The sequence below is a fragment of the Morganella psychrotolerans genome, from assembly GCF_001676055.1.
Lineage (GTDB): Bacteria > Pseudomonadota > Gammaproteobacteria > Enterobacterales > Enterobacteriaceae > Morganella > Morganella psychrotolerans_B.
The window spans coordinates 115,343-173,013 of record NZ_LZEX01000045.1 but is presented as its reverse complement, the minus strand read 5'-3'; the positions used below and the strand labels follow the sequence as shown (position 1 = coordinate 173,013).

The window sequence follows — 57,671 nt, the reverse complement described above, 5'->3', positions numbered from 1 at the left end:
TAATAAAATACGAAAAAAAGAACCTAATATTATGAGGGTGAAAAATCCACGCGTTCCCTATGGAGAATCAGGGAAAATGAGAATATGATGAAGATGTTTCACTGACGTGACTATTTACCGTCAGGTTTCCTGTTCTGCTTATTCCGAAACATGGATAAGTTAATTTTTGCCAATGCACCTTCCCGGCAACAATCCCGGGCGGAAATATGTTTTGGATTATGTTCTCTTGCACAGAACACCGGCAGAGCCTGTAAGGAATACCTATGGAAGTATCAGATTATTCACCGTTGCGAAGTTATTACGCGTACATCCGCAAATTTATTGTTTCACCTGCGACGATGGGGACCATTGCGCCCTCATCACGCTGGTTGTGCCGCGCAATGGTTCGTCACGTTAACTGGGCAGATACACAGAATTTTGCTGAACTGGGTGCAGGAACCGGGGTTATCACCCGCCAGATTCTGGAACAGATGAACCCGCAGGCAAATCTGGACGCCTACGAAATTGACCCGTATTTTGTCAGTCTGCTGAATAAATTTCAGGATGACCGGTTGGGCATTTTTTCGGATTCCGCAGAGAAACTGAGCCGCCCGTATAATGTTATTTTTTCCGGTTTACCGTTTCTCTCGATAGATCGCCGCACCGGATTGCGCATTCTGAAAGCAGTCCGCGATAATATAGAAGTCAGTGACGGGCAGTTTATTCTGTTCCAGTACACCACAAAATTTGAGAAATACCTGCACCGCTATTTTCATTTTCGCAAAGAGCGTGTGTTATTTAATGTGCCTCCGGCGTGGGTGTATATCTGTACACCAAAAAAACGTCAGATTAATCATTAAATTTCCCGCTATACTCCGGTAACGCCGGGGTATATACCCAACGTCATTCAAAATGCAGGCAGGCGGCAAGTTCCGCCCGCCGGGAAGCATACACCAGTATGTGACCCGGCTGTCCTCGTTCCGCCAACGAACCTATACTGTGAATGAACAAGGGTATCTCTGCTTTTCTGTTCGACTTCCCCTGATAGTTCGTTAAGATTGGCATTATTATCTTTATACAGAAAATTATTATGTTAACTATCGAACCGGCACGCCCGGTACAATTCCCCCGCCTGCTGGCTGTCTGGGAATCATCTGTCCGCGCAACTCATCATTTTTTACGGGAAGAGGATATTTGTGCGCTGCGCCCTCTGCTGCTCAATACCTACCTTCCAAACCTGCGGGTAGATGTGGCTGTCGATGAAAACGGCACAATTTACGGCTTTCTTGGTACAGCTGAAAACCGCATTGAAATGTTATTTGTCGATGCGGATACCAGAGGAAAAGGCGTCGGGAAATTACTGGTAAAATATGCCGTTGAACAGTTACAGGCTGATGAGCTGGATGTGAATGAGCAAAATCCGCAGGGTGCGGGCTTTTATCTGCATATGGGATTTGAACAGACCGGACGCTCTGAGTTGGACGGTGAGGGAAATCCGTTCCCGCTTCTGCACATGAAATACCGGCGCTGAGCAGCGGGAACAGATTGTTGCGCTGATTATCAGCCAAAAACGCCGGTTGAGAGATAGCGGTCTCCGCGATCACAAATAATTGCCACAATCACGGCTCCGGGTTGTGTTTGCGCTATCTTCAGCGCACCGGCAACCGCCCCGCCGGAACTTACGCCACAGAAAATTCCCTCCTGCTGCGCTAACTGCCGCATAGTGCTTTCCGCTTCCTGCTGTGTGATATCCAGAATATCATCCACCAGCTGTGGCTGAAAAATACCGGGAAGGTAACCCTGTGACCAGCGGCGGATCCCCGGTATCTGACTGTTTTCTGCCGGTTGCAGCCCGGTAACATTCACCTGTGGCGCGACCTCTTTCAGGTAACGCCCCACACCACTGATAGTCCCGGTGGTACCCATTGCAGACACAAAATGAGTGATGCGCCCGTCTGTCTGCTGCCAGATTTCCGGTCCGGTTGTCTGATAATGCGCCAGCGGGTTATCCGGGTTATTAAACTGGTCAAGCACATACCCTTCACCTGCCGCAGCCATCTGCTGTGCGAGATCCCGCGCGCCTTCCATACCCAGCGCGCGGCTGACCAGCACCAGCTCCGCACCATAAGCACGCATTGCCGCCCGGCGCTCAGCACTCATATTTTCCGGCATCAGCAGCTTCAATTTATAGCCTCTGACTGCCGCGATCATTGCCAGCGCAATACCGGTATTTCCGCTGGTGGCTTCTATCAGGGTATCTCCCGGACAAATTTCACCGCGCAGCTGCGCACCGTCAATCATGCTTTTTGCGGCGCGATCTTTTACTGAACCGCCGGGGTTATTCCCCTCTGTTTTAACCAGGATCTCAGCTCCCGTGCCTTCACTAAGCCGGGCGAGCCGGATAAGCGGGGTATTGCCGATTACATTACTGATCGATGCCACGTTTTTCTGCCTCTGAATAAGTAAACTCAAACCATACTGCCACAGCCCCGGTCATGTCACCGGATTTATTGTCATGCGCGGAAAATAGCCGGGATTCTCAGCAGAAGATTGAGATTGAGTCTGCCACATCAGCTCATCCTCCCCGCGAAATACCCGGATATTCTGCGCCGTCAGCCAGACGGTCTCTCCGCTGATAACCTCCGCCGCATCCTGCGGTAAAATAACCGTAATTTCATGTCCGGCGGCAACCGTTGTCACCATCGCTTTGCGATAGTGTCCGTATGAACGGACAGAAGATACCTGTGCCGCAAAACTATCCGGCGAGAAAACGGGACTCAGCGCCAGCGCCCACGGGCGCACAAACACACTCACCTTTCCCGGGGCTGCCGAGAGACTGACCGGCTGGTTTACCCCGCCAATCTGTAAGATGCCGCTGTCGCTGATTTCACCATTCAGGGTATTCACCTGCCCGAGAAACTCGGTCACAAAACGGTTTTCTGTATTTTCCTGCAAGGTGTCCGGCGCGGCAACCTGCTCAATCTGCCCGTTATGCATCACCACCACGCGGTCAGCCACCTCAAGAGCTTCTTCCTGATCATGGGTGACAAAAACAGCGGTAAAACGCAGTGACTGATGGAGTTGACGTAACCAGCGGCGCAGCTCAATTCTGACTTGCGTATCCAGCGCACCAAACGGCTCGTCCAGCAGCAGAATACGCGGCTCTGCCGCTAGTGCACGCGCGAGCGCCACCCGCTGTTGCTGCCCGCCTGAAAGCTGTGCGGGATAGCGTTGTGCCAGATGCGGTAACTGTATTTTTTCCAGCAAGGCCGTAACTTTTTTCATGGATCACTTTTTTTTGACGGGCGGTTTTTTCGCGGCAAAACCGTCAGCCCGAATGCAATATTGTCAAAAACGGTCATGTGACGAAACAGGGCATAGTGCTGAAACACAAACCCGGCGCGCCGCTCTCCGGCAGGCAGATGCGAGACTTCTTCCCCGCTGATATAAAGCTGCCCACGGGTGTGAGTCGTCAGTCCGGCAATAATGCGCAGTAAAGTCGTTTTACCCGAGCCGGAAGGCCCGAGCAGCGCCACTATCTCACCGTCAGCGACAGAGAGTGAGATATCACGCAGTACCGGATCCGCACCAAAATGGTGCGTAAGGTTAGTAATTTCAATGCTCATAATGTCTCCCGGATGACTCCCGCCGTGCCAGATACCAGGACACGCCGTGCCGGATGAATAGTGTCACTACTGCCATCAGCGCCAGCAATCCTGCAGCAGTAAATGCCGCAACCGTCTGATAATCCTGATGTAAGAGTTCCACCTGTAACGGAAGGGTGAATGTTTCTCCGCGAATAGCACCGGATACCACAGACACCGCGCCGAATTCACCTATCGCCCGCGCATTGGTGAGGATCACGCCGTAAAACAGCGGCCAGCGGATATTGGGTAAGGTCACGCGCCACCAAATCTGGTACGCCGACGCACCGAGCAGCACCGCTGCCTCTTCTTCCTGCGCGCCCTGACTGAGCATCACCGGCACCAGTTCCCGCACCACATAAGGACAGGTGACAAATATAGTCACCAGCACAATGCCCGGCAGCGCAAACATAATCTGTTTATTGAGGTCATTTTCAAAAAAACTGCCCAGCCAGCCATTTGCGCCATACAGTAATAAATAGAGCAAACCGGCGATAACCGGTGACACAGCAAACGGCAAATCCGCCAGTGTCAGTAACAGCTGACGACCGGGAAAGCGAAACCGGGTAACAAGCCACGCCAGCAGTGTGCCGAAAACCAGGTTTACCGGCACGGTGATCAACGCAACAATCAGAGTCAGCCAGATAGCATGCTGTGTATCCGCTGCGCTCAGTGCCTTCATAACGCCGGTAATACCCTCTGACAGTGCGGTCACAAAAATCCAGCCCAACGGAATAATTAAGATCCCGAGCGTGAGCAGCATCCCGGCGGTAATCAGTATCCATTTTTGCCACGCAAAATTCGGACGGCGACGGAAATTATCAGCCATACGCCCCGCCTGTCCGCAAACCAACACGGCTCTGAATAATATTGACGGTAAGAAGCAATACCAGTGATGCCATCAGAATAACGGATGCAATCGCGGTGGCAGCAGGGAAATCAAATTCCTGTAAACGGACAAAAATCAGAAATGAAACCACTTCTGTTTTCCATGCCAGATTGCCGGCAATAAAAATCACCGCACCAAACTCGCCAAGGCTGCGGGTAAAAGACAACACTGTCCCTGCCAGCGCCGCGGGCACAATTTCCGGCCAGATAACACGGTAAAAAATTTGCAGACGGGATGCACCCAGGGTTTCTGCCGCCTCTTCATACTCAGGTTTCAGGGATTCCAGTACCGGCTGTACCGTGCGGACCACAAAGGGAATGCTGGTAAATGCCATGGCAACGGCAATACCCACCCAGGTATTCACGACCGTGATATCAAAAGAGTGGAAAAACCGCCCGTACCAGCCGTCCGGGGCAAAGAGAGTGGCAAGTGTCAGCCCCGCCACTGCCGTGGGTAAGGCAAAGGGCAGATCCATCAGTCCGTCCAGAATACGACGGCCCGGAAAACGGTAACGCGTCAGGATCCACGCCATCAGTATGCCGAAAACAGCATTGAACAAACTGGCGGCCAGCGCGGCTTTCAGGGTCACTCCATAGGCGGCAACCACCTGCGGGCTGGTTACCACATTCCAGTACTGCGACCAGCTCATCTGCGCCAGTTGCATCACCAGCGCAGTCAGGGGCAGCAATAAAATCAACCCGGTATAGAGCAGTGTAAAGCCGAGAGACAGCCCGAAACCCGGTAAAACCCGCCGCGACATATCAGCGGCCTTGTGCCATCAGCGTATCGAATTCACCGCCTGAATTAAACCGGGTTTCCATTACCTGTGCCCAGGAGCCGAACTGATTTTCAACACGGAACAACCTGACCGGCGGGAAGCGCGTTTTGTTTGCCGCCATAATTCCCTGATCCGCCACGCGGTAGTTAAACTGTGTCATTTTTTCCTGCGCTGCCGGACTGTATAAAAAGTCCAGATAGGCGTCGGCAACAGCTTGTGTACCGTTGCGTTCTGTATTTTTATCTATGCGGGCAACCGGAAATTCTGCCAGGATATTAAACTGCGGCACGATAACATCATAATCATCTTCGCCATATTCATGGCGGATATTATTTACTTCGGATTCAAAGCTTATCAGTACATCGCCCAGCCCGCGTTCAATGAATGACGTGGTCGCACCCCGCCCGCCGGTATCAAATACCGCCACATTACTGAGAAATTTTGCCATCTGCTTTGTAGTTTCCGGGCTGTTTACCCCGTTTTTCTGCTGCCAGAAGCCTTCTGCCGCCAGATAGGTATAACGCCCGTTACCGGAGGTTTTCGGATTAGGAAAGACAATTTTTACATCATCACGCAGCAGAGAATCCCAGTCAGTTATCTGTTTCGGGTTTCCCTTACGCACCAGAAATGCCATGGTGGAATAATAAGGTGAGCTGTTATTCGCCAGACGGGATTGCCAATCCGCTGCAAGCAGTTGCCCTTTATCATGCAGTACCTGAACGTCGGTGACCTGGTTGTATGTCACCACATCTGCCCGCAGGCCCTGCAAAATGGCCAGCGCCTGTTTTGAAGAACCACCGTGAGACTGACGGATAGTCAGAAGGTCATCCGGATGCGCGGCATTCCACTGTTTTTCAAACAGCGGATTCAGCTCAGTAAACAGTTCACGGGCAATATCATAGGAGCTGTTCAGTAGTTGTGCGGCACTGGCTGCGCCGCTCCACAGCGTGGCCAGTATCAGTAAACCGGCGGGTAATACCGTTTTCGGGAACTGTTTCACGGCGACATTCCTTATTGTGATGACAAGTACGGATTACTCTAGCCAGTTTGTATATAGCAGGAAAGTGAATATAACCGTTTTCTTATATCAATATGGAATGATATATAGTGATTTTTTTCATCCGGACACTCATGCATCCATATGTTTCTTCTCTTCTTCCTGAGCGGATGTTTTCTCTTTGTGCTGACACTTGTCATGCGAACCATGACCCCGGTGCATAAAAAAGTGCATCAGCGGGCAGATAAGCAGCATCAGAATAAACCAGTTGTCTCTGAAAAATTCAAACATAAGCGCCTCCTTTGTTGTGTGTAACAAAGGATAGAGGTTGCCCTCAGGGGAAGGTACAGCGGAATAGTGTCATTTAACCTTTATATTTGTAAGGATAAAAAACAAAAATAAACAGTGTTATTAATTAAACCCGGGGAGCCGTTGACAACGGACAAAACGAAAAGTCGCTGTAAATACATCCGTGTAAGCTCGGCTGCGCCATCCATGGCGCAGACGCTTTTCGTTCTCTTATCCGTTATCGCTGCTTTACCTGACCGCAGGTGTTATTTATGACAGCACCCCGGGAGTCCGATATTATATATAAAGAATTACAACGCCTTAAGCTGTTCCAGAGACGGGGCATAATAGTACGCGCCGGTTTTTGGTTTACTGAAACGCAGTAAATCATCCACTTTGCCGTCTGTTTCACCGAACATATTCAGAAGCTGCTGTTCAATATTATGCAGGCGGGCGCAATAGGCGATAAAAAACAGCCCGTGCTCACCACTTGCCGTGCCATATGGCAGGCTCTGGCGCAGGATAGCCAGTTCTTCACCCTCTTCTTCGATAACCACACGGGAGACGTGAGAGGTAACATTGCGCACCTCTTCATCCAGCTCTGTGCTGTCCGCTTTGGTGCGGCCAATCATTTTTTCCTGCTGCTCTTGTGTGAAGCGTGTCCATTTATTCAGACTGTGCGCCCAGCGCTGAGTCAGAACATAACTGCCGCCCGCATCGATCCCTTCTGCGATCAGCGCAACGTCCGGACGTTCGTCACCCGCCGGGTTTTCTGTTCCGTCGATAAATCCGCTCAGGTCGCGATCTTCTGTCCAGCGGAAACCGTGGGTTTCGCCCTGAATCTCAACCGCGTCACTGAATGCGGCAACCGCCGCCTGTGCCAGTGAAAAATTAATATCATGGCGCTGTGAATGAATGTGGATCAGGAGATCATACTGTGTGGCAGGTGCCAGACCGCGTCCCAGTTCACGGAAATCTTTCAGTTCCGGAGCACTGCTTTCAGTGCTCATTTCACGCCACAGTGAATGCCCGAATGCGACAGTTGCGCCCAGTTTATCTGAGGGAAACTCTGTCTGTAATTTTTTCAGTGCCGCCAGAAAAACCTGACATCCGGTCCGGATCGCGGATTTATCACCTTTGGTGGTGGCTTCAATAAAAATACCGAAACGGCAATGTTCCGGCAGGATACCGCTTTGTGCTTGTGCCATGTAGCTTCCTTTACATCATAAGTCTAATCGCGAAATTGCCTTATCATAAGTCACTGATGATAAATTACTTTGCTATTTTGCAAGTTCACTCATTATTCCGGATTATTTGTTCGCCCAGACCATGTGGCTGACTGTCCAGCTTTTCAGAATATCGTCAGACGGCATCAATGTCTCAGGTCCGAACCAGATCCCGCGGAAAACATAGGACACACGCTTACTTTGCGGTGCGGTACAGATAACCTGTGCGCTGTCGTCAAATTCTGTCGTCAAAGTACAGGCTCCGGCGGCGGCCTGCGGATAAATGTCTGAAAACAGAGTACCTGCTGCGGTATCCCACTCAGTGGAAATATCCGGGTCACTGACAACAATGCGCTGAACCGTACCGTTTTCCGGCCCGGAAAGGCGGATCAGCGTTTTCCCGTCTTTGCGGCCTTCAAAGATTTTCACAATGTCACCCTGCTCTGTCTGCATTCCGCTGAGCAGGGTGTAATTATCTTCCAGCCCTTGGTTTATCGCTGTTTCTGTCATCAATGTAGTGTTGTTCACACCGCCGACCCCTTGTGCTGTCAGTGTCAGACCACTGCTGCTGAACCAGCTGACCGGCGATAACGATGACCATGAAAACGAGCTGCACCCGTTCAGCATAAGTACGGCACCGGCGACAACCGCCAGCTTCATTGCCTGATAACACCTCATTTCTTCACTCCTTTGTTTTCAGTTCAGGTATCTGACTCCTGAATTACCAAAACATTCATTCTGAATTTTTATATCAGATTTTTTTAACAAAACACGTGTTTTTACTGATTTTGTAAATTATTATTTCCTATAAGATATCTCCTATTGCACAATACCTATTGCACAATAAAAGACAAAACCGGCTAACTAATTTATTATGGCAAAATGACTTATATGAAATCGTCTTTTTACCTGATTTCCGCGTTAATACTTGCGGGTATTTTATCGCAGCGTGCTGCGGTCGCTCTGCCGTCTTTTTCTGCCTATGAATACCATCAGAGCACAGTAAAATGTGAAGTTCCCCAACGCTTTATGGTCAAACAACTGCCGTATCTCAAAGACAACAGCCGCGTCATTCTGGAAGGTAATATTCAGACACAGCTGGATCCTGAACACTATCTTTTTGCTGATTACAGTGGTGTGGTCGAAATAAAGATTTCAGCTGAGTTATGGGGGAAAACCATCATCACACCTTATGATACCGTACGTATCGAGGGAGAAATGGAGAAAGACCGCCACTCCATTATGATCATGGCAGACAACATTGATGTGGTGAAAAACCCGGCCTGACGTTAATATTCCGGGTCCGTAATCAAACGTTTACTGTATGTCAGGCTGTCCTGCTGACACTCGTCATACGCCAGCTTATCAAACATACTCAGTGTCGCCGTATTATCGTCCGGAATAGTCACCAGCAGTTGCGGACATCCGCGCGCCAGGAGTTTTTTTTCCAGCCGGGTTATCATCGCATTAGCAATACCGCGCCCCTGAAATTCAGGATGAACTGCCAGATAATAGGCATAACCCCGGTAACCGTCATAACCGCCCAACAGTGTGCCCACCACTTCGCCGGTAACCTCTGCCACCAGAAACAGCGCAGGGTCATGTGCCATTTTCCGTTCAATCACGGTTTCCGGATCGTCCGGTGGCGTGACCATATCACAACGTTCCCAGAGTGCGGCGACCTCTTCAAAGTCACTTTGCTCAAATGTGCGGATTTCCATACTGTCACCTGTTTGCCGGTTTAGCTGCCCGTAATCCCCGGCGGGAACGGGGATCGGTATCTTATAAAAACAAAATGATATACTAAAGTTTGTGCGTAGCTCAATGGGCATTATGTTATGAATACCCCCGATAGTAACAGTGTTAATGATTTTTTCCTTAATTTGCAGGATTCTCTTTGCCGTCAGTTAGCGGAATGTGACGGCGGTGCTCTATTTACCGAAGATAAGTGGCGGCGGGAAAACGGTGGCGGCGGTCGCAGCCGTGTACTGAAATCCGGTGCATTATTTGAACAGGCCGGTGTTAATTTTTCACATGTCTGTGGTGAAAACCTGCCCCCTTCCGCCAGCGCACACCGCCCGGAACTGGCCGGATGTCACTGGCAGGCTATGGGTGTGTCTCTGGTGCTGCATCCGCATAATCCCTATGTCCCCACGGCTCATGCCAATGTCCGCTTTTTTGTGGCGGAAAAAGACGGTTGTGAGCCGGTCTGGTGGTTTGGCGGCGGGTTTGACCTCACGCCGTTCTATCCGTTTGAAGAAGATGCGGTTCACTGGCATACCGTCGCGAAAGAGCTGTGTCGTCCGTTCGGTGAAGAAGGCTATCCCCGCTATAAAAAATGGTGTGATGACTATTTTTATCTGAAACACCGCAATGAAGCGCGTGGCATCGGCGGTCTGTTTTTTGATGATCTTAATGAACCGGATTTCGCACACAGTTTTGCATTTACCCGGGCCGTAGGTAACGGTTTTTCACAGGCTTACCTGCCGATTGTGCAAAAGCGTCGTGATACCGCGTACGGTGAACGTGAGCGGCAGTTTCAGTTATACCGCCGTGGGCGGTATGCTGAGTTCAATCTGGTGTGGGATCGCGGAACGTTATTCGGATTACAGAGTGGTGGGCGGACAGAGTCAATTCTGATGTCAATGCCGCCGCTGGCGCGCTGGGAATATGATTATCAGCCGGAAGAAAACTCACCGGAAGCAGCATTGACACGGGATTTTCTGATTGCCCGTGACTGGGTCTGACCTGACAGACAAGCGCAGTATACTGAGTAAAAAGCAGACTGATAGTCTGCTGCGGTGAGTAATTTTCTGCACAAAAATAGCGTTTCCGATAACAGGAGGATACGCTATGTCTTTAAATACACACCGCCCCAATTACACTTTTTTACCGCCCTGGATCATGAAAAATCGCCTGGCTCATGATAATAATCCTGAAGATGCCAGGCTTTGTTATCAGCACATTCAACTCTTGTTGGATAAACACAGCCGCTCTGACGATAACCCGGCCTTATCCGAGCCGGGTTATCCCGCTGAAAAAAGATCTGCTGATAACCCGCCGGCTGCTCACCGGCGTGTTATTCATCTCAAAAATATGACAGTCGTCCCTGACCTTTATTACCGCGAAGATAAAAAAGCAAAAAATCCGCAGTACACAACCACCATCAAAAGTGATGCTGACACCGACAATATGTTTGAATATCTTGAGATAATTTATACTTTTTTTGCCGATGTCTTTGATTATGGATCCTTTGATAACCATAATGCGACAATATCCGCAATGACCCATTACGGCAGGGGTTACTGCAACGCATTCTGGAACGGCACACATCTTGTCTTTGGTGCGGGCGATCTCATAACCAGCAGTTCTCCCCTGTTTATGAGTTTCGCACAACTCGATATTGCTACTCACGAATACGGTCATGCCGTAATTGATCACCTCTCTCCGCTGACGTACAGCAGGCAATCCGGCGCACTGAATGAATCTGTTTGCGATGTGTTTACTGTGATGCTGGCGCATTATCAGCAGCAACACAAAAGCCATGAGGGTGACTGGTCTATCGGGCGGACATTATTCACAAAAAGCAGTGGTATTAAGGCGTTACGCTCTCTCTCTGCTCCGGGAAGCGCCTATAACCATCCGGCTATCGGGAGAGACAAGCAGATTTCACACATGCGCGACTATATTGAACTGCCTGATAATGCCGAAAATGATAATGGTGGCGTCCACCGTTACTCAGGAATACCCAACCATGCTTTTTATCATTTTGCCACCGCGCTGGGAGGCTATAGCTGGGAAGTTGCCGGACAAGTCTGGTTTGATACCCTGCGCCACGCAAACCTGCCGCCTGAGTGTGATTTCCTGACGTTTGCCCGCGAAACGGTACGGATTGCACGGGATAACTACGGCGATGATGTTGCCGATATTTTACTCAATGCCTGGGATGCGGTGGGACTGAATCCGCAGATATAGCGGACACAAAAAAACCCGCATTCTGGTGCGGGTTTTTCCGGATTTTCAACAGGGCGAATTAATGCCCTTTTTTGATGTGTGACAGCAGACGTTTACGTTTACGCAACTGGCTTGCCGTCAGGGTATTCTTTTTATCCGCAAACGGGTTCTCACCCTCTTTAAACTGAATGCGGATAGGCGTACCCATCACTTTCAGCGACTGGCGGAAGTAGTTCATCAGATAGCGTTTATAGCCATCAGGTAAATCACTGACCTGGTTACCGTGGATAACAATAATAGGCGGGTTATATCCCCCTGCGTGTGCATATTTCAGTTTCACGCGGCGTCCGCGGACAAGCGGCGGCTGATGATCATCTTCTGCCATTTTCATAATGCGGGTAACTAACGCGGTACTGACACGACGGGTTGCGCAATCATACGCTTCACGGACAGAGTCAAATAAATTACCGACACCACTGCCGTGCAGCGCTGAAATAAAGTGAATACGGGCAAAATCCACAAAACCCAGGCGCAGTTCCAGCATATCTTTAACATGATCACGATCTTCTGCGCTCATACCGTCCCATTTATTGACAGCAAGCACCAGAGAGCGACCGGCATTCAGGATAAAGCCCAGCAGCGACAGATCCTGGTCTGAAATCCCTTCACGGGCATCAATAACCAGTAACACCACGTTGGCATCTTCAATCGCTTTCAATGTTTTGATAACGGAGAATTTTTCAACTGTTTCAGTTACTTTTCCGCGTTTGCGCACACCGGCAGTATCAATAAGGACATACTCGCGGCCATCACGCTCCATCGGAATATAGATACTGTCGCGCGTGGTGCCCGGCATATCAAATACCACCACACGATCTTCACCGAGGATACGGTTGGTCAGCGTGGATTTTCCGACATTCGGACGCCCGACAATCGCCAGTTTAATCGGCTGATCAACCGGGTTGAAGTTATCATCTTCTTCCAGCTTCGCTTCAGCGGCTTCCGTTTGCGCTTCCTGCTCTGCCCAGTAAGCAGCGTTTGCTTCTTCTTCCGTTAATTCGCGCCCGTCTTCACTTTCAGGCTCACCATAAAACGGGATCAGTGAACGGCTGATTAACTGGTTTACACCACGACCATGTGATGCGGCAATCGGCATCACCTCACCCAGACCCAGGCTGTAGAATTCACCCAGCGCCTGATCCTGATCGATACCGTCGATTTTATTTGCCACAGCAAACGTCGTTTTGTTATCACGACTGCGCAAATGTTTGGCGATAGCCATATCCGCCGGCATCATACCCGCGCGGGCATCCACCAGAAACAGCACAATATCCGCTTCTTCAATCGCTAATAACGATTGTGCCGCCATGTGTGTTTCAATGCCTTCTTCCGCACCGTCAATACCACCGGTATCAATAATAATAAATTCCTGCCCGTCAACTTCTGCGCGACCGTATTTACGATCCCGCGTCAGGCCGGGAAAATCAGCAACCAACGCATCGCGCGTACGCGTTAAGCGGTTGAATAACGTGGACTTCCCTACATTGGGACGTCCGACCAGAGCAACGACAGGTACCATGCTTTTACTGCCTCATAACACTGAAAAATCCCCTGACGTATGCAGGAGATTAAAGACGAAACGGCTCCTGTCATTCAGGAGCCGTCAATGGATCCCCTCTGCGGGATTACTGACCCGCTGAGGTTACACCGGAAACAGAGTATCTCTGTCAGCGGCGGAGCAGATACAGACGACCATCACGGGTCTGTACCATCAGTTTATCACCGGCAATTGACGGACGGGCGAAAATGCCGGAGCTGTCCAGTTTATTTTGTGCAACAAACTGTCCGTTACTGGTATCTAACCAGTGGAGATAACCTTCGGCATCACCGGTCACCAGATAACCATTAAAGACTTCAGGCGCAGAAAGGTTGCGGTGCTGCAATTTATCCTGTGACCACAATGTTACCCCGTCCGCTGCGCGGATAGCATAAATATTGTCATTCTGGTCAATAACATAAAGTGAATCACCATCCAGCACCATTTCATTGACTGAGCCGAAATCGCGTTTCCACAGGATCTGACCACTGCGCATATCCATGGAGACAAGATTACCATTATACGCGATAGCGTAAACACGGCCATCGGCAATAATTGGTGTCATGTCCACATCATTCAGACGGCTGATTTCAGTGGTGCCGGTTGTCATAGAGATCCGCTGTTGCCAGATTAACTGACCCTGGTTCAGCATAACCGCACTGACGCGCCCGTTATCGCCGCCGACAATTGCCGCACCGGTAGAGATTGCCGGAGCAGATTCACCGCGGACAGACAGGCTTGGCGTATCCAGATTCAGGCTCCAGCGGGATTCGCCGGATGCTGTATCGAATGCCTGTAACAGACCGTTCCCGGTATGAACCAGAACCAGACCATCACTGACTACCGGACGGGAAAGTACTTCACCACCGGCATTTTGTGTCCAGGCAAGCTCACCATTGTTGGTGTTCAGTGCAATCAGTGCACCGCGCTCTGTACCGACATAAAGATGTTCGCCGGAAACGGTCAGACCACCGGACAGCATCGCCGAAAGATTGGATGACAAAAAGCCGGTTTTTTCTGCCAGATCGACTGACCAGATTTCAACACCTGAATCAACATCCAGCGCTTTTACCAGACCGTTGCGATCAGCGGCATAGACAGTTGATCCTTCCCAGGCCGGTGAAAGATGTGAATAATATTTTCCGATACCGTTACCGACGGATTTATCCCACACGGTCTGTGGCGAGAACTGATTCGCAACCTCCGGCAATGGTGACATCACAATGGTATCTGTCTCACTTGAACAACCTGCCAGCAGTACAGAAGCAACGAAACCAACCAGGAGTGTTTTACGCAGTTGCATTATTAGTAGTCCTCTCACCCGGCTAAGTTATCGAGTTTAAATGTCATAACGGATTTGATAGTCCCGGCACCTTCACTCTGAATACCTGTGGTGTAGGCTTCCTGCGCGCCTTTCACATCCCCTTTATGTAACAGGGCATCGCCACGGATATCCTGCGCGTAAGCCGCCCAGCCTTTCCCTTTAATATTACCGGCGGTACTCAGCGCGGCATCTGCATTTCCCTGACCCAGCTGAACGCGGGCCAGACGTGCGTTAATAAGATCTTTTAACTCTTCATTATCTGCTTTCGGCAATGCCGCGGTCAGTGCTGCTTCAGCACCCGGTAAATCATTGCTTTCAACTGATTTCTGAGCCAAATCAAGACCGGCAAAAGCGCCATAGGTATTATTGGCTTCTTTTGCAAATAATTTCAGACGGGTTAACTGCTCTTCTGCCGTCCCCTTCACCACAGTCGCCGCTTCGTACGCAACGGCTGCATCCTGTAACTGAGTGACCTGATGAGACTGATAGTAATTCCAGCCGACAATACCGCCGATACCGATGATCAATCCTGCCGCAATCGCTTTGCCGTTTTCAACAAAGAAATTCTTCAGCACTGATACCTGTTCATTTTCTGTGGTATAGACTTCCACGCGTCTCTCCTTAACCTAAAAGTTCGCTCAGACGGGCAGATAACCCGCTCTGTGCCAGCGTCTGTTGCTCACCGGTAGCCAGTTCTTTCACTGTCACTGTTCCGTTGGCGATTTCATCTTCACCCAAAATCAGCGCGATGCGTGCGCCGTTTTTATCAGCACGGCCTAACTGTTTTTTAAAGTTGCCGCCGCCGTAGTTAGTCATAATGCGGACACCGGGTAAGCTGTCGCGGATCTGCTCTGCCAGCAACATGGCTGCCACCTGGCTGCCGTCACCGAAAGATGCCAGATAAACATCTGTGACTGCGGTGTCTTTCACAAAATCAGGATTAACCTCCTGAACCAGCAGTACCATACGCTCCAGCCCCATCGCAAAACCGACTGCCGGTGTATTGTGACCGCCGAGCTGTTCAACCAGCCCGTCGTAACGCCCGCCGGCACATACAGTGCCCTGCGCGCCAAGTGCGGTTGTCACCCACTCAAACACGGTGCGGTTATAATAATCAAGACCACGGACCAGACGCTGATTAACGCGGTATTTAATACCGGCGGCATCCAGAATGGCACGCAAACCATCAAAGTGGATTTTTGACTCTTCATCCAGATAATCAAACAGTTCAGGTGCGTCATTCAGGAGCGTCTGCACACCCTGATCTTTGGAGTCCAGTACGCGCAGCGGATTGGTGTACATCCGGCGCTTACAGTCTTCATCCAGTTTTTCTTTGTGCTGCTCCAGGAATGCAACCAGCGCTTCGCGGTACTTTGCGCGTGCCTGCAGCGAACCGATAGAGTTCAGCTCCAGTGTAACATGTTCTGCGATACCCAGTTCACGCCACCAGCGGGCGGTCATCATAATCAGCTCAGCATCAATATCAGGACCACTCAGTCCGAAAATTTCCGCCCCCAACTGATGAAACTGGCGGTAGCGGCCTTTCTGCGGGCGCTCATAACGGAACATCGGCCCGATATACCAGAGGCGCTGTTCCTGGTTATACAGTAATCCGCGCTCAATACCTGCACGAACACAGCCCGCTGTTCCTTCAGGACGCAGCGTTAAACTTTCATCACCACGATCCTGAAAAGAATACATTTCTTTTTCAACAACATCAGTGACTTCGCCGATGGCGCGCTGAAACAGCGGGGTGTGCTCGACAATCGGTGTGCGAATTTCACTGATCCCGTAATTTGTCAGAATACGTTTGAGCGTGCTTTCAATGCGCTGCCAGACAATCGTATCAGCAGGCAGATAATCATTCATACCACGAATGGCTTGGATATTTTTGGCCACGTTAGTTCTCTTAACTCAATGAAATATGTTACCGATTATAAAAGCGACCCAGAGCGGGCGCAATATCGGGAGACCGATATATCGTCTTAAAACCGGTTCATTATACAATGAACCGGTCAGTTATTACTCTTTATCGACCAGATTAATGGCAATTCGGTTACTTTTATCCAGCATTGCCGCTTTCGCGCGAATTTTTGCCTCAAGCTGGTCAATCATATCCGTATTATCCAGGCGCTCTTTCTGGCGGATACCATCTTCATAAAAACCGCTGCGCGTTTTCGCGCCGGTCACACCCAGAGTTGAGACTTCCGCCTCACCCGGACCATTGACCACACAGCCGATAATAGAGATATCCATCGGCGTCAGAATATCTTCCAGACGCTGTTCCAGCGCATTAACGGTGCCGATCACATCAAATTCCTGACGTGAACAGGTCGGACAGGCGATAAAATTAATACCGCGTGAACGGATCCGCAGCGATTTAAGAATATCAAACCCGACTTTCACTTCTTCGACAGGATCCGCCGCCAGTGAGATCCGCAGTGTATCGCCAATTCCCTCAGAGAGCAGTAATCCCAGGCCGATAGCTGACTTCACTGATCCTGCCCGCGCACCGCCTGCTTCTGTAATACCCAGATGCAGCGGCTGGTCTATTTTTTTCGCCAGCAGCCGGTATGCACCCACTGCCAAAAATACATCAGAGGCTTTTACACTGATTTTAAACTGATCGAAATTCAGGCGATCGAGAATATCCACATGGCGCATAGCGGATTCCACCAGCGCTTCCGGCGTCGGCTCGCCGTATTTTTCCTGAATATCTTTTTCCAGAGAGCCGCCGTTCACCCCGATACGGATAGGGATATTATAATGGCGTGCGCAATCCACTACCTGACGGATGCGTTCTTCGCTGCCGATATTCCCGGGGTTTATCCGCAGACAATCGACACCGTATTCCGCCACTTTCAGCGCGATACGGTAATCAAAATGAATATCTGCCACCAGCGGCACAGAAACCTGCTGCTTAATTAACTTAAAGGCTTCAGCTGCATCCATTGTCGGCACAGAAACACGAACGATATCAACACCGACGCGCTCCAGCGCTTTAATCTGACGAACCGTCGCATCAACATCCGTTGTCCGGGTGTTTGTCATTGACTGCACCGCGATAGGTGCGCCATCACCGACCGGCACATTACCCACATATATCCGTGTGGATTTGCGTCTCTTTATCGGGGATTCACTGTGCATAATTATTTCTCCGGAACATCCTTGTATCCTCAATCATTGCTGTGTTAATTAAATTTATTGTAAAAATTACAGATGAAAAATTTTATTATTCTGCTTTTGGTAAGGTCAGATTTGCGACCCGGTTAGCCCGGATAAAACGGCTCATATCAACCACTTCGCCTTTAAACTGAACGTCCACTGAAGCCGGTGCACCGATTTTCAGACGATAAGGTTCCGCCCCTGCAAATTCCAGAGTATCGCCTTTCTGTTTGGTACCACTGAATATTTTTGTGCCTTTATTGTCCGAGACTTCCAGCCAGCAGGCATTTTTAAATGTCAGAACCAGTCCGTTTTGTGTCAGTGCCACAGCAGCGGAATCACCTTCACTGCCGGCAGCCCGGTCTACAACCGGCGGGACACGATTACTGCCCGGTAACGGCACAATTTTACTGCTGTCAACAGCCTGTTCCTGCGGGGTTGCCGCCGACAATTCCTGAGCCGCGGTATTGGCATTAGCAGATGCAACCGGAACCGGCGGAGTGCTTTCAACCGGCGGGGTATTCTGTACCGGCGGTTCAATATTGTCAGGCAGCGTATGTTCTGCACTTGCAGGAGGATTGACTGTGACATCATTTTGCTGTGCAAGCGAGCGGAGATCGGCCTGCTGTGCCTGATATTGCTGCCACCACCACAGCCCGACGAGCGCAATAACAACCAGCAGCACAAGCCAGGTAAACTTCATCAGCCAGCCTTCGCGTTTTTTGCGCTGACGGCCCATAGACACACTTTTCATCGGCTGGACTTTCGTCATCTGCGCCGGTGCAATTTTGTCGAGATACGGCATAATTTCTGCTTCAGGGATCTGCAGTAATTTTGCATAAGTACGGACGTAGCCACGGATAAAGGTCGGATTAGTTTCTTTCAGTGCATCTTCTTCAATTTCACGCACTGTTGTCAGCTTAAGGCATAACCTGTCTGCTACTGTTTCCCGTGATAACTGAAGTTGTTCCCGACGTTGTGTTAAGAATTGACCAAGAGAGAGTTGAATATTATCTTGAGATTGCGAATTATTCATGAGTTTCAGGACACAAGCAGTTCTGGTTACGAGAAAGCGCGGAGTCAGCCACTCCACGCACCTAAGTTCCGTATTCCGACGTACCATTAATGACAAAATAACGCTGAAAACCACATCTGTTTTATGTTGTTTTACAAGCTGTTATCCGGCAAACACGAATAGGCCGAAACGTACTGTACCACAGTATCACTGCCTGACGGGGAATTCACGGCTAAATTTAGGTATTTTTCCGCAATTTCAGGTTGCTGATCGCATTTTGCTGCCAGCGCCATTCCGGTCAGAGCCACGGTATGCTGCGATTGTACCTTCAATACCCGGTCATAATGATAACGTGCAGCATCATAATGTCCGGCATGAAGATAGGCCTCTCCCAGCGCCAGCCGCGTATTTACCGCTGTCAGCGGTGCCTGCGTAACCGGTGCAGTCCGGCATCCTGCCAGCAGCACTAATCCTAATAATCCGGGGTAATACGTCCTTATCATACTGCCTCCTTTATGGTGAGGCAGGTATTTTATCGTAAGTAACCCCCGGGGAGTGTTACGTAATATTAATATCAGACTGCCTTAACAGCAATTGGTTCACCTGCCATGCGTTTTTTCAGTGTCCGCTTCGTGCGGTCAATGACATCGCCGGCTAACTGACCGCAGGCGGCATCAATATCATCACCGCGGGTCTTACGCACAATCGTGGTAAGTCCGTACCCCATCAGGACTTTTGCGAAGCGGTCAATCCGGCTGTTGGAGCTGCGTCCGTATGGTGCGCCCGGGAACGGGTTCCATGGGATCAGATTGATTTTACTCGGCGTATCCTTCAGGCATTCTGCCAGCTGATGCGCCTGCTCCGTGCTGTCATTAATATGATCCAGCATGACGTATTCAACCGTCACCCGCCCGCTGTTGGCATTGGATTTGCTCAGATAAAGGCGGACAGAGGCCAAAAATGCTTCAATATTGTATTTTTTATTGATAGGGACGAGCTCATCACGCACATCGTCTGTCGGTGCATGCAGAGAAATTGCCAGTGCCACATCAATCATATCGCCCAGTTTATCCAGCGCCGGGACGACACCGGATGTGGAGATTGTCACACGCCGCTTGGACAGACCAAAACCAAAGTCATCCAGCATGATTTCCATCGCAGGGACAACATGTGTCAGGTTAAGCAATGGTTCACCCATTCCCATCATCACCACGTTGGTAATCGGACGACGCCCGCTGGATTTCAGGGAACCAATAATTTTTGCCGCCCGCCAGACCTGACCGATAATTTCGGATACCCGCAGATTGCGGTTAAAACCCTGTTGTGCCGTTGAGCAGAATGTACACTCCAGCGCACAGCCGACCTGAGAAGAAACACACAGTGTTGCGCGGTCATCTTCCGGGATATACACGGTTTCAACTTCCTGTCCCCCGACACGGATAGCCCATTTTATGGTGCCGTCCGACGAGCGCTGCTCTTCTGAAACTTCCGGCGCACGGATTTCCGCCATCGCTTTCAGTTTGGTGCGCAGAACTTTGTTGATGTCGGTCATCAGATCGAAATCATCATAGCAATAGTGGTAAATCCATTTCATTACCTGATCGGCACGAAACGGTTTTTCGCCCATATCAGCGAAGAACTGGCGCATTTCTTTACGGGTCAGGTCGAGTAAATTAATTTTACCGTTGATTTTTTCAGGATAAATAGCTGCGGAGCCTGTTTCGCAGGCATCCGGCGTGGTCAGTTCGGACATAATTTTTAGTGCCTCGTTGTTACACTTTCGGCGGTGATACGCAAACGCATCACAGATACTGAATAAGGATAGCCGCACATAGCCATAACGCCATATGCACGACTGAAATAATCATTGTCCCGTACAAATACAGGCGCGCGGCATTGTACAAACTTTGCAGGCGGTAAGGCAAACGGAAAATCAGTTAACAGAAAAATAACCCGGTCGGAATGGCCGGATTACTTATTTTTCAGGAAAACAGAAACAAACTGCGGGGTAGGCAAATCAGCGCGGGCAGATTTCGTCAGAAGTGAAAAAATAGGCAATTTCACGGGCGGCAGATTCTTCAGCATCGGAGCCATGAACGGCATTTTCTGTGAAGCTGTCAGCATAGTCTGCGCGCAGAGTGCCTGCCAGCGCGTTGTCCGGATTGGTCGCACCCATCAGGTCCCGGTGGCGCTGTACGGCATTTTCACCTTCCAGAACCTGCACCATGATCGGTCCGGATGTCATAAATTCAACTAAGCCGTCAAAAAACGGACGCCCTTTGTGCTCAGCGTAAAAACCTTCCGCCTGTTCACGGGTCAGGTGCAGCATTTTAGCCGCAACAATGCGAAAACCGGCGCTTTCAAAACGGTGGTAGATAGCACCGATGGCATTTTTCTTTACCGCATTTGGCTTGATAATGGAGAATGTGCGTTGTACAGGCATTGGTAAACCTCATTGTGCGCGGGGGCGCTGTTGTCATTGTTATTTTCGGCTGATGGCAGACCGGTCCACATCATGTGGTAAGATGATGATTATAAGGGATTACGCCAATTTCACCTACAGTTTCGCAACATTTTTGTAAAGTTTATCACCCCTGATATGCCCGTTTTTCCGGCTGAATCACACTTTTTCTGACTCGCTGCCTGCGGTTTGTGCTATTTCAATCTGAAATTAACCGCACTGACCTGCCCGCTGAGATCCAAAACAGTGAGCTGATAGCGTCCCGGGGTATCAAGTGTCAGCACCAGCGGCTCGCCGGGTTCTGTACTGCCGGTCTGATCGCCGTTAAGAAACCACCACTGCGTGCCCTCTCCGCCCTGGGTGACCACCCGCAGATCCAGCGTTTTTGCCAGCGGCAGACGGCGGAGCACATCCCCTTCGCGAATACCTGAAATCAGTAACGGGGCGGCTTCCACCCGTAACGGACGGCAGGTTTTACTTACCGGTGGCAATCTGTGACTGCGCTGCTCACCCGGAGGCAGGAAACTTTCCAGCGCGATAGGCCACAGCGCAATGGTTTTCTCCTGTGCGCCCGGGCAATCCGGCGCAACCCGTTCGCCCTTTTCATCCACCCACATCACTGCATTTGTTCCGGACAGACTTTCCTGCCCGGCAGAGGGCAATGTCGGCGGCACGGTATTATCCAGGACCCGCGCCATGCGCTGCTGGCGGCAGTTCGGATCCTGTTTATCCGCAGCCAGTCCTGACGGCCAGCAAATCATTTTACTGCTGACGCTGAGCGGCTTCGGATCGGGGATTTTTTTACCGCCCCGTGCGCGCAGGTAACTGTCAATCTGATAAAGGATCGGGATTGCGGTTGCAAACCCGACCTGCCCCGCCACCGGTGTACCATCCGGTCGTCCGACCCAGACACCGATGGTGTAACGGTTATTCAGCCCCAGCGCCCAGGCATCACGGTAGCCGTAACTGGTGCCTGTTTTCCACGCCAGCGGAACATCCTGCGTCAGCCGGTCATCTGCCAGCGGACGGGTTTCTCCCGCCATAATGCGCCGGGTTATCCAGGCAGCACCCGGTGACATCAGTTTGCGCTCTGCCAGCGGATCCTGCGGGCGAAAACGTACCGGTGCCACTTTTCCCTGACGACCAAATGCACTGTATGCAGAAATGAGCTGATCCATCCTGGCGCCGGTTCCGCCGAGGATCAGTGAAAGGTTAGGATCACTGCCGAGCGGAAAGCGCAGTTCCACCCCGGCATTACGCAGATTGGCACTGAAGCGTTTTGGTCCGTAAACATCCAGCAGCTGGACCACCGGCAGGTTCAGTGAACGGCGCAGCGCCTCACTGACACTCACCGGACCATTGAAACCGGTATCAAAGTTACCGGGGCGGTAATCATTAAAACGACGCGGCACATCCTGTAGCAGGGATTCGCTGTGGATAAGACCATCGTCCAGTGCCAGCGCGTACAAAAAGGGCTTCAGAGTAGAGCCGGGAGAGCGCCAGGCGCTGTTTACATCCACATGACCAAAGCGTTTGTCATCAGAAAAATCTATCGAGCCGACATAGCCCTTCACACTCATATCGAGGTTATCCACCACCATAATGCCGAGTGAGGTTTTTTCCGGTAACTGATATTTCCAGTTACGTGCCATTTCCTCAAGCTGTCGCTGAATGCCCGGATTGATAGTGGTGCGTATAACCGGTTCTTTTACACCGAGTGCCACCCGGCGCGCCAGCAGTGGTGCGGAGTGCGGCACCTGACGCGGCGCCAGCCAGATACTTTCCTGTTTTAAATCATCCACTTTTGCCTGTGGCCACACCTGAAATTCCGCCAGTCTGTCCAGCACTTTATTGCGTGCCGCTTCCGCCCGCTGCGGATAACGATCCGGACGCAGGCGGCTCGGTGCCTGCGGCAGAACCGCCAGCATTGCCGATTCTCCCGCGGTCAGTTCTGACGGCGGTTTGCCGAGATACATCCAGCTTGCAGCACCAATCCCTTCCACCGTGCCGCCGTATGGCGCCCGGTTCAGGTACATCTCCAGAATTTCATCTTTGGAATAGTGCCATTCCAGCTGAACTGTGCGGAAAACCTGTTTCAGTTTCCCGGTCAGAGAACGGTCATGGGGGTCAATCAGCCGGGCTACCTGCATGGAAAGCGTGCTGCCGCCGGAGATAATTTTTCCGGAGGTCAGATCCTGCAACGCCGCCCGCCCGATGGCCAGCGGGTTAATGCCCGGATGCTGATAAAAATAGCGATCTTCATATGTCAGAAGCGCATCAATAAATTCCGGTGATACCTCTTTCAGTGTGACAGGATAACGCCAGACACCATTACTGTCGGCAAAACGCCAGAGCGGCGAGCCGTCTTCTGCGGTCACTGTGCGCGCCATTACCAATTCTTCCAGCGGCAGCGGCCAGAGTTTATCCGCCAGCCAGAGCAATGGCGGGGTTATCACAACTATAATCAGGCCGGAGAGCGCAAGGCGCTTAAACCACACTTTCATCAATCAGTCCGCAATGAATCATCATCTGTCAGTAGTGAAATGGCGGAAAAACACATTACTGATTTCCGGCACAGAATGCAAAAGGGGGAAAAATATATTCCCCCTTTATTCGTCATTTATTCGTTATTTCAGCCCCTGACCTGCCGGTAAGGGCTGAAGATAGCTATTTAACGGATTAACGGACAACTTCCAGCATCGACGGTGTCGCACCGACTGCACGCCAGGACGGAATATACATGGATTCCACCTGTGGCGCAGGCACACTGTATTTACCCGGCGTCACTGCACGCGCCAGATAGACCAGGGTTACCGGGCGGTACTCTTCAACCACCACCTGAGACACAAAGCGGTCATCACGGTATTCCGTGTGGCGGATTGTCGCCTGCTGCATATCCTGAATCGCTTCTGCCAGGTTTGGTGCGCTGTCACTCAGGCTGGCGCTGCTTGCTGCCAGATTCTGATTTTCCAGCTCCAGACCGGCCGGTAACAAGTCAACCACCAGCGCATCCGGCACATTGCGATCCGCCTGAATATCCAGACGCACCACGACCATATCGCCGCTGCGCAGACGATCAATAGTAATTGGATTACCATTGAGATCCAGATACGTCCGTTTAATCTTCAGCACTTCAGATTCCGGTTTTGGTGCCTGAACAGGATATCCCACAATATTGACGCGCCCGTACAATTGACTGTCACCTCTGTTCGCCACGCTGATGCCTTTTTGCAACTGACGTGCAGTCAGGTTTTCACGCAGCGCGCTGTCGCGGCTGACAGCAGGTGCTTCGCCGTTCAGTACGGCAGACCACGGCACTTCGCTCTGATTGAGATAATGACGACCGGCAAGGTACAGCGCGTTACTTTCCTGGGTGGAGAAGTAGCGGCGGTTCTGTATCTCATTGGACAGCGACTGCAATTTCACAAAGCGCTGTTCCGCATCAGAATCTGACTCACTGAGCAGTGCAATAATCATCGCATCATCACGGACATTGCTGCCGTAATCACCGGAATAGCTGTTGCTGTTGCGGTTTTTCATCACGCCGAGACGGATGGCTTCATTACCACGGTCTGCATCACCCATTTTCTTCAGGGCGATCCCGAGCTGAACCAGTGCCAGCCCGCTGTTTGCATCATCACGGCGCTGATACACCTGACGCAGCGCGCCCAGCGGGGCTTTCTGCTGTTGTGCCAGCACATAACCGGCATACGCCTGAACCGCGAAGCGCATCTGATCACTTGATCCGTAGTAGCTGCTGCTGATAACAGAGCGATCCTGCAAATAGCGCAGCAAACGGTTGTTGGCATTAGTCAGTGATGCTGCCGGAACGTCAAACCCGCGCTGTCCGGCACGGAACAGGAAGTCTGTTGCGTACGCGGTCAGCCACGGCTCTTCCGACCCGGTGTTATCCCACAGAGAGAAACTGCCGTCACTGCGCTGCATGCCCAGCAGGTGCGGAATACCTGCCATAATCGCCTGGCGGCGTCCGGCGTCAGTCTGGGTTTTGATCCCCAGTTTTTTCAGCTCGGCTTCCGACGAATAAAGCGACGGATACAGCCCGCTGATTGTCTGCTCCAGACAGCCGTACGGATACGCATACAGTTCACGGACAAAGCGCGAGATATCCAGTGGCGGACGGCTGGTCAGCAACAGTTCACCAGACACTGTCGAGCTTTCCAGACCGCTGAGCTGATCGGCCGGTAATGCCCATTCAGCGGCGTTGCCGAGTGACATGGAATAAGAAACGGTTTCTGCCGGATACGCCGGGCGTACGCCGATTTTCCAGCTGTTTTTGTAGACGTCGCTGCCGTTATCAGGCAGTTTCAGTCCTTTGACGGTCATAAAGACTTCGCCCTGACCAAAGCCATTAACCGCTTCCACCGGGACATTGACGGATGTGCGCTGACCTTTGGTCAGTGTCACGTCTTTCACCGCAGCACCTTTCAGGTTGATCATGCCTTCTGCGCTGAAATTAACCGTCAGGTTCTGGGTTTCATCCGTCAGGTTAGTCAGATCTAATGTCAACTGTGAATTATCGCCGCCTGCCATAAAGCGCGGTAATGCCATCTGGCTGATAACCGGTGCCGCAACAATCACTTTGTTCTGCGCATTACCAAAATCTTCATCTGTCCACGCCTGCGCCATCAGGCGCAATTCGCCGTTGAAATCAGGGATGGATAAGGTGACAGTTCCTTCACCCTGCTCGTTGAGAACAACCGGCGCTGCCTGCTGTGCGATAATCTGCACATCATTGAGCGGTTTCAGACCACCGCGATCCAGTTCATCACCGCCATCACCCCCGAAACGCAGCGTACCCAGACGCCCTTCGCCCTCAATCAGTTGTCCGTAAACATCATATTGATCCACACTGTAGCGCTTGCGCCCGAAGAATGCGTCATACGGATCCGGCGTTTTATAGTCAGTGATATTGAGCACGCCGGTATCCACGGCAGAGATAAGCACATTCACTTTCTGCGGCATGGCTTTGCCGTCCTGTGCATTGGCTTTGACTTTGACTGTCAGATCCTGATTCGGACGAATGCGCGACGGTGCATCCAGTGTGACGGCAATTTTACGCCCCGGATCAGCCATCGGAATATGCAGAATACCGACTGCACGTTTGACGGTCGCCTGGCGGGAACTATCACCCGGACGGATGATTACCGCTGTCGCATACAGGTCATGCCGGGTCCACTCTTTGTTCAGCGGAACTTCAACATCCAGCCCGCCCTCCGGTACATCCACTTCCTGCCACCACAACGGACCGTCACTTGATTCAAGTAACACATAGCCTTTACCCGCCTGCGGTGCAGCGATATTCAGTTTTACTTTGTCGCCTGCGCGGTAATCCGGTTTATCGAGTTTCAGTTTGACCTGATCCGGACGCACAGCACCGGTGCCGCCGGTGTTATCCTGCCAGGAATAGCCCGCCCAGAAGCGCACGCTGCTGGTAAGCCCGGTAGAAGGGTCCAGAATTTCCAGGCGATACGCGCCCCATGACACCGGAACCGTCACTTTTGCTGTGCCGTCTTTGGCGATGGAAATCGGGTCACCGGTCATCACCAGATCTTTCTGGTCATAATTAGATGACCAGCCTTCAGAATCTGACCAGCGCCAGTAATAGTCACGGCGCTCGTAAATCAGGCGGGCGGTAAGATTATCGGCTTTTAATTTATTACCCTGTTTGTCTGCATAAACAATTTCAAACTCCGCCAGGGAGTCCTGATCCAGACTGAACTGGGAAACATATTTGTCTGTGCGGTAGTCGTAAATTTCTTTTTTCGCAAAGACCGGGCGGATCCCCGCCATTCTTTCTGCCGGCCAGACCGCAAGATCTGCACGGCGGGTGACAGGACGACCGCCGGTTTCCATCAGGCTTGCCTGAAGAATTAATTTGAACGGCGATTTTACCTCTTTCCAGTAATCATTACTGACAGTGAATGCCGCTTCCCCGTTGTCACTCATGGTTTCATCAAATTCATCCAGGGTACGGGTCAGATTACCCTCCTGAATGTCACCGAATTCAAAGCCCGGCAGTTTGGCGACCGCTTCGCGATCAGGACGCATAAAGAGCTGCCCGGTCAGTTGGTTACCGGCCGCCGGTGCGCCATAGAGATAATGACCTTCAAGCTCAAAATCCGCAGTTTGCCCTGAGGTGATCGGCAGCTTTTCGGTCTTGATTTCAAGCGCCATGCGCTCAGGCATGAAATCTTCCACATTGACACTGTAGAAGCGCGGCGTGTTATCACCGAGATCAAAACGCAGCGTCAGTTTGCCGGTTTCACTATTTTCAGGAATGTCATATTTATACTGATACAGCCCGTTTTCCGGCTGCCAGACAAAAGTGGACGCCACTTGTCCGTCATTTTTCAGTACATCAACTTTCACCGGCTGATCTTTTACCGGATGCCCGTCACCATCACGCAGCAAGCCGTTGATAATTAATGTTTCACCCGGGCGGTAAAGGTCGCGCGGACCGAAAACAAAAAATTGTTTCGCGTAGCCCTGCGGGCCGGCGATATCAAACTCAGCCAAATCCAGCGCCGGGTTTTTCAGGTCAATCATACTGGTCTGCCCGTTATGGATAGCCAGTAACAGCGCCGCGTCATTGCCGCGATCCAATTTTGCATGCCCACTGCCGTCAGTTTCCCCTTTGCTGAGTAACTGACCTTTGCTGTCGAGCAGACGAATTTCCACACCTTTGATGGCACTGCCTTTTGCCAGCGACTGGGTAAAGACATCCAGCTCATTAAGATAGCTGTGCATCGACACGCCGACATCACTCAGCGTAAAAAGCGTGGCGGGCATGGTGTAACTGTAGCGCCCTGCCTGCTGCATCACCGCCAGATACACACCTTCATCCTGCAATGGTTTGATGTCTTTGAGCGGGATAAGCATGTTTTCACGGGTATTTTTCTGCGGATTGAGATCAAAACGCCCGGTATAAACGAGATCCGTATTATTGAGGAGCTCATCAGAATTCCAGTACTGGAGATTGTTTCCGTATTGCCAGCTCGCAAGGAATGCGGCGAGGGAATCCGGTTTGATGCGGTAAAAATTGACATCAATACTGTCCACATTCAGGGCGAAAACCGGCAGCCCTTTAATTACATCCCCCGGGAACAGTGAGCCACGGCTGGCGAAACCGATACTCGGCGTCACTTCTGCCGTGGTCAGTTTTGCGTCATAGCCGTTAACCAGTGTGCGTTCATTAATACCGCGCACACCGCGATCAATGCTTAATTGCAGTTCGCGGGATGGCGGAAGATGGCGCATTCTCAGCTCCATCAGGTTATCAGACAGCTCCCACGCGCCTTCCAGTTTACCGTTTTTAACATCCACCAGACGGGCAAACTGAGCAAAATCCTGATTCGGATCTAACGGAATCGAGAATGTGACCACCATGGCATTCGCGCCATCAAGCTGAATTTCTGAGGTGTCAATAATCGTCACATCTTTACCGGCGTAGCGTTTCGCCAGTTCTGCCAGAGAAGCAGCATCGTGTGTTTTTTTGGTTTCTTTAGATGACGCAGAAGATGAAGAAGATGATGAAGACGTGGTGCCACTTTTATTGGCAGGTGCGGAATCATCTGCGCCCGCCGCCGTTGTTTTACTGCCGGTGTCATCACAACCCATGAGCGCCAGCGCTGAAGCAAGCAGCACTGCCAGGCAGCGCTTCTTACCGATACCCTGTCCTGCTATCGGAAAACTCATAATCAATCCTTTCTGGTGGAGCCCGTAATCCGGGCGCATGTTCGGTATTATTTCACGAAGTGTAAACAAAGCCTAAACAAGCGTATAGCGTATTATTCCGAATATCAGCGCAGCGGGTATTCATCTGCGAAATAACTTATTACTTCATCTCCGTCACCGGTATCGCATTGCGCAACCAGCCACCAAGGCGGCGCTGATAAAATGCACTGGTGTGCTGTGTCAGGAAATGGGTCAGTCCGTCATTTTCATCCGGATTTAACAGACAAAAATCAATATGTTCGCCGTCTCCCAGGTGTGCCATCGCAGCCTGTGCCGCTTCGCTGATTATCGTATCAATCCCGGACTCATCACTGAATTCTAGCGCTATCAGCAATACCTGTCCGTCGCCGCTTTTATCGTCTTTTTCCTGCGCCATTACCCAGAATGCGCGGCGTACCGGTTTATGCTGTTTAAAAATACCGGACAGTGCGCCAAGCACGTCTTCCGGTATTTTGTCCGGAACGCTCAGGAGCAATGCGGTGCCCTGCTCAATCATGACTTCCTGAGGTTCAGCCGGGAGGGTATCTGCCATAATAATGCTCCGTATTTCAGATTCAGTGTTTCAGATTCAGTATTTCAGATCCGGATAGAAAAACGGTCACGAAAATCGTGACCGTCCGATGACTTATAAAGATAACTAAATTACCGATTACCGTAGCGCGTGTTACTTTCCGGCTTTTTTCAGCAGCAGTGTCGCAACAGAGCGGACACCGTAACCGGTCGCACCCGCTGCCCACATGTCTGACGGCGCTTTGCGGTAAGTTGCAGAGCAGTCAATATGCAGCCAGTTTTTGCGGTAGTTTTCCACAAAGTGTGACAGGAATGCTGCTGCCGTACTTGCACCTGCCGTATTTGGCGCACCGGTGTTGCTCAGGTCTGCAAATGATGACGGTGTCTGCTGACGGTGGAATTCTGCCAGCGGCAGACGCCAGAACAACTCTTTTTCCTGATCGGCGGCTGCCATCAGGTCATTATATAATGCATCGTCGAAACTCATGACTGAGTGGTAATCATTACCGACGGCAGTTTTCGCCGCCCCGGTCAGCGTCGCGGCATCAATAATAAATCCGGCATTATCTTTACCGGCTTCGATCAGACCGTCCGCCAGCACCAGACGCCCTTCTGCATCAGTATTGAGGATCTCAACGGATTTACCATTGCTGTAACGGATGATATCGCCCAGTTTGAATGCGTTGCCGCTGATCAGGTTATCCGCGATGCACAGATACAATTTGACGCGTTTTTGCAGGCCACGGCAGATAGCCATTGCCAGTGCGCCGGTCAGTGTTGCCGCACCCCCCATATCCGATTTCATGGATTCCATGCCGGAGGACGGTTTCAGGCTGTAGCCGCCGGAATCAAAGGTGATCCCTTTACCGACCAGGCTGGCGAAAACCGGGGTGTTATCCTGTTTGCCGGGGTTGTAATCCAGCGCTAACAGAACCGGTGAACGCGAAGACCCGCGACCCACAGTGTGGATCCCCATATAGCCCTGCTCGCGTAAATCTTCACCTTTAATAATACGGTAACCAACTGATCCGCAGGAAACGCTGCACAGTAAATCAACAGCACGCTGTGCCAGTTGTTCCGGCCCGAGCTCTTCTGCAGGGGTGTTGATAACATCGCGCACCCAGTCAATGATACGGATACGGTGCTCTAATTCGGCTTTATCCGCTTCCGGTAATTCAGGCCATTCAATGGAGCGGGCACCTTTCGGCGCACGGAAACCCTGCCAGAATGCCCAGCTGGTTTCCAGGTCCCAGTTACTGCCGCTCAGGATCACGTTACGGATCCCCTGACCGTCAATTTTACGCCCGGCGCGCTGAACCGCACACAGCATCCCTTTCTGACTTAAATGAATAGTCATTCCGTTATCAGTAGCGCTGATAAGGGCTTTTTCTCCCCATGCCGGAGAAGCGGGTTCGTATGACAGGATTACGGGCATGATTAGTTGCGTCATTATATTCTCTCTTTTGATTTTATGATTGTGAGTCACAATCCGATTTTATCTGAGGAATGCACGGGGTGCCGGTCTGCACAAGAGGACAGCATACGCGCATCAGAGGCCGCACGGTAACATAATTGTGCGGCCTGACATGCGTAACAAAAGACGTCATTCACATTCATCGAGCCAGACTAATAAAATAGCTTCTAATACTTTTTCGTTAGATTTTTCAGGCTCATCATCAAAATCGTCCAGCGCACAGATCCACTGATGCATATCAGTAAAACGCACGGTTTTCGGGTCGGTATCCGGATATAAATCATACAGCGCTTCACCGATTTCCCGGGTATCCTGCCATTTAAGTCCCATCGCTATGCTCCTTTATCAGTGCTCACGCGCGTGGTTGACCGTGTATTTCGGCATTTCCACCACCAGGTCTTCATCGGCCACTTTTGCCTGACAGCTCAGACGGCTTTCCGGCTCCAGTCCCCAGGCTTTATCCAGCATGTCATCTTCCAGCTCAGTGCTCTCGGTGAGGGAGTCAAATCCCTCGCGGACGATACAGTGGCAGGTGGTGCAGGCACATGATTTCTCACAGGCATGTTCAATTTCGATACCATTACGCAAGGCAACATCCAGAATTGACTCACCTTCACTTGCGTCGAATACCGCGCCTTCAGGACATAAAAACTCATGCGGTAAAAAAACAATCTTAGGCATAATCTTCCCGTTATATCTCATCCACAGAGTGACCCGCGAGTGCCTTACGGACAGAATTATCCATCCGGCGGGCTGCGAATACCTGTGTTTGCTTGTCCAGTTGTTTAATTGCGCGTTCAATCGCGACCGGTGAGTCGCCTTGCGCACTTTGAATAAGAGCATCAACTGCCGCATCAATGGCGGCATTTTCGTCGTCGCTCAGTAAATCGCCATCCTCTGACAGAGCCTGTGTCAGGCTCTCCAGCAGGCGGGCAGCTTCCACTTTTTGTTCCGCCAGGCGGCGGGTGGATACATCATTATCTGCGTTTTCGAGTGAATCTTTTATCATGCCGGCGATATCAGTATCGCTCAGGCCATAAGACGGTTTGATCTGCACTGACGCCTGCACACCGGTGGATTTTTCCAGTGCGCTGACACTCAGCAAACCATCCGCATCCACCTGAAAAGTGACACGGATATGCGCGTTACCGGCTGCCATCGGCGGAATGCCGCGCAGGGTGAAACGCGCAAGCGAACGGCAGTCACTGACCATTTCCCGCTCGCCCTGTAATACATGAATGCTCATGGCCGTCTGACCATCTTTGAATGTGGTGAATTCCTGGGCGCGGGCAACCGGGATGGTCGTGTTGCGCACAATAACTTTCTCCACCAGACCGCCCATGGTTTCCAGCCCTAGCGACAGCGGGATAACATCCAGCAGCAGCATGTCACTGTCCGGCTTGTTACCGGCAAGAATATCCGCCTGAATTGCCGCCCCGAGTGCAACCACTTTGTCCGGATCAATCGAGGTGAGCGGCTGACGGGCAAAAAATTCGCCTGCGGATCCGCGCACCAGCGGAACACGGGTAGAGCCGCCGACCATCACGACTTCACAGACTTCATCCTGACTGATGCCCGCATCTTTCAGGGCACGGCGGCAGGTCATAAGGGTTTTTCTGACCAGCGGACGGATGAGTTCCTCAAAGGTTTCACGGGTCAGCACGCCCTGCCAGCCATCAACAGAAACTGTCGTTTCCTGTGCATCTGAGAGGGCAATTTTTGCAGCGGATGCTGCATTTAATATTGTGCGGTGGTGTGAATGGTCACGCGCCTGCATGCCGCTGCTCTGATAAATCCAGTCAGCTATCAGGGCATCAAAATCATCACCACCGAGCGCCGTATCCCCGCCCGTCGCCAGCACTTCAAACACACCACGGCTCAGGCGCAGAACAGAGATATCAAACGTGCCGCCGCCCAGGTCATACACAGCGATTACACCTTCCTGACCGGAATCCAGCCCGTAGGCGATAGCGGCAGCAGTCGGTTCATTCAGCAGGCGCAGTACATGTAAGCCGGCAAGCCGCGCGGCATCTTTGGTGCCCTGGCGCTGTGCATCATCAAAATACGCGGGAACGGTGATCACCACGCCATCCAGTTCTCCGCCGAGGGTTTCCTGCGCACGCTGTGCCAGCACAGACAGAATATCGGCAGAAACACGCACGGGATCAACCAGACCGGCAGCCGTGCGGATCAGTGGCAGGCCATTTTCACTTGCCTGTAGCTGATACGGAAGACCGGGATAGCGTTGGGTAATATCATTGAGAGAGCGCCCCATCATCCGTTTAACGGAAATAATGGTGTTTTGCGGATCAGCGGCGGCATGTGCGAGGGCTTCGCGCCCGACAATCCGGTTGTCAGCGCAATATTGAACTACAGAGGGCAGCAGAAAGTGCCCGTCGCTGTCAGCCAGTACGGCAGCCTCTGCACTGCGCACAGTGGCAACAAGTGAATGCGTGGTGCCTAAATCAATACCCGCAGCAAGGCGGCGCTGATGCGGAGCCGGAGCCTGCCCCGGTTCGCTGATTTGTAACAGTGCCATATTTTTCCCTTAAAAACTGTCTGACAAACGTTCTTCAATATCATCAATTTGTTGTGCCAGTTTACTCAAAAACCGTAACTTGCGCACACTGTCTGCGGCGACCAGCCAGTCTTCATCATCAAGCTGCCGGATCATCTCTGCCATGCGGGTTTTTGTCATTTTATCCGTTTTGGCAGCAAAACCGGCCAGGGCATCGCTGTCCTGCTTTTGCTCAATAATATCAAGAGATTCACGCAGATCCATCTGTTCCATCAGAAACGCCGTATCATGCATGGTGTGCTGTTCATTATTGATATCAATATCATGCAACAGCAGCATATATTCTGCGCGTTTCAGGGGATGTTTCAGTGACTGGTATGCTTCATTGATGGTCGCGGCCATTGTCAGCGCCTGCGCCTGTTCCCGTTCGTCATGGCTGGCGAAGCGGTCAGGATGGTACTGACGCTGCAAATCCTGATAACGTCCGGCAAGAACCTGAGTGTCAAGTTCATAACGCTCAGGCAGGCTGAACAGGGAAAAATAGTTCATATCGTACTCTTTACGGCGCACAAAGCGCGGATAGATAGATGGAGAAGTTAAACGTGAAAACTTTCGCCACAGCCACATTCGCTGTCAACATTCGGGTTATTAAATTTAAACCCTTCGTTTAACCCTTCCTTCACGAAATCCACTTCCGTGCCGTCAAGATACACAATACTTTTGCCATCAATAATGACTTTGACGCCTTTGTCTTCAAATACGATATCGTCATCATTGAGTACATCGGCAAACTCCAGCACATAGGCCATACCAGAGCAACCCGACGTTCTTACACCTAACCGCAGGCCTAATCCTTTGCCCCGGCTTTCCAGAAAACCGGAGACCCGGTTTGCCGCACTTTCTGTAAGAGAAATGGACATTACACACCTCGCTCTATAAACCAGTATGGCGGATCACTGAAATGCTCAGTATCCGCCATTAATTTTTTATTACTCGTTTTCATCTGAACCGCAGGAATTTCCGTCCCTGCGCTCAGTGATAACGGGGGCTATTATTTGCCCTGGCGTTTACTTTTGTAATCCGCAATTGCTGCTTTAATCGCATCTTCAGCCAGAATTGAGCAGTGAATTTTCACCGGCGGTAATTCTAACTCTTCCGCAATTGCGGTATTTTTGATGGACTCAGCTTCATCCAGGGTTTTCCCTTTCATCCACTCTGTCACCAGCGAACTGGAGGCAATTGCAGAGCCGCAACCGTAAGTTTTAAAACGGGCATCTTCAATTACACCGTTGTTATCAACTTTGATCTGCAGTTTCATGACGTCACCACAGGCCGGAGCACCCACCATGCCGCTGCCGACTGTCGGATCTTCGTTATCAAAAGAGCCCACGTTGCGCGGATTTTCGTAGTGATCGATTACTTTTTCGCTATAAGCCATTGTTTATACTCCTGAAACCGTCTGATTAATGGTGTGACCATTCAATACTGTTAATATCAACACCTTGCTTGTGCATCTCCCACAGAGGGGAAAGATCGCGCAGGCGGCCAATTGCGTTATGGATAAGCGTAATTGCATAGTCAATCTCTTCTTCAGTGGTAAAACGCCCCATTGAGAAACGGATTGAGCTGTGCGCCAGTTCATCAGTCATACCCAGCGCGCGCAGAACGTAAGACGGCTCCAGGCTGGCAGATGTACAGGCAGAGCCGGATGAGACAGCCAGGTCTTTCAGCGCCATCATCAGGGATTCACCTTCAACATAGTTGAAACTGACGTTAAGAATATTTGGTGCCGTATGTTCAGGGCAGCCGTTAAGATAGGTTTCTTCGATATCTTTAATGCCGTTCCACAGACGCAGACGCAGTGCAGACAGGCGCTCAGATTCCGCTGCCATTTCTTCTTTGGCAATACGGTACGCTTCGCCCATGCCGACAATCTGATGTACAGGTAATGTACCTGAACGCATACCGCGCTCATGACCACCGCCGTGCATCTGTGCTTCGATACGGATGCGTGGTTTGCGGCGGACATACAGTGCCCCGATCCCCATCGGCCCGTAAATTTTGTGACCGGAGAAAGACATCAGGTCAACTTTCAGTGTGCTTAAATCCACCGGAATTTTGCCGACGCTCTGCGTCGCATCCACATGGAAGATAATGCCTTTGCTGCGGCACAGTTCACCGATAGCTTCAATATCCTGAATAACACCAATTTCGTTATTCACATGCATGATTGACACCAGGATGGTATCTTCACGCATTGCCGCTTCTAATTGCTCAAGCGTGATAATCCCGTTGCGCTGCGGCGCTAATGTGGTGACTTCAAACCCTTCGCGCTCTAACTGACGGCAGGTATCCAGCACCGCTTTATGCTCGGTTTTGCTGGTAATAATATGCTTGCCTTTTTTGCCGTAAAAATTCGCGGCACCTTTAATGGCAAGGTTATCTGACTCAGTTGCACCCGATGTGAATACAATTTCACGCGGGTCCGCACCGACCAGTTCTGCTATCTGGTTACGGGCGATATCAACCGCCTCTTCAGCCTGCCAGCCAAAGCGGTGTGAACGTGACGCCGGGTTACCGAAAACGCCGTCCATTGTCATATATTGCATCATTTTTTCAGCAACACGCGGATCAACCGGTGTGGTTGCTGAATAATCTAAGTAGATCGGTAATTTCATCGCTCAATTGCTCCATGAACTACGGTTGCGTTGTTAACGCAGGTTTCTGCTTATGCTTGCAGATTGATAATCGTTTCGTTGATAGCTATACTATGTGCCCGGCGTTTATCATCCTGGCGATCAGCAACATCAATCACTTCTTTATGATTTACCAGCTCTTCAAGGCTGATACTGCTTAAAAAATCAGTAATACGGTCACTCAGATCACGCCATAATGCGTGGGTCAGACAGCGGTCACCGCCCTGACAGCCTTCCTGAGTTCCCTGGCAACGGGTTGCATCCACGGACTCATCAACAGCTGAGATGACCTGAGCAATAAAAATCTCTCCCGGCGCACGTGCCAGACGATAACCACCGCCCGGACCACGGACGCTGGAAACCAGTTCGTTTTTACGCAAACGCGAGAAGAGTTGCTCAAGATAGGAGAGGGAAATACCCTGGCGCTCGGAAATTTCAGCCAGCGGTACAGGCCCCTCATGGGAGTGCAGTGCTACGTCGAGCATAGCTGTCACTGCATAGCGCCCTTTTGATGTCAGTCTCATAACCGGATCCCCGTGATAAATGGTGACGAAATTGTGTCATTCCTGAGTAATTTAGTCAACTATTTAACCCAGTAAATTACTCAACTATTTTTTTGCCCATTTTTCAACAGAAGTCAGTATGCCGCGCAGGATATTAAGCTCCTGTGCTTCCGGATGCGCACGCGTAAATAAGCGGCGCAGACGGTTCATAATCTGGCCGGGATGCGCTTTGCGGATGAAACCGGATTCATTCAGTACTGATTCAAGATGCGTATAGAACCGCTCCATATCATCAGCCGGTGGATAGTGTACCTCATCTTCTTCATCATTATGTGACGGTTGGCTCTCATTCTGAGAGGCCAGAAATGCCATACGGATCTCATAACTGACCAGTTGGACCGCCATCGCCAGGTTCAGTGAGCCGTACTCCGGGTTGGTCGGAATATAAAGATGATAATTGCATTTCTGCAGTTCGTCGTTGGTCAGCCCGACACGTTCACGACCAAAAATAATGGCAACAGGAGCGGTCAGTGCGGCTTTGACGCTTTTTTCACCGCATTCACGCGGTTCAACCATTGGCCAGGGCAGTGTGCGGGAGCGCGCACTGGTGCCAATCACCAGCTCACATCCGGCGATAGCTTCATCCAGCGAGCTGACAATTTTTGCATTGCCGATAACATCGCTGGCACCTGCTGAGAGTGCAATAGAGTGGGAATCAGGCTGAACCTGCGGATTAACCAGATAAAGGTTAGATAACCCCATAGTTTTCATGGCCCGCGCAGCGGAGCCCATGTTGCCGGTGTGGGAGGTTTCGACCAGAACAATTCGGATGTTTTCAGACATAACAAGCTATATTTGAGAAATTATCGCATTATCTTAACACAAGAATAGTCAGAAAGACGATCACCTGTTATAATCCGCGGCGATTATTTTCGTTCTTTAACATCCCGGTGGACAACCCCCATGCATCCGATGCTTACCATCGCCATACGTGCTGCACGTAAGGCCGGCAACCTGATTGCCAAACACTATGAAATGCCTGACAGCGTTGAGACTTCTCAGAAAGGCGCTAATGACTTTGTCACTAACGTTGATCGTGAAGCTGAACAGATGATTATTGAAATCATCCGTAAGTCATATCCTAAGCACACCATTATCTCTGAAGAGTGCGGTGAATTAATCGGCGAAGAACATGATATGCAATGGGTTGTTGATCCCCTGGATGGCACAACCAACTTCGTTAAACGTCTCCCGCATTTTGCTGTATCCATCGCTTTTCGTATCAAAGGCCGCACTGAAGTGGCTGTGGTATACGATCCTATGCGTAACGAATTATTCTCCGCCGTCCGTGGTCAGGGCGCACAGTTAAACGGCTACCGCCTGCGCGGTGCATCCGGCCGTGAACTTGACGGTGCGATTCTGGCAACCGGTTTTCCGTTCAAAGCCAAACAACACGCTGATACTTACATCAAAATTCTGGGCAAACTGTTCAACCGTTGCTCAGACTTCCGCCGTACCGGTTCTGCTGCGCTGGATCTGGCGTATCTGGCTGCCGGTCGTGTTGATGGTTTCTTTGAAATTGGTCTGAAGCCATGGGATTTCCTCGGCGGCGAACTGCTGGTCCGTGAAGCGGGCGGTATCGTTTCTGACTTCACCGGCGATCATAACTATATGACCAGTGGCAACATTGTGGCAGGCAGCCCGCGCGTTGTGCGCGAACTTCTGTCAGAAATGCGTGACGAACTGACTGAATCACTGAAACGCTGATTCTGTTTCGTCTGCCGGATAACCAGTGCCCTGCTGTTTATCCGGCAATTCTGTCTGGCGGCTATCAGCCACAAATTATAATTCCCCCTCCTATATAATTATCAATCCCTTTATTTTTTATAATATTGTCTGCCTTTTATATTTAAATAATATATGCACTGTTCCTGCGACAAAAAATATACCCAACATCATTCAAAATGCAGGCAGGCGGCAAAGGAAGATAAATGGGGAACATGGATAAACTATGTGACCCGGCCAACTGAGTGCAGCCAACGAACCTGTAGTTTGAATGAATAAGGGGATACACTATTTTATTATTATAAAGGAAACTATATGGTTCAGGCTGAAAATATAAAATACTCAGATTTAGTTTCATTATCCGGCGAGATAAACAAAGATCAGAAAAACATCACAGAAATACCCTTTACAGAACAGTACGACAGTATATCAGCACATTCTTTGCGAATTCTTAACGCATTGGACATGGAGATAGAGCTAATTGATTCATATGAACATTATCTGGATCTCGATAATGACATTACCTATCTTAACGATATCAAAAATGACATCAACAACCTGAGCACCACCATTCATGGTTATGCTGATATGATGCACACATCAGAACTCATAGATAAAGCTGAAAAACACGGTCATGATTTATCTGAATTAGTTAACAGCTATTATGACCATATTGAACAACTGAAAAAAATAAAATCTCCTCATCTGCCTGTTAAATTTGATTTTCCACAGAAAGATACACTAATTCTCAGTATTAATGACCTGATAAAAAAACTCAGTGAAGAAATTAAACATCTGAAACTGCAAATAGAGGATACCGTTAAATTTTCGGCACTTCTGCATAAAATAAATCAGCTGACAGACATGTCACTCGCTGTTATCCGCTTTTGGGTTATGAATGTTTCCCGCTATGATGTGTATTTTGCAGAAGGGGCGTCTATGGCAGGGCTTAATGAAATAGTAAACGGCCACATTAACGCACTGAAGTATTACAAAAGTTAACTCTCCGCCGCTTACGTATACTACCGACAGTTGTCAGACATGAGCGGCGGATATTACCGCCGCTCTCACCTGTTACTTTATTTTATATCTGAGCCCGGACTTTCGGGCGCAGGAACAGCGCCGGAATAGCCGTCAGCGCCATCAGATAAAAAATACCACCGTGGATATCTTCATAGAGATAACCCGCCACCAGTGTCATCACCGCAATTGCCCCGCCCATCGCCAGTGCTGAATAAGCGGCCTGCAACGGAATGATTTCAGCCGATTTTCGCGCGCCGATAAATTTCATAGCAGCAAGGTGGCACACGGTATAGGTTCCGCTGTGCAGGATCTGCGCGATAATCAGCACCGGTAAGGCGGCAGACATTCCCATCAGTGACCAGCGCAGAATACCGCAGATACCGGAAAGTAATAACAGGTTTGCCGCACTCCAGCGGCGGAACAGTTATTACTGAAGGTAAAGACAATCACCTCCGCAACCACCCCCAGCGACCATAAGTAACCGATTGTCGCATCGGAATACCCCACCCGCTGCCAGTAAATTACACTGAATCCGTAATATGCCGCGTGCGCGCCCTGCAAAAGGCTGACACAAATCAGGAAGCGGACAACGGAATTATCTTTCAGTAAGGTACGAAACGCGACCTGCGGTCCGCGCTGTTTTAGCTCACCCGCCGGCATAATGCGCGGGCGCAAAAAGGAGGTCAGCACAAGAGAGGCCGTACTGACAATTAACGCGACTAAAATAACATCATGCTTCCAGACATCCATCAGCAGCCCGGTCACGGAGGTCGCGATAATAAAAGCAACTGAACCCCAGACACGGATAGTGCCGTAATCCATCGGGAACTGTTTCTGCCAGGTGGCAGCGAGAGAATCCCCCAGCGGGATCATCGGGGAGAAAAAGAGATTAAACCCGGCCATCACAAAGAACAGCCAAATCCAGTGAGATCCAAACCAGAATGCCACCGCAAAGATAAATGAACACAGTGCCATCAGACGTAATGCAAAAATCAGACGGGAAGGATCTTTAAACAATGGCGTGATAAACAAACTGCCGATAAACCGGGCTACCAGCCCCACACTCAGTAACAACCCCACGGTTGCCACATCATGCCCCTCACCTTTCAGCCAGGCTCCCCAGTAGGGAAGAAATATCCCGTAGGAAAAAAAAATACGTGAAATAATCAAGCGCCAGCCAAAGCGATGACGGAACAAACATCTGTTTCTCCTTTATACCCTTATTCATTCAAATTACAGGTTCGTTGGCTGCATCCTGAATGACGCCGAGTATACATTAAAATAAAAAACCCGCTCGTACGGAGTTACGAGGCGGGTTCGTAAATATATACCCTTATTCATTCAAACTACAGGTTCGTTGGGTATACTCAAACAGTATAACGGATTATGCGTAAACCGGGTATTTCGCGCAGATAGCCAGAACTTTTTGTTTCACAGCTTCAATGGTCGCTTCATCATTGAGGTTATCTAACACGTCACACATCCAGCCCGCCAGCTCACGCGCTTCGGCTTCTTTAAAGCCGCGACGGGTAATTGCCGGTGATCCGAGACGGATACCTGAGGTGACAAACGGGCTTTTCGGATCGTTCGGCACACTGTTTTTGTTCACAGTAATATTCGCACGACCGAGCGCTGCATCCGCATCTTTACCGGTGATGTCTTTATCAACCAGATCAACCAGGAACAGATGGTTTTCAGTTCCGCCGGACACTACTTTATAACCACGGTTTAAGAAGACTTCAACCATTGCTTTGGCATTTTTCACAACAAGAACCTGATTTGCTTTAAATTCAGGCTCCATTGCTTCTTTTAATGCCACGGCTTTACCGGCGATGACATGCATCAGCGGGCCGCCCTGGTTGCCCGGGAATACGGACGAGTTCAGTTTCTTGTACAGCTCTTCGCTGCCGCCGTTCGCCAGGATCATCCCGCCGCGCGGACCTGCAAGGGTTTTATGCGTGGTGGTGGTTACAACGTGTGCATGCGGAACCGGGTTCGGGTAAACGCCTGCAGCAACCAGACCGGCAACGTGTGCCATATCAACAAACAGGTAAGCGCCGATGCTGTCTGCGATTTCGCGTAGTTTTGCCCAGTCAACCACACCTGAGTAGGCTGAGAAGCCACCGATGATCATTTTTGGCTGATGTTTTTTAGCTTGTTCAGCGACATCGTTATAATCAATTTTACCTGCAGCATCAATACCATAAGGAACGATGTTATACAGTTTGCCGGAGAAATTTACCGGAGAGCCGTGAGTCAGGTGACCACCTTCCGCTAAGTTCATCCCTAAAACAGTGTCACCCGGCGATAACAGTGCGGAGTACACCGCCACGTTAGCCTGTGAGCCGGAGTGCGGCTGTACGTTGGCGTAATCTGCACCAAACAGCTCTTTTGCACGGTCAATCGCTAACTGTTCAACGATATCCACATACTCACAACCGCCGTAATAGCGCTTACCCGGATAACCTTCAGCATATTTATTAGTAAGCTGTGAGCCTTGGGCTTCCATGACGCGCGGGCTGGTATAGTTTTCTGAGGCAATTAATTCAATGTGCTCTTCCTGACGACGATCTTCGTCTTTCATAGCCTGCCAGAGTTGAGGGTCGTAATCTGCAATATTCATTTCACGCTTTAACATTCGTTTCTCCTGACTCGCTAACACCGATAAAAACACCCCCCTTCAGGGGACGAATGGCATACAGTGTAAACTCTTTTTCAGGATTGAGATAGCCCCGGAAATAAAAAATACGCAAACGATTGCATGCTGATGAAATCAGGTAGTTAGCGGCCTTAAAATTTCACCAGAATATCCTGTTCATCGGACTCAATACCGAATTTGTGATCCCCCTCATCCCCCTCTCATTGGTCAATTTCGCTATTTTTAGCCGATTTTCTGACACAGCACTAAAATTTATCCTTTACAAATTTTGCCCTATATTATAAGTTGCATTAAAAATACATGTTATAAAATTCACGTTGAAGTGATGTTTTTTCAGGAGCCCTGCCATGCCCGATGCTCAAACTATCGCCATTGTAAAATCCACCGCACCGCTGATCGCCGCGACCGGACCAAAACTTACCGCCCACTTTTATGACCGTATGTTTCACCAGCATCCGGAGTTAAAAGATATCTTTACCATGAGCCACCAGCAGAGCGGCGCACAGCGTGAGGCCTTATTTAATGCGATTTGCGCTTATGCGATGAATATTGATAACCCCGGCGTACTGAGTGCCGCGATTGAAAAAATAGCCAATAAACACGTTAGTTTGCTGATTAAGCCGGAGCATTACCCGATTGTCGGTGAAAATCTGCTGGCGACCATTGAAGAGCTGCTCAATCCGGGTGAGGAAGTCTTAGCGGCCTGGGGAAAAGCGTATGCCGTGCTCGCGGATATCTTTATTCAGCACGAAGCCGGGTTATATAAAGAGAAAGCCGTGTCTGCCGGTGGCTGGGAAGGATTACGGGATTTTCGCGTTACCCGCAAACTGGCGCAGAGTGAATTCATTACCAGTTTTGAACTGACACCGGTTGATGCGCAGCCGGTAGCGGATTTCCGTCCGGGACAATATATCAGCCTCTATATTAATGATCCGTCTCTTGAGGATCAGGAAATCCGTCAGTATTCACTGACACAGGCACCAAACGGTAAAACCTACCGGATTGCCGTAAAACGGGAAGATAACGGCATGATTTCCGGCTGGCTGCACGCCAATATTGAGGAAGGCGATATTGTTAAGCTGACGCCGCCTTGCGGTGATTTTTTCCTGAATGCCGGAAAAGAGACACCGGTTGTACTGATTTCCGCCGGTGTCGGCTTAACACCGATGATGGCAATGCTGCAAACCCTGTCAGAGCAGCAACATGCGGGAGATGTTACCTGGCTGCATGCCGCAGATCACGGCGGTGTTCATGCCTTTGCAGAGGATGTTGATGCTTTTGGTGCCGCGCTGCCTGTCTTCAGCCGGACAGTGTGGTATCGCGAACCACGCGCCGGGGAGCCATATCCGCACCTGACCGGACTGATGGATTTAAACCCGCAGAAAAATGCCCTGCTCAGCAAAACGCGTCACTATTATCTCTGCGGCCCGGTTGTTTTTATGCAGTACGTAGCCGGTCAATTGACAGCAATGGGCGTGAATACAGACCAAATTCATTATGAATGTTTTGGTCCGCACAAAATTTTATAATCACGACAGAATAACAATAAGATATATGCGGGGCACTTCAGCCCGCAATGCGCAAAATCATTCAGTCTGCGGGCTTTCTGTAAAACAGATTTACGCAAAATCATTCGGTCTGTGGACTTCCCGTAAAACAGATTTACGCAAAATCATTCGTTTTGCAGGAAGGCGGCAAAGTAAGGACATCCGCGGGAGCATACATCAGTATGTGACCGTGGTGGACGAACGAAGCCAACGCACCTGCAGAGCGAAGGATGAAGTGTAAACGAAGCCAACGCACCTGCGGGCTGAAGGATGAAGCACATTTGAGTAACAGTGACACAACCGCCGAATAAATATCTATCCCATCCTTCGCCCGGTTCACTGTTACTCTTTTTTTTTACCTGTCAGATAACCTGTTCAATTATCGCATCCCCGCGATAGTCGCCTTCAAGCATAATTGTACCGTCCAGTGCCCGATATTGTACCGGACTCATCATGCTTTTCATGCCGTAGGCCGGAATAGTGATTTTGACATTTTTAAACCCCTGATGCCGTCCGCACAAATTCAGCCAGATACTGAAATCCGTTATATTATTGCGGAAAAAATAGGTATATCCCTGGCTGCTGAAACCAGCGGTAAGGTTTTTAAATATTCCTTTACTGGATTTAAGGTGTATTTTCCTGTGAACCTTGTGTTTTGCTATCTGGTCAAGAAGCTCACTTAATTCTTTTTCATTTTTCAGTCCTAAAATACCGGATAAATTCTCTTTTGGTGTGATATGAATAAATGAATCCGAATCCCTTACATCATATTTGTTTGTTAATAAAAACATAACCATATTCCCTTAATAGTCTGTTTACAGTAAACAAAGCCAGAGGAGATACGTTACTTATTTATTTATTTTTATAATTGACCTGAATCATAGCTGATGATGATAGTATCTGTGTAATCAGATTAAGAAGGTGTCAGGCGGATATATAAAAATAAAAACCGAAACATGAACGTATTAATACGTTTTGTTTTTATCATTTATATAACTTAACTAAAAACAGATTATGTGATGTTATATATTACCTGCGCTGTATTTATTAATGATCAGATAAAATCACATAGCTTCTTGTGTATTAAAATAGTACTCATTTTATTACCGGGGGGGGGATGAAATAATCCGGCGCTACCGGTAAACGGGTTGCGCCGGACAGATAATCTGAACAATCAGTTACCGGAAATCAGATAGCCTCTTCATCCTGCTCGCCGGTACGGATACGGACAACCTGTGCCACATCAAACACAAAGATTTTCCCGTCACCGATTTTTCCGGTTTGTGCTGTCTGCATGATCGTTTCCACACAGCTTTCAAGAATGTCATCGGCGACAACAATCTCAATTCTCACTTTCGGCAGAAAATCCACCATATATTCCGCACCACGGTACAGTTCTGTATGGCCTTTCTGACGCCCGAAACCTTTCACTTCAGTGACTGTCATACCCGTGATCCCGACTTCTGCCAGCGCTTCACGGACATCATCAAGTTTGAACGGCTTAATAATCGCTTCAATTTTTTTCATTATCAGATCCTGTTACCAATTTTTACGGCCAAACCCGGATGTGATCGGGTAACGGCGATCTTTGCCGAAGTTGCGGGCGGTAATACGCGGCCCCACCGGTGACTGGCGGCGTTTATATTCATTAATATCAACCAACCGGATAACCTTACGCACAACTGCTTCATCAAAACCGGCAGCAATCAGTTCTTCCGGGGACAAATCGCGTTCAACATAGCCTTCCAGCAAGGCATCAAGAATGTCATACGGCGGCAAACTGTCCTGGTCGAGCTGACCCGGCGCCAGCTCAGCTGACGGCGGACGGGTGATAACCCGCTCAGGGATCGCCGGTGACAAGGTATTGCGGTATCTTGCCAACTCAAAAACCATTGTTTTCGGCACATCTTTCAGTACATTAAATCCGCCGGCCATATCGCCATACAGTGTGGAATAGCCCACGGCAGACTCACTTTTATTACTGGTGGTCAGCACAATGCGACGGCGCTTGTTTGACATCGCCATCAGGATCACGGCCCGGCAGCGCGCCTGTAAATTTTCTTCCGTGGTGTCTACTGCCGTACCGGCGAATTTTGGTGCCAGTTCGTGCATAAAGGCATCAAACATCGGCTCAATCGGGACAATATCAAACTCGACGCCGAGCAGTTCTGCCTGCTCGCGGGCATCATGGATACTGATTTCCGCCGTATAACGAAACGGCATCATCACGGCTTGTACTTTGTCATTTCCCAGTGCATCTGCGGCAATAGCGACCGTCAGTCCGGAATCAATACCGCCGGATAAGCCCAGTAATGCCCCCTGAAAACCATTTTTAGTCACATAGTCACGGGTGGCCAGCACCAGTCCCTGATATACCTGCGCCAGAACAGACAATGTCGGTGCGGGAGACGACATCGGCGTAATAGCAAGGTCATCAAACCGGCACTGTACTGTCTGCTCAGAAAATGCGGCAAGACGATGCGTTATGTTGCCATCTGCACTGAAAACAGCTGAATCGCCATCGAAAATCAACTCATCCTGACCACCAACCTGATTGAGATAAATCAGCGGCAGTCCGGTACGGCGGCAGTGTGACTGAATCAGCACATCACGCGTATCAATTTTATCGGTGGAATACGGCGAGGCGTTCAGCGTCAGGATAATCTCAGCTCCGGCGGCTTTCAGCGCATCAACAGGCCCGTCAGTCCAGATATCTTCACAAATCAGCAGTCCCAGGCGGTAGCCTTTGAAATCAACGACACAGGTTTGCGTCCCGGCGGTAAACCAACGTTTTTCATCAAATACGCCGTAATTCGGTAGCTGCTGTTTGAAATAACGGGCGCGGAGTTCGCCCTGTTCAAAGAAAGAGAGCGCATTATAAATGTACCCGTTTTCATGCCACGTATGACCCAGGAGGATCGCGCAATCATGGCTCGCCTGCTCAATTCTTGTTAATACCTGCTCTGTGCGCTGATGAAAATCAGGGCGGAAAACCAGGTCTTCCGGCGAATATCCGGATAGTGCCAGTTCAGAAAACATCACCAGATCAGCGCCTTTTTGCTGCTGCTCTGCGACCGTTTTCAGGATACGTTCACCATTGCCTTCAATGTCTCCGACCAGAAAGTTCAGCTGAGCCAAGGCGATATTGAGTGTACGACGCATAAAATCCGGGTCTCCGTCTCTCTCATGTAAAAACTAATAATAAAACAGCTAATAATGAAGATGATAGCAAAATGTGCCTGCGACAGCGTATTCTTTATTTATTCTTTAAAGTCAGCCGCATCCAGCTCATGGCGGGAGAGGAGTTTGTAAAACTCGGTCCGGTTGCGCCCCGCTAAACGGGCAGCATTGGTCACATTGCCTTTGGTCATCTGCAATAATTTTCGTAAATAATTGAGTTCAAACTGGTTTCTGGCTTCCACAAAGGTCGGCAGCGCCGTGTTTTCCCCTTCCAGCGCCTGAGTTACCAGCGCTTCGCTGATCACCGGCACAGTAGAAAGTGCCACGCACTGCTCAATAACGTTGAGTAACTGGCGGACATTTCCCGGCCAGCTTGCGCCCATCAGACACTTCATGGCATCAGTGGAAAAACTGCGGACAAACGGTTTATGTTTTTTAGCCGCTTCACGCAAAATATGATTTGCCAGTAACGGAATATCTTCCGCGCGCTCATGCAGGGTCGGAATTTTCAGATTAACAACATTGAGGCGATAGTAGAGATCTTCACGGAACTCATGCTTTTCCATCGCTTTGGGTAAATCGCGGTGGGTTGCGGAAATAATGCGGACATCAATATCAATATCACGGTTACTGCCCAGCGGACGGACTTTCCGTTCCTGCAATACCCGCAGAAGTTTGACCTGTAACGCTATCGGCATATCCCCGATTTCATCCAGGAAAAGTGTCCCGCCGCCAGCCGCCTGGAACAACCCTTCCCGGCTGCTGACCGCCCCGGTAAATGCACCTTTGGCGTGACCGAACAGCTCAGATTCCAGCAATTGCTCCGGCAGTGCGCCACAGTTAATTGCAATAAACGGTTTTTTGGCGCGTGGGCTGGCTTTATGAATAGCCTGCGCCAGAACCTCTTTCCCGGTACCGCTTTGTCCGTTGATAAGCACACTGACATCTGATTGTGCGACCATTTTTGCCTGCTCCAGCAGACGGATCATCAGCGGGCTGCGGGTGACAATACCGTCACTCCAGGACTCATCACTGACCGTTGTGGACGAAAGTGCCAGTGCATCATCAATGGCTTTATATAAGGCATCGCGATCGACAGGTTTGGTCAGGAAACTGAATACCCCCTGCTGCGTGGCAGCAACCGCATCCGGAATAGAGCCGTGAGCGGTCAGGATAATCACCGGCATTCCCTGATGGGTTTTCTGGATCTCGGCAAACAGTGCCATACCGTCCATTTCATCCATCCGCAAATCACTGACGACTAAATCAATTTTTTCTTTTGCGAGTACTTTCAGTGCTTCAGGGCCGCTTTCTGCTGTTGTGACCCGAAAGCCCTCACTACTCAGGCGCATTCCCAGTAATTTTAATAACCCGGGATCGTCATCAACTAATAATAAATTTGCGCTGCGGCGTGCTGTCATGCCTGAGTTACTCCTTTTTATTCTGTACCGGTTTGCTTTCTGCCGGTTTTTCAGCCGGTGTTGACTCAGCAGCAGGTTTCGCTTTTACCGGCGGCGCTGCGGCTTCATCAGTAACGGCTGCCTCTTTTAATGCTTCACTTCGCTCTTCCTGAGCACTTTCAGGCTCTGCATCGGCTTTTGCCGGCTGTTTACGTCCGGCAAGCTGGCGTTCAATATTACTCAGATTGTCCAGTTTGCGGGTCGTGGTCTGCAATTCATATTGCAGGCGGGAATTCACTGCACGTAACTGATCAATTTTTCCGTCGGTTTCACTCTGAAGACGGCGGTAACGCTGGCGCTCATCACTCAGTGTAATCGCCAGTTTTAATTGTTCGCGCCACAGTTTCATTAACGGGCGCAGTGAAACCGGGAAGCCTGCGCTGAAAGTATTGAGTGTATCGAGCACTTTGCGTTTGTCATTGGCTGAGCTGCCGGTGTTATCCAGCAAAATACTCTGACGGAATGCGGTATCCCAGCTGTCTGCTGTGATTTTCCCTGCCATTATCCGGGCCGTATCACTGTTGAGCAGATCAGCGCAGTCCATCATCCGCAGCCAGTAAAGTCCGTTTTCTGTTGCGACCGCAGAATCAAGCTCCCAGAGCGTATGACAGTCAGCTATCCGGTAATCGATCGTGCGCTCATGCGGCAATACCGCCGCTGCCAGCGACGAAAGAACCGGCGGGGTTGATGTTTTTACACAGCCGGTCAGTAACAGCGGTACGACGGCAATCAGGGACTTAAATATCATGTTCAAATTAATAGCTGACCTGTTATTCCAGTAAGGTGTGGAACGGAAGCTGGATACGGAAGCAGACATCCGCACCTTCAGAACCGACTAATATCAGTTCGCCGCCCATCCGGTTAATACAATCCCGCGCGATACTCAGCCCCAGTCCACTGCCTTTTACGGCACCTTTGCGCTGAAGTGAGCCCTGGTAGAAAGGTTCAAAGATCATTCCCTGCTCCTCTTCCGGGATTGGTGTACCGGTATTGGCGACATCAATCTGTATGTGCTGACCGGACTTGTGACTGGTTATCCGGATATTACCCGATTCAGCGCCATAGTGTACCGCATTTGAGTAGAGATTATCGAGTACACGCGTTAATAACACAGGCTCAGCCCAGACACTGGTCTCTTCCAGCTCTACTGCAGTGGTGATCCCTTTGCTTCTCGCCGGTAAACTGTGTGCACTGACAACCTCCTGCACTACCGTATCCAGGTTAACCCATTTGGCTTCTGTCGGGCTGTCCACCAGCGTCCGGTTGTATTCCAGCAGCTGTTCAATCAGTGTTTGTAAATGGCGGCTGCAATCACTGAGGATAGTCACCACTTCTTTTTGATCTGCGGTCAGTGGACCGGCAACTTCATCTGCCAGTAATTCAGTTCCTTCGCGCATACTGGCCAGCGGTGTTTTCAGTTCATGAGAAATATGGCGCAAAAATTCATGCCGCTGGGATTCCAGCCAGGCAAGGCGCTCACTCAGCCAGATAATCCGCTGCGCCAGTGAGCGCAGTTCGCGGGGACCTTTAAAGTGATCAAGACGCTGCACCAGATTGCGCCCTTCACCCAGGCGGTTAACCATCCGGTCAATCACTTTCACCGGTCCGATAATCATCCGGGTAAACAGGATAATCAGCCCGGTGCTCAGAACAAAAACCAGCAGGCTCTGCCAGCCGAAAGATTGTCCTTTCTGTGCAATGGCATTTTGTAACTCTTCGCCGCGCCGGAAGTTAATTTCACGAACAGCCTGAACCAAATCGGCATTGCCTTTGGCAAACGCTTCCAGATGGGTTGTTATCGCCGCAACCGGTTCGCCATTTTCACATTTCAGTACAGATAATTGCCCGAGACTGGCGGAGATAGCATCAGTATAGCGCGGATCCTGAGCAGACTTCTTCTGACGGCTGAGATATTCTTCATAGCGGGCATATTGTTTGTGCCAGACGTTCTTCAGTGTTTCGTTACCCAGTACGCAATATTGGCGGTAACTGCGCTCCATTTCCAGCGCGAGGCTCGACATTTCTTCACTCTGCCGGGCGTCCTGGACTGTCGAAATACTGACTTGCGCCGCCTGATTACTCAGATCATCAAAACTCTGATACGCCTGCCAGGCAAGCCCCAGCAACGGCAGCAGTACCAGACAGAACGCAACCACCACGAGTTGTCGCAGAGAGCGCGGAAATAATCGCCATTTTTTCAAGATTGTCATCTCTTAACCTGTTGTCATGTGCTGATGCTAACTGAGTCTGCGCTAAGAGAAAAGGATCAGAGAGTATCTGGGCGCAGAATGCTGTTTTTTTCGCAGGCCGGGCAGAGGTAACGGGGGATAATGCAGGAGAAGGTGAGATAAAATGATGACGGGACGACAGTTTTCCTGCCGTCCCGTCAGTGAGATTATGGTGGTGCCTCACTCAACGTGTCGCCCTGTGTTTGATAAAGCTTGCGCAATTATCGGTGTTAGCGGACGGTAGGCACCTTACTCTGGCATCATTCCCGGTATTATGTGGCATATCTCCACCTGTTCTGCGGGCCGACATAAAGAATTGAATGAGCAACTGAATAGATTATTGCAACTGCCGTGCCAACTTATAAATAAATTTCATAATATACTGTTATATAACAAATAATATATTTGTCAGCGTTCTTAATTTCTTTCGGCATTTACCTGTAAATCAATAATCCGGGTTTTTCCGGCAATTTTCGTTAAAAACGTCTCTGATATGCGACAGTCTTTATCCCTCATTTTTGCTTCTTTACAATTCAGTATGTTACGTGTCTCTTTTTCACGACAGACAAAACCTGCTATGTCGCTATTCTGTGACACCTGTCTGTTTTTACACCTGACAGATAAAAAAAAATGCGGCGGGGATAACCCCGCCGCACAGATTATAATGTTATGGTAAATCAGCCTAACTGCTTGCGTGCATTACGGAAAATCCGCATCCACGGGCCATCTTCGCCCCAGTTTTCCGGATGCCAGGAGTTACTGACCGTGCGGAACACCCGCTCAGGATGCGGCATCATAATAGTCACGCGTCCGTCATCTGTTGTGACAGCGGTGATCCCGTCCGGTGAGCCGTTCGGGTTAGCCGGATAGCGCTCTGTCACCTGACCATAGTTATCCACATACTGTAACGCCACCAGGCCGCGCTGCATCAGCGCCTGCTGATGTGCCGCATCACGGAACTCCGCCAGTCCTTCGCCGTGGGAAACCGCAATAGGGAGCCTGGAGCCTGCCATACCATCGAGCAGCAATGACGGGCTTTGTGCAACCTCAACCAGGCTGAAACGCGCCTCAAAACGCTCTGAACGATTGCGGGTAAAACGCGGCCACAAATCTGCGCCCGGGATAAGATCCCGCAGGTTTGACATCATCTGGCAGCCGTTACACACGCCGAGAGATAATGTGTCCGGGCGCGTAAAGAAGTGTGCAAATTCATCGCGCACCTGATTATTGAACAGAACCGATTTCGCCCAGCCCTCTCCGGCACCCAGCACATCGCCGTAAGAGAAGCCGCCACACGCCACCAGTGATTGGAAACCATCCAGGGAAAGATTGCCACTCAGTAAATCACTCATGTGAACATCAATGGCATCAAACCCTGCGCGGTGAAACGCCGCCGCCATTTCCACATGCGAGTTCACACCCTGCTCACGCAGCACCGCAATACGCGGACGCACCTGCCGGGCAATATAAGGCGCGGCAATGTCTTCATTGTGATCAAAGGTCAGCACCACATTCAGACCGGGATCGGTAATATCCTGTTTTGCTTCGTGCTCTTCATCAGCACAGGCCGGGTTATCCCGCTGACGCTGCATCTGCCAGGTCGTTTCCGCCCACCACAAACGTAATTCACGGCATGAATTATGATATACACCAGTATTATGACTGCGGATAATAAAATCATCTCCCGGTGCGGCTTCGCCCAGGACATGCACCGCGTCTGCCAATCCTGCTTCCGCAAAGCACTGCACAACCGCATCCAGATCCGCTTCACGGATTTGCAATACAGCGCCCAGTTCTTCGGTAAACAGCGCGCCCGGAATATCTTCATCAAATGCGCTGATATCCGCACTTACCCCGCAGTGACCGGCAAATGCCATTTCAGCCAGCGTGACAAGCAATCCGCCATCTGAACGGTCATGGTACGCCAGCAGTTTTTCATCACGCACAAGTGTCTGCATGGTGTCAAAAAAGGCACGTAATGCCTGCGGATTGCGGACATCAGCAGCTTTCTGACCGAGCTGACGGTACACCTGAGCCAGCGCAGTCGCGCCCAGTGTTGTGTGCCCTTCGCCAAGATCCACCAGCAGCAGGCGGTTCGGCACATCACTGCGCAGTTGCGGTGTAACCGTGCGGCGGACATCATCGACACGGGCAAACGCGGTGATCACCAGTGAAAGTGGTGAGGTCATTTCGCGCTCTTCGCCCTGCTCATTCCAGCAGGTTTTCATCGACATCGAATCTTTACCGACCGGGATGGTCAGGCCGAGTGCAGGACACAGCTCCTCACCGACCGCTTTTACCGCCGCATAGAGCCCGGCATCTTCTCCCGGGTGTCCGGCTGCCGCCATCCAGTTTGCGGATAATTTAATATTTTTTAAATCACCGATCTGCACACCGGCAATATTAAGCAGCGCCTCACCGACCGCCATCCGTGCAGACGCGGCGTAATCCAGCAGCGCAACCGGCGCGCGTTCGCCGAGAGACATCGCTTCGCCGTAATAGCTGTCAAGAGTCGCAGTAGTCACCGCGCAGTCAGCCACAGGGATCTGCCACGGACCGACCATCTGGTCACGGGCAACCATGCCGGTCACCGAGCGATCCCCGATAGTAATAAGAAAGGTTTTTTCTGCGACTGCCGGTAAATGCAGCACGCGTTTTACCGCTTCCTGTAAATTAATATCACGGCGATCAATCGGTGTGCCCGCGGCGGTCAGAGTTGTCACATCGCGGCGCATTTTCGGGGTTTTACCCAGTAAGATATCCAGCGGCATATCAATCGGCTGATTATCAAAATGGCGGTCATTGAGGATAAGTTCCCGCGCCTCGGTTGCTTCACCAATAACAGCATACGGAGCGCGCTCCCGCTGACAAATCGCTTCAAACAGCGCAAGCTGCGCCGGTGCGATTGCCATCACATAGCGCTCCTGGGATTCATTACACCAGATCTCAAGCGGGCTCATGCCCGGCTCATCATTGAGAATATCGCGCAGCTCAAAGCGTCCGCCGCGTCCGCCGTCACTTACCAGCTCCGGCATGGCATTAGACAAACCACCCGCGCCCACATCATGAATAAACAGGATCGGGTTGTTATCACCCAGTTGCCAGCAGGCGTCGATCACTTCCTGGCAACGGCGCTCCATTTCCGGGTTATCGCGCTGTACGGAGGCAAAATCCAGATCGGCATCAGACTGCCCGGAGGTCATGGACGATGCCGCCCCCCCGCCAAGCCCGATATTCATTGACGGGCCGCCCAGCACAACCAGTTTCGCCCCGACGACAATCTCATCTTTTTGTACGTGATCAGCCCGGATATTCCCGATACCGCCCGCCAGCATAATGGGCTTATGATAACCGCGCAGTTCATTACCATTGTGGCTGCTGACCTGCTCTTCATAAGTCCGGAAGTAGCCCAGCAGCGCCGGACGCCCGAATTCGTTATTAAATGCGGCTCCGCCCAGCGGACCATCCATCATGATGTCATAGGCGCTGACAATGCGATCCGGTTTGCCGAAATCCTGCTCCCACGGCTGAACAAAACCCGGGATGCGCAGGTTTGAAACCGAAAACCCGGTCAGCCCGGCTTTCGGCTTGGCACCACGCCCGGTAGCACCCTCATCACGGATCTCACCGCCTGAACCTGTCGCCGCTCCCGGCCACGGCGAAATCGCGGTCGGGTGGTTATGGGTTTCCACTTTCATCAGGATATGTACCGGTTCCTGATGATACTGATAGCTGCGCGTATCGCCCTGCGGGAAGAAGCGACCGGCAGACGAGCCTTCCATCACAGCGGCATTGTCTTTATAAGCGGACAAAACATGATCCGGCGTTTGTTCAAAGGTATTTTTAATCATTTTAAACAGGGATTTCGGCTGCTCTTCGCCGTCAATCACCCAGTCTGCATTAAAAATTTTGTGACGGCAGTGCTCTGAGTTTGCCTGTGCAAACATGTAGAGCTCCACATCTGACGGATTTCGTTTCAGAGAAGTGAATGCCTGCGCCAGATAATCAATTTCATCTTCCGCCAGTGCCAGTCCCAGCTCTGTATTCGCCTTTTCCAGCGCGCCGCGTCCCTGTCCCAGCAGGTCAATCATCGTCAGAGGAGCAGGCTCCTGATGCGTAAACAGTGCCTGCGCCTGTGACATATCACTGAAAACCGTTTCCATCATGCGATCATGCAACAGCGCACTCAGTTGCTGATGTTCATTCTCTGTCAGTCCTGTGGTAGAAATATAGTAGGCAATTCCCCGCTCAAGCCGGGTGATTTTGGACAGACCGCAGTTATGCGCGATATCCGTGGCCTTTGATGACCAGGGCGATAACGTTCCCGGGCGTGGTGTGACAAGCAGCAGGAGCCCTTCAGGCGTATGTTCAGCCAGTGACGGACCGTAACAGAGCAATTGTTGTAATTTAGTGTGCTCGTCATCGGTTAAGGGCGCAGAAAGATCAGCGAAATGCACATATTCTGCATAAATGTTGGTCACCGGCAGGTGGTGTTCAGTGAACGCGCTGATAAATTTTGTTACGCGAAACGCAGATAACACAGGTGAGCCACGCAAAATTTCCATAATTGTCAGTTCTCTCTTTTTAACACGCTGAGCCATCGGCCCGGGGGGAAACGGGCACAGTATAGAGCAATACTGACGCCGACGAAACCGTTTGCGTGACGTTTTTTTTATCCCGTTATTTTTTCTGAATCTCAGCCCCCGGGAGCGGAATAAAGTTGCACACTGGCAGAATCTTGAGCAAAATGTCCGATTACTGGAAATATAACCATGGTAATTTATGCACGTATATATCCGCTTTGTGTAACTGGTGAGAAACGCCTTTGGTACATAAAAAAATAAATTATGTTGTTATCGTCATCGTCGCCCTCTTTTCTGCGGCGCTGATCGCCATCAATATCAGCTGGCCGACGCAGCAACAGCAGCTCAACCGGATCCTTGCCCGGGGAGAGCTGCGGGTCAGCGCGATGGCCTCACCGCTTATTACCTTTAATAAGCAGGGACAGGCCAGCGGGTTTGATTATGAACTGGCGCAGCGCTTTGCCGACTATCTCGGCGTAAAGCTGGTGGTTCAGGAACGCGACGGCGTCAATGACCTGTTCGATGACCTGAATAACAATGATGCCGATCTGCTGGCGGCGGGGCTGATTTACAATGAAGATCGCCTGAATTCCGCCATGAGCGGCCCGGCATATTACACCGTTGCCCAGCAACTGCTGTATCGCATGGGAAATAAGCGCCCGCGTGATTTGGGGGATCTCGGCTCGCCGGTCTATGTCACGACCGGCAGCGCACACGCACGCCTGTTGCAAAAGCTGAAAAATGAAAAATACCCGGATCTGGAGATCCGCGAGGTTGATGATATAAACAGCAACCGCCTGCTGCAACAGCTGGCGAAAGGCGAGATCGATTATGTGGTCAGTGACTCCGTCAGTGTGGCGCAGGAGCAGCATATTCATCCGAATGTGGCGGTCGCTTTTGAAGTCACCGAAAATCAGCCCATGACCTGGTATCTGAAACGCAGTGAGGACAGCAGCCTGAATGCTGCCCTCCTCGATTTTTTCAATCAGACCAGTGAAGGCGATACCCTGGCACGCCTGGAAGAAAAATATTTCAGCCACATGAACCAGTTCAATTATGTGGATACCAAAACCTTTATCACCGCGATCAACACACAGTTAGCCAAATACCGCCCGCTGTTCGAGAAATACGCCGGAAAGATGGACTGGCAGGTGCTCGCCGCTATTGCCTGGCAGGAATCGCACTGGAACCCGACTGCCACCTCTCCGACCGGTGTGCGCGGCATAATGATGCTGACGCGTCCGACGGCGGCTTTTTTCGGTATTGAGGATCGCCTCGACCCGGAACAGAGCATCAAAGGCGGTGGCACTTATATTAATTATCTGATGGATAAATTACCGGACTCCATTGCTGAAGATGAAAAAATCTGGTTTGCCCTGGCGGCATACAATATGGGTTACGGACATATGCTGGATGTGCGCAGACTGACAGAAATGCAGGGTGCAGATCCTGACAGCTGGCTGGATGTGAAATCCCGCCTGCCGCTGCTGAGTAAAAAAGCCTATTATCAGAATCTGCCTTATGGCTACGCGCGGGGACACGAAGCTTACCGCTATGTGGAAGGTGTGCGCCGTTATCAGCTTAGTTTGCAGGGGTATCTGGATTTACATAATGAAGAGTTGTTATTAAATCAAACCCCTGAAGATGAACCGGAAAAAACCATGCTGACCTCTGCCGGTAATCCCTGATCAGGACGCGCTGTCGCTGCCGTTCTCTGCGCTCTGACGTTTCAGCGCTTTTTTTTCTGCGCGGCGGCGGCGGAAAAAATCACTCAGCAATGCAGAACACTCTTCCTCCAGCACCCCGCCGGTGACATCCATATAGTGGTTAAGGCGCGGAAGTGTCAGTAAATCAATGAACGACCCGGCAGCGCCGGTTTTCGGCTCCGCTGCGCCGAAGACCAGTCGTTTTATCCGGCTGTGGATCAGCGCACCGGCACACATCATGCACGGCTCAAGGGTGACATACAGCGTGGTATCAATCAGACGGTAATTGCCCAGTGCGGCACCGGCTTCACGCAGTGTGAGAATTTCGGCGTGTGCGGCGGGGTCATGACGGCGGATCGGCTGATTAAAACCGCCGGCAACCAGTTGATTATCTTTTACCAGCACGGCACCAACGGGGATCTCCCCCGCTTCACCGGCTTCTTTTGCCAGTGCCAGCGCCCGGCGCATCCAATATTCATCGTTATTATATAGAGTTGTACTATCAGTTACGTTATCAGTCACATTGACACCTGGTTGCTTACTATCGCGCCGTATACTTATTATCGCGCTGCATACTTATTATCGCGCATAGTATAGCGGGATTTTCTGCAAAGTTCCGGGTCTGCTGATAACGGGCAAAACGAAAAGACGCTGTAAACACGTCCATGTGCGCTCGGGAAGCGCCATCCATGGCGCTTACGCTTTTCGTTCGCCTGCCCGTTATCAC

At 50.6% G+C, this 57,671-nt stretch carries 48 protein-coding genes and 2 pseudogenes; 9 read left to right on the top strand and 41 right to left on the bottom strand.

Going from position 1 to position 57,671, the window contains the following annotated elements; genetic code table 11:
• The first annotated feature begins 263 nt into the window (after positions 1–263).
• Complete coding sequence (locus AYY17_RS19775) at positions 264–839, top strand: class I SAM-dependent methyltransferase (protein ID WP_067426690.1); 576 nt, start codon at positions 264–266, stop codon at positions 837–839.
• Between the two features lie 230 nt (positions 840–1,069).
• The gene (locus AYY17_RS19770; RefSeq protein WP_067426686.1) at positions 1,070–1,510 is read left to right on the top strand and encodes an acetyltransferase; all 441 of its coding nucleotides are present in this window, start codon (positions 1,070–1,072) and stop codon (positions 1,508–1,510) included.
• A 29-nt stretch (positions 1,511–1,539) separates the two neighbouring features.
• Here the strand turns inward: AYY17_RS19770 and cysM are convergent, their stop codons facing one another.
• The 8 genes and pseudogenes from cysM to AYY17_RS19735 all read right to left on the bottom strand — a co-directional run bounded on the left by cysM (position 1,540) and on the right by AYY17_RS19735 (position 8,479).
• Positions 1,540–2,421, bottom strand: coding sequence for a cysteine synthase CysM (cysM, locus tag AYY17_RS19765; protein WP_067426683.1), 882 nt, complete (start codon positions 2,419–2,421; stop codon positions 1,540–1,542).
• 51 nt (positions 2,422–2,472) lie between these two features.
• Positions 2,473–3,605: pseudogene (gene cysA, locus AYY17_RS19760) on the bottom strand (sulfate ABC transporter ATP-binding protein).
• Entirely contained in the window at positions 3,595–4,452 is an 858-nt protein-coding gene (gene cysW, locus AYY17_RS19755; RefSeq protein WP_067426680.1) for a sulfate/thiosulfate ABC transporter permease CysW, read from the bottom strand. The pseudogene cysA and the gene cysW overlap by 11 nt, the downstream one beginning before the upstream one ends.
• Positions 4,445–5,272 carry a sulfate/thiosulfate ABC transporter permease CysT gene (cysT, locus tag AYY17_RS19750; RefSeq protein ID WP_067426677.1) on the bottom strand — a complete coding sequence of 276 codons (828 nt, stop codon included), beginning with the start codon at positions 5,270–5,272 and terminating at the stop codon, positions 4,445–4,447. The genes cysW and cysT overlap by 8 nt, the downstream gene beginning before the upstream one ends.
• A 1-nt stretch (position 5,273) precedes the next feature.
• Entirely contained in the window at positions 5,274–6,290 is a 1,017-nt protein-coding gene (cysP, locus tag AYY17_RS19745) for a thiosulfate ABC transporter substrate-binding protein CysP (protein ID WP_067426674.1), read from the bottom strand.
• A 129-nt stretch (positions 6,291–6,419) separates the two neighbouring features.
• Complete coding sequence (locus tag AYY17_RS21400) at positions 6,420–6,578, bottom strand: DUF2933 domain-containing protein (RefSeq protein WP_082981459.1); 159 nt, start codon at positions 6,576–6,578, stop codon at positions 6,420–6,422.
• A 308-nt stretch (positions 6,579–6,886) separates the two neighbouring features.
• Positions 6,887–7,783 carry a Dyp-type peroxidase gene (locus AYY17_RS19740; RefSeq protein WP_067426671.1) on the bottom strand — a complete coding sequence of 299 codons (897 nt, stop codon included), beginning with the start codon at positions 7,781–7,783 and terminating at the stop codon, positions 6,887–6,889.
• A gap of 102 nt (positions 7,784–7,885) precedes the next feature.
• Positions 7,886–8,479 carry an RpoE-regulated lipoprotein gene (locus AYY17_RS19735; RefSeq protein ID WP_067426669.1) on the bottom strand — a complete coding sequence of 198 codons (594 nt, stop codon included), beginning with the start codon at positions 8,477–8,479 and terminating at the stop codon, positions 7,886–7,888.
• A 213-nt stretch (positions 8,480–8,692) separates the two neighbouring features.
• Here AYY17_RS19735 and AYY17_RS19730 point away from each other — a divergent pair, with 213 nt between their 5' ends.
• Positions 8,693–9,088, top strand: a complete 396-nt coding sequence (locus tag AYY17_RS19730; protein ID WP_235845436.1) for a YgiW/YdeI family stress tolerance OB fold protein — start codon at positions 8,693–8,695, stop codon at positions 9,086–9,088.
• Positions 9,089–9,090: 2 nt separating this feature from the next.
• Here AYY17_RS19730 and AYY17_RS19725 read toward each other — a convergent pair whose 3' ends face one another.
• Entirely contained in the window at positions 9,091–9,522 is a 432-nt protein-coding gene (locus AYY17_RS19725) for a GNAT family acetyltransferase (RefSeq protein WP_067361305.1), read from the bottom strand.
• Positions 9,523–9,639: 117 nt separating this feature from the next.
• On the opposite strand from AYY17_RS19725, the gene hemF reads away from it, so the two are divergent.
• The gene (hemF, locus tag AYY17_RS19720) at positions 9,640–10,548 is read left to right on the top strand and encodes an oxygen-dependent coproporphyrinogen oxidase (protein WP_067426663.1); all 909 of its coding nucleotides are present in this window, start codon (positions 9,640–9,642) and stop codon (positions 10,546–10,548) included.
• 106 nt (positions 10,549–10,654) lie between these two features.
• Complete coding sequence (locus tag AYY17_RS19715) at positions 10,655–11,776, top strand: M4 family metallopeptidase (RefSeq protein ID WP_067426658.1); 1,122 nt, start codon at positions 10,655–10,657, stop codon at positions 11,774–11,776.
• A gap of 58 nt (positions 11,777–11,834) precedes the next feature.
• On the opposite strand, the gene der is transcribed toward AYY17_RS19715, so the two are convergent.
• The 22 genes from der to trmJ form a co-directional block, all read right to left on the bottom strand.
• Positions 11,835–13,334, bottom strand: coding sequence for a ribosome biogenesis GTPase Der (gene der, locus AYY17_RS19710; protein WP_067426655.1), 1,500 nt, complete (start codon positions 13,332–13,334; stop codon positions 11,835–11,837).
• A 148-nt stretch (positions 13,335–13,482) separates the two neighbouring features.
• On the bottom strand, positions 13,483–14,655 hold the full coding sequence (bamB, locus tag AYY17_RS19705) for an outer membrane protein assembly factor BamB (protein ID WP_067426653.1): 1,173 nt from the start codon (positions 14,653–14,655) through the stop codon (positions 13,483–13,485).
• A gap of 14 nt (positions 14,656–14,669) precedes the next feature.
• Positions 14,670–15,287 carry a YfgM family protein gene (locus AYY17_RS19700; protein WP_067402524.1) on the bottom strand — a complete coding sequence of 206 codons (618 nt, stop codon included), beginning with the start codon at positions 15,285–15,287 and terminating at the stop codon, positions 14,670–14,672.
• A gap of 10 nt (positions 15,288–15,297) precedes the next feature.
• Positions 15,298–16,575 (bottom strand): histidine--tRNA ligase, encoded by a 1,278-nt coding sequence (gene hisS, locus AYY17_RS19695; protein WP_067426650.1) that lies wholly within the window; start codon positions 16,573–16,575, stop codon positions 15,298–15,300.
• 123 nt (positions 16,576–16,698) lie between these two features.
• Positions 16,699–17,823: a flavodoxin-dependent (E)-4-hydroxy-3-methylbut-2-enyl-diphosphate synthase gene (ispG, locus tag AYY17_RS19690; RefSeq protein WP_067426648.1), complete on the bottom strand. Its 1,125-nt coding sequence runs from the start codon at positions 17,821–17,823 to the stop codon at positions 16,699–16,701.
• A gap of 85 nt (positions 17,824–17,908) precedes the next feature.
• Positions 17,909–18,877, bottom strand: a complete 969-nt coding sequence (gene rodZ, locus AYY17_RS19685) for a cytoskeleton protein RodZ (protein WP_067426769.1) — start codon at positions 18,875–18,877, stop codon at positions 17,909–17,911.
• Between the two features lie 131 nt (positions 18,878–19,008).
• Complete coding sequence (locus tag AYY17_RS19680) at positions 19,009–19,359, bottom strand: hypothetical protein (RefSeq protein ID WP_067426645.1); 351 nt, start codon at positions 19,357–19,359, stop codon at positions 19,009–19,011.
• A gap of 71 nt (positions 19,360–19,430) precedes the next feature.
• Complete coding sequence (gene rlmN, locus AYY17_RS19675; protein WP_067426642.1) at positions 19,431–20,609, bottom strand: dual-specificity RNA methyltransferase RlmN; 1,179 nt, start codon at positions 20,607–20,609, stop codon at positions 19,431–19,433.
• Positions 20,610–20,873: 264 nt separating this feature from the next.
• Positions 20,874–21,299 carry a nucleoside-diphosphate kinase gene (gene ndk / locus AYY17_RS19670; protein ID WP_067426639.1) on the bottom strand — a complete coding sequence of 142 codons (426 nt, stop codon included), beginning with the start codon at positions 21,297–21,299 and terminating at the stop codon, positions 20,874–20,876.
• 212 nt (positions 21,300–21,511) lie between these two features.
• On the bottom strand, positions 21,512–23,821 hold the full coding sequence (gene pbpC, locus AYY17_RS19665; RefSeq protein WP_067426636.1) for a peptidoglycan glycosyltransferase PbpC: 2,310 nt from the start codon (positions 23,819–23,821) through the stop codon (positions 21,512–21,514).
• Between the two features lie 175 nt (positions 23,822–23,996).
• Positions 23,997–29,033 carry an alpha-2-macroglobulin family protein gene (locus tag AYY17_RS19660; protein ID WP_067426635.1) on the bottom strand — a complete coding sequence of 1,679 codons (5,037 nt, stop codon included), beginning with the start codon at positions 29,031–29,033 and terminating at the stop codon, positions 23,997–23,999.
• A gap of 139 nt (positions 29,034–29,172) precedes the next feature.
• Positions 29,173–29,604: an enhanced serine sensitivity protein SseB C-terminal domain-containing protein gene (locus AYY17_RS19655; protein ID WP_067426632.1), complete on the bottom strand. Its 432-nt coding sequence runs from the start codon at positions 29,602–29,604 to the stop codon at positions 29,173–29,175.
• A gap of 132 nt (positions 29,605–29,736) precedes the next feature.
• The gene (gene pepB / locus AYY17_RS19650) at positions 29,737–31,032 is read right to left on the bottom strand and encodes an aminopeptidase PepB (RefSeq protein ID WP_067426630.1); all 1,296 of its coding nucleotides are present in this window, start codon (positions 31,030–31,032) and stop codon (positions 29,737–29,739) included.
• Between the two features lie 153 nt (positions 31,033–31,185).
• Complete coding sequence (iscX, locus tag AYY17_RS19645) at positions 31,186–31,386, bottom strand: Fe-S cluster assembly protein IscX (protein WP_067361268.1); 201 nt, start codon at positions 31,384–31,386, stop codon at positions 31,186–31,188.
• Positions 31,387–31,401: 15 nt separating this feature from the next.
• A complete protein-coding gene (gene fdx, locus AYY17_RS19640; RefSeq protein WP_067426627.1) occupies positions 31,402–31,737 on the bottom strand; it encodes an ISC system 2Fe-2S type ferredoxin in 336 nt (111 codons plus the stop codon).
• A gap of 10 nt (positions 31,738–31,747) precedes the next feature.
• On the bottom strand, positions 31,748–33,595 hold the full coding sequence (gene hscA / locus AYY17_RS19635; protein ID WP_067426626.1) for a Fe-S protein assembly chaperone HscA: 1,848 nt from the start codon (positions 33,593–33,595) through the stop codon (positions 31,748–31,750).
• Between the two features lie 9 nt (positions 33,596–33,604).
• Positions 33,605–34,123 (bottom strand): co-chaperone HscB, encoded by a 519-nt coding sequence (gene hscB, locus AYY17_RS19630; protein WP_067426765.1) that lies wholly within the window; start codon positions 34,121–34,123, stop codon positions 33,605–33,607.
• 47 nt (positions 34,124–34,170) lie between these two features.
• Entirely contained in the window at positions 34,171–34,494 is a 324-nt protein-coding gene (gene iscA, locus AYY17_RS19625; RefSeq protein ID WP_067426625.1) for an iron-sulfur cluster assembly protein IscA, read from the bottom strand.
• A 131-nt stretch (positions 34,495–34,625) separates the two neighbouring features.
• A complete protein-coding gene (gene iscU, locus AYY17_RS19620) occupies positions 34,626–35,012 on the bottom strand; it encodes a Fe-S cluster assembly scaffold IscU (RefSeq protein ID WP_067402565.1) in 387 nt (128 codons plus the stop codon).
• 25 nt (positions 35,013–35,037) lie between these two features.
• Positions 35,038–36,252, bottom strand: coding sequence for an IscS subfamily cysteine desulfurase (locus AYY17_RS19615; protein ID WP_067426622.1), 1,215 nt, complete (start codon positions 36,250–36,252; stop codon positions 35,038–35,040).
• A 50-nt stretch (positions 36,253–36,302) separates the two neighbouring features.
• Complete coding sequence (iscR, locus tag AYY17_RS19610) at positions 36,303–36,794, bottom strand: Fe-S cluster assembly transcriptional regulator IscR (RefSeq protein ID WP_067426619.1); 492 nt, start codon at positions 36,792–36,794, stop codon at positions 36,303–36,305.
• 84 nt (positions 36,795–36,878) lie between these two features.
• Positions 36,879–37,616, bottom strand: coding sequence for a tRNA (cytosine(32)/uridine(32)-2'-O)-methyltransferase TrmJ (gene trmJ, locus AYY17_RS19605; protein WP_067426616.1), 738 nt, complete (start codon positions 37,614–37,616; stop codon positions 36,879–36,881).
• A gap of 120 nt (positions 37,617–37,736) precedes the next feature.
• Between trmJ and suhB the strand changes: the two genes are divergently transcribed.
• Both suhB and AYY17_RS19595 read left to right on the top strand, forming a co-directional pair.
• Positions 37,737–38,540 (top strand): inositol-1-monophosphatase, encoded by an 804-nt coding sequence (suhB, locus tag AYY17_RS19600; RefSeq protein WP_067402577.1) that lies wholly within the window; start codon positions 37,737–37,739, stop codon positions 38,538–38,540.
• 333 nt (positions 38,541–38,873) lie between these two features.
• A complete protein-coding gene (locus AYY17_RS19595) occupies positions 38,874–39,560 on the top strand; it encodes a hypothetical protein (protein ID WP_067426613.1) in 687 nt (228 codons plus the stop codon).
• Positions 39,561–39,642: 82 nt separating this feature from the next.
• Here the strand turns inward: AYY17_RS19595 and AYY17_RS19590 are convergent.
• Together AYY17_RS19590 and glyA are read right to left on the bottom strand one after the other, a co-directional pair.
• Positions 39,643–40,782 (bottom strand): annotated as a pseudogene (locus tag AYY17_RS19590) (3-phenylpropionate MFS transporter).
• A 183-nt stretch (positions 40,783–40,965) separates the two neighbouring features.
• A complete protein-coding gene (glyA, locus tag AYY17_RS19585) occupies positions 40,966–42,219 on the bottom strand; it encodes a serine hydroxymethyltransferase (protein WP_067402582.1) in 1,254 nt (417 codons plus the stop codon).
• 368 nt (positions 42,220–42,587) lie between these two features.
• Between glyA and hmpA the strand changes: the two genes are divergently transcribed.
• Positions 42,588–43,769 (top strand): NO-inducible flavohemoprotein, encoded by a 1,182-nt coding sequence (hmpA, locus tag AYY17_RS19580; protein ID WP_067426610.1) that lies wholly within the window; start codon positions 42,588–42,590, stop codon positions 43,767–43,769.
• A 380-nt stretch (positions 43,770–44,149) separates the two neighbouring features.
• Here the strand turns inward: hmpA and AYY17_RS19575 are convergent, their stop codons facing one another.
• The 7 genes from AYY17_RS19575 to purL all read right to left on the bottom strand — a co-directional run bounded on the left by AYY17_RS19575 (position 44,150) and on the right by purL (position 55,223).
• On the bottom strand, positions 44,150–44,578 hold the full coding sequence (locus tag AYY17_RS19575) for a hypothetical protein (protein ID WP_067426607.1): 429 nt from the start codon (positions 44,576–44,578) through the stop codon (positions 44,150–44,152).
• 397 nt (positions 44,579–44,975) lie between these two features.
• Positions 44,976–45,314: a nitrogen regulatory protein P-II gene (gene glnB, locus AYY17_RS19570; RefSeq protein ID WP_067426604.1), complete on the bottom strand. Its 339-nt coding sequence runs from the start codon at positions 45,312–45,314 to the stop codon at positions 44,976–44,978.
• A 12-nt stretch (positions 45,315–45,326) separates the two neighbouring features.
• Positions 45,327–46,949 carry an NAD+ synthase gene (locus tag AYY17_RS19565; protein WP_067426601.1) on the bottom strand — a complete coding sequence of 541 codons (1,623 nt, stop codon included), beginning with the start codon at positions 46,947–46,949 and terminating at the stop codon, positions 45,327–45,329.
• A gap of 98 nt (positions 46,950–47,047) precedes the next feature.
• A complete protein-coding gene (glrR, locus tag AYY17_RS19560; RefSeq protein ID WP_067402597.1) occupies positions 47,048–48,388 on the bottom strand; it encodes a two-component system response regulator GlrR in 1,341 nt (446 codons plus the stop codon).
• A 7-nt stretch (positions 48,389–48,395) separates the two neighbouring features.
• Complete coding sequence (qseG, locus tag AYY17_RS19555; protein ID WP_067426600.1) at positions 48,396–49,175, bottom strand: two-component system QseEF-associated lipoprotein QseG; 780 nt, start codon at positions 49,173–49,175, stop codon at positions 48,396–48,398.
• A 22-nt stretch (positions 49,176–49,197) separates the two neighbouring features.
• Entirely contained in the window at positions 49,198–50,637 is a 1,440-nt protein-coding gene (locus AYY17_RS19550; RefSeq protein ID WP_067426598.1) for a sensor histidine kinase, read from the bottom strand.
• A gap of 695 nt (positions 50,638–51,332) precedes the next feature.
• Positions 51,333–55,223 (bottom strand): phosphoribosylformylglycinamidine synthase, encoded by a 3,891-nt coding sequence (purL, locus tag AYY17_RS19540; RefSeq protein WP_156656747.1) that lies wholly within the window; start codon positions 55,221–55,223, stop codon positions 51,333–51,335.
• Between the two features lie 257 nt (positions 55,224–55,480).
• On the opposite strand from purL, the gene mltF reads away from it, so the two are divergent.
• Positions 55,481–56,926 carry a membrane-bound lytic murein transglycosylase MltF gene (mltF, locus tag AYY17_RS19535; protein ID WP_067426589.1) on the top strand — a complete coding sequence of 482 codons (1,446 nt, stop codon included), beginning with the start codon at positions 55,481–55,483 and terminating at the stop codon, positions 56,924–56,926.
• Here the strand turns inward: mltF and tadA are convergent, their stop codons facing one another.
• Positions 56,927–57,466 (bottom strand): tRNA adenosine(34) deaminase TadA, encoded by a 540-nt coding sequence (gene tadA / locus AYY17_RS19530; RefSeq protein ID WP_268873073.1) that lies wholly within the window; start codon positions 57,464–57,466, stop codon positions 56,927–56,929.
• Between the last annotated feature and the right edge of the window lie 205 nt (positions 57,467–57,671).

Excerpts from the sequence above, each read along its gene's own strand:
- AYY17_RS19775 (WP_067426690.1), top strand. The coding sequence starts at position 264 with ATGGAAGTATCAGATTATTCACCGTTGCGAAGTTATTACGCGTACATC.
- AYY17_RS19770 (WP_067426686.1), top strand. The coding sequence starts at position 1,070 with ATGTTAACTATCGAACCGGCACGCCCGGTACAATTCCCCCGCCTGCTG.
- cysW (WP_067426680.1), bottom strand. The coding sequence starts at position 4,452 with ATGGCTGATAATTTCCGTCGCCGTCCGAATTTTGCGTGGCAAAAATGG.
- cysT (WP_067426677.1), bottom strand. The coding sequence starts at position 5,272 with ATGTCGCGGCGGGTTTTACCGGGTTTCGGGCTGTCTCTCGGCTTTACA.
- AYY17_RS21400 (WP_082981459.1), bottom strand. The coding sequence starts at position 6,578 with ATGTTTGAATTTTTCAGAGACAACTGGTTTATTCTGATGCTGCTTATC.
- AYY17_RS19740 (WP_067426671.1), bottom strand. The coding sequence starts at position 7,783 with ATGGCACAAGCACAAAGCGGTATCCTGCCGGAACATTGCCGTTTCGGT.
- AYY17_RS19735 (WP_067426669.1), bottom strand. The coding sequence starts at position 8,479 with ATGAGGTGTTATCAGGCAATGAAGCTGGCGGTTGTCGCCGGTGCCGTA.
- AYY17_RS19730 (WP_235845436.1), top strand. The coding sequence starts at position 8,693 with ATGAAATCGTCTTTTTACCTGATTTCCGCGTTAATACTTGCGGGTATT.
- AYY17_RS19725 (WP_067361305.1), bottom strand. The coding sequence starts at position 9,522 with ATGGAAATCCGCACATTTGAGCAAAGTGACTTTGAAGAGGTCGCCGCA.
- hemF (WP_067426663.1), top strand. The coding sequence starts at position 9,640 with ATGAATACCCCCGATAGTAACAGTGTTAATGATTTTTTCCTTAATTTG.
- AYY17_RS19715 (WP_067426658.1), top strand. The coding sequence starts at position 10,655 with ATGTCTTTAAATACACACCGCCCCAATTACACTTTTTTACCGCCCTGG.
- der (WP_067426655.1), bottom strand. The coding sequence starts at position 13,334 with ATGGTACCTGTCGTTGCTCTGGTCGGACGTCCCAATGTAGGGAAGTCC.
- bamB (WP_067426653.1), bottom strand. The coding sequence starts at position 14,655 with ATGCAACTGCGTAAAACACTCCTGGTTGGTTTCGTTGCTTCTGTACTG.
- ispG (WP_067426648.1), bottom strand. The coding sequence starts at position 17,823 with ATGCACAGTGAATCCCCGATAAAGAGACGCAAATCCACACGGATATAT.
- rodZ (WP_067426769.1), bottom strand. The coding sequence starts at position 18,877 with ATGAATAATTCGCAATCTCAAGATAATATTCAACTCTCTCTTGGTCAA.
- AYY17_RS19680 (WP_067426645.1), bottom strand. The coding sequence starts at position 19,359 with ATGATAAGGACGTATTACCCCGGATTATTAGGATTAGTGCTGCTGGCA.
- rlmN (WP_067426642.1), bottom strand. The coding sequence starts at position 20,609 with ATGTCCGAACTGACCACGCCGGATGCCTGCGAAACAGGCTCCGCAGCT.
- ndk (WP_067426639.1), bottom strand. The coding sequence starts at position 21,299 with ATGCCTGTACAACGCACATTCTCCATTATCAAGCCAAATGCGGTAAAG.
- pbpC (WP_067426636.1), bottom strand. The coding sequence starts at position 23,821 with ATGAAAGTGTGGTTTAAGCGCCTTGCGCTCTCCGGCCTGATTATAGTT.
- AYY17_RS19660 (WP_067426635.1), bottom strand. The coding sequence starts at position 29,033 with ATGAGTTTTCCGATAGCAGGACAGGGTATCGGTAAGAAGCGCTGCCTG.
- AYY17_RS19655 (WP_067426632.1), bottom strand. The coding sequence starts at position 29,604 with ATGGCAGATACCCTCCCGGCTGAACCTCAGGAAGTCATGATTGAGCAG.
- pepB (WP_067426630.1), bottom strand. The coding sequence starts at position 31,032 with ATGACGCAACTAATCATGCCCGTAATCCTGTCATACGAACCCGCTTCT.
- iscX (WP_067361268.1), bottom strand. The coding sequence starts at position 31,386 with ATGGGACTTAAATGGCAGGATACCCGGGAAATCGGTGAAGCGCTGTAT.
- fdx (WP_067426627.1), bottom strand. The coding sequence starts at position 31,737 with ATGCCTAAGATTGTTTTTTTACCGCATGAGTTTTTATGTCCTGAAGGC.
- hscA (WP_067426626.1), bottom strand. The coding sequence starts at position 33,595 with ATGGCACTGTTACAAATCAGCGAACCGGGGCAGGCTCCGGCTCCGCAT.
- hscB (WP_067426765.1), bottom strand. The coding sequence starts at position 34,123 with ATGAACTATTTTTCCCTGTTCAGCCTGCCTGAGCGTTATGAACTTGAC.
- iscA (WP_067426625.1), bottom strand. The coding sequence starts at position 34,494 with ATGTCCATTTCTCTTACAGAAAGTGCGGCAAACCGGGTCTCCGGTTTT.
- iscU (WP_067402565.1), bottom strand. The coding sequence starts at position 35,012 with ATGGCTTATAGCGAAAAAGTAATCGATCACTACGAAAATCCGCGCAAC.
- AYY17_RS19615 (WP_067426622.1), bottom strand. The coding sequence starts at position 36,252 with ATGAAATTACCGATCTACTTAGATTATTCAGCAACCACACCGGTTGAT.
- iscR (WP_067426619.1), bottom strand. The coding sequence starts at position 36,794 with ATGAGACTGACATCAAAAGGGCGCTATGCAGTGACAGCTATGCTCGAC.
- trmJ (WP_067426616.1), bottom strand. The coding sequence starts at position 37,616 with ATGTCTGAAAACATCCGAATTGTTCTGGTCGAAACCTCCCACACCGGC.
- suhB (WP_067402577.1), top strand. The coding sequence starts at position 37,737 with ATGCATCCGATGCTTACCATCGCCATACGTGCTGCACGTAAGGCCGGC.
- AYY17_RS19595 (WP_067426613.1), top strand. The coding sequence starts at position 38,874 with ATGGTTCAGGCTGAAAATATAAAATACTCAGATTTAGTTTCATTATCC.
- glyA (WP_067402582.1), bottom strand. The coding sequence starts at position 42,219 with ATGTTAAAGCGTGAAATGAATATTGCAGATTACGACCCTCAACTCTGG.
- hmpA (WP_067426610.1), top strand. The coding sequence starts at position 42,588 with ATGCCCGATGCTCAAACTATCGCCATTGTAAAATCCACCGCACCGCTG.
- AYY17_RS19575 (WP_067426607.1), bottom strand. The coding sequence starts at position 44,578 with ATGTTTTTATTAACAAACAAATATGATGTAAGGGATTCGGATTCATTT.
- glnB (WP_067426604.1), bottom strand. The coding sequence starts at position 45,314 with ATGAAAAAAATTGAAGCGATTATTAAGCCGTTCAAACTTGATGATGTC.
- AYY17_RS19565 (WP_067426601.1), bottom strand. The coding sequence starts at position 46,949 with ATGCGTCGTACACTCAATATCGCCTTGGCTCAGCTGAACTTTCTGGTC.
- glrR (WP_067402597.1), bottom strand. The coding sequence starts at position 48,388 with ATGACAGCACGCCGCAGCGCAAATTTATTATTAGTTGATGACGATCCC.
- qseG (WP_067426600.1), bottom strand. The coding sequence starts at position 49,175 with ATGATATTTAAGTCCCTGATTGCCGTCGTACCGCTGTTACTGACCGGC.
- AYY17_RS19550 (WP_067426598.1), bottom strand. The coding sequence starts at position 50,637 with ATGACAATCTTGAAAAAATGGCGATTATTTCCGCGCTCTCTGCGACAA.